The organism is Micromonospora sp. NPDC048871 (assembly GCF_043198155.1).
GTDB lineage: Bacteria > Actinomycetota > Actinomycetes > Mycobacteriales > Micromonosporaceae > Micromonospora.
Window position 1 is genome coordinate 1 of sequence record NZ_JBICUM010000006.1, and the last position, 55,649, is coordinate 55,649.

A 55,649-nucleotide genomic window follows, 5' to 3' on the forward strand; every position below is an offset into this window, starting at 1 on the left:
TGGCACTGGCTTATCAAACACCCTGTTGAGTTCTCAAAGAACAACCACACACCATCAGACAACCCACCAGGGCCACCATCCGGGGCTACCGTTCCGCTCCCGCACCCGCCGCTCTCGCGCCGGGCACTTTTACTACGTTACCCGGTGGTTTCCGCCGTGTCAAATCGACTTGCGCCGCTTTGTCACGCTTCCACCCGTTCTCCGGGCACCCCAAGCTGATCGGCTTGCGCCGTTCGTATCGGGGTTTCGGCAGGCCAGCCGCTGCGGTCTCCCGCTAGCGCGCCTGGGGCCCTGCCGGCGGCCAACCATACCCGGTCGGTTCCGCCTCGCCAAATCCGCCTCGCGACGGGTTCGGGGCACCGCCCGGCCCGGTCTCGAAGCGGTAGTGCCGCTCGTTCCCGGGGTCGACCTGCGCTCCGGCCTTCGGATCTTTCGACCCGTTTCGTCCGTTCCGCGCTGACGGAGAGAAAGTTACGCGTCCGACGGATTGAACGTCAAATCCGCCGGACGCGTCGCGCGTCACACCCCCTGGCCGGGCCTCACCGGACCTCGCCGGGAACCTCCAGCTCCACCCCGGCGAAGGACCGCTTGCCCCGACGCAACACCAGGTACCGGCCGTGCAGCAGGTCCTCCGGCCCGACCACGGCGTCGACCTCGGTCACCCGGTTGTTGTTGACGTAGGCGCCACCCTCGGTGATCACCCGGCGGGCCTCCTTCATGCTGGGCACCAGGCCGGACTCCTTGAGCAGGACGGCCACCTCCGGCAACTCGTCCAGGCGTACCAGGCCGGCTTCGGTGAGGGCGGCGCGCAGGGTGGCTGGCGACAGCTCCGCCAGGGAGCCACGACCGAACAGGGCCTGACTGGCGGCGACCACCTGGGCCATCTCCCGCTCACCGTGCACCAGGGTGGTGAGTTCCTCGGCCAGGGCACGCTGGGCGGCACGGGAGGCCGGCCGTTCCGCGGTCTCCTTCTCCAGCGCTTCGAGTTCCTCCCGGGAGCGGAAGCTGAAGTAGCGCAGGTAGCGCCCCACGTCCCGATCGTCGACGTTGATCCAGAACTGGTAGAAGGCGTACGGGCTGGTCATCTCGGGGTCTAGCCAGACCGCCCCGCCCTCGGTCTTACCGAACTTCGAGCCGTCGGACTTGGTGACCAGGGGGGTGGTGAAGCCCTGCACCGGTCCGGCGCCCCGACGACGGACGTAGTCGACCCCGGCGGTGATGTTGCCCCACTGGTCGGAGCCGCCGAACTGGAGTTGGCAGCCGTGCCGGCGGTGCAGTTCGAAGAAGTCGTTGGCCTGGAGCAGCTGGTAGCTGAACTCGGTGAAGCTGATGCCGCTCTCCAGCCGGGCCCGGACCACCTCCCGGGCCAGCATCTTGTTGACCGGGAAGTGCTTTCCCACGTCCCGGAGGAACTCCACCACCGACATCTCGCCGGTCCACTCCAGGTTGTTGACCAGCTGGGCCGCGTTGTCACCGGTGTACGACACGAAGGGCGCCAACTGGTCGCGGATGCGCTGCACCCAGCCGGCCACCACCTCGGGCGGGTTCAGGGTGCGCTCGGCGCTCTCCTTCGGGTCCCCGATCTGCCCGGTCGCGCCGCCGACCAGCAGCAACGGGCGGTGTCCGGCCAGTTGCAGACGACGTGCCGTGGTCACCTGCATCAGGTGGCCGACATGCAGGCTGGGCGCGGTCGGGTCGAACCCCACATAGAAGACGGCCGCCGGGCCGTCGAGCAGTGCGCGCAGCTCGTCGGGGTCGGTGGAGTCCTGGATCAGGCCGCGCCACCGCAGGTCGTCTAGGAAGGAGTCCCGCCCGGCCGGCGGGAGGTTGCTGTCGGTCACGGTCACCGATTCTCCCCCATCAGCGCCTCCGGGCCCTACCGGGTTGGCAGGCCTGCGACCTCGGTAGGGTGACCCTGCCAAGATCGAGGAGGCCGCCATGGAGATGTCCCAGCTCTCTACCGGGTTCTTCGCCCTGCTCGGCTTGGAGTACGGCGAGGTCAGCGGGGACCGGGTGACGGTCCGTTGGCGGGTACGCCCGGAGCTGCTCCAGCCGTACGGCATCCAGCATGGTGGGGTCTACTGCTCGGTGGTGGAGACGGCGGCCAGTGTGGGTGCCGGTCTCTGGTTGGGCGAGCGCGGCCGGGTGGTCGGGGTGTCCAACCAGACGGACTTCCTGCGGTCCGTCGGCGACGGGGAGTTGACCGCGGTCGCCACTCCGGTGCACCGGGGGCGTACCCAGCAGTTGTGGCAGGTGGAGATCACCGACGCCACGGATCGGCTGGTCGCCCGGGGACAGGTCCGCCTGCAGAACCTCTACCCCGACAGCTGAGCAGGTAGCTCCACACCGATGCCGTGACCGGGCGACAATGCCGGGTTTGCGGTAGTTAGCGGCAGTCTCGGCGATATCGTCGCCTCGATGACCGCGTCCGGGCCACCGCCGAGGTGAAGAAGCTGCTCGCGGCCACCCTCGGCATCCTCTCCGCGGTCGGTGGCTTCGTCGACATCGGTGACCTGGTGGCCGCCGGTCAGGCCGGGGCACGCTTCGGCATGTCGCACGCCTGGGTGCTGCTGCTCGGGGTGATCGCCATCTGCGCGTACGCCGAGATGGCCGGACGGATCGCGGCGGTGACCGGCCGGGCGGTGTTCGACCTGGTACGGGAGCGGCTCGGGGCCCGGATGGCCCTGGTCAACCTGGTGGCCTCGTACCTGGTCACGGTGATCACCCTGGCCGCCGAGCTGGGCGGGGTGGCGTTGGCGTTGCAACTGGCCAGCGGGGTGCCGTACCTGCTCTGGGTGCCGGTCGCCGGGGCGGCGGTGTGGCTGGTGCTGTGGCGGGTGCGGTTCCCGGTGATGGAGCGGCTGTTCGGGCTGGCCGGGCTGACCCTGGTGGTCTTCGCGGTGGCGCTGTTCTGGTTGCCGACCGACTGGGCGGCCCTCGGGCGGGGGGCGATGAGCATCGACGACGGCGGCCAGGGCTGGGGGGCGTACTGGTTCGTCGCGGTGGCGTTGTTCGCCTCCACGGTCAGCCCGTACGAGGTGTTCTTCTTCTCCTCCGGCGGGGTGGAGGAGCGGTGGAGTTCGGCGGACCTGGCCGATGCCCGGTTCAGTGTGCTCGTCGGTTTCCCGATCGGCGGGTTCCTCGCCCTGTCGTTGATCGCCACCGCCACGGTGGTGCTACGGCCCGCCGGACTGACGGTCTCCGACCTCGGCGAGGTGGCCCACCCGGTGGTGCTGGCCTTCGGCGGGGTGGGGCTGGCGATCGCGGCCCTGGCCTTCTTCGCGGTCACCTTCGGGGCCGCCCTGGAGACCGGGCTGTCGGCCGCGTACGCCGCCGCGCAGTACTTCGGCTGGCAGTGGGGTAAGCGGGTGAACCCGCGCGAGGCGGCCCGGTTCCACACCGTGCTGCTGGTCAGTGTGCTGCTGGGGGTGTTGCTGCTGCTCACCCGGATCGATCCGGTGACCCTGACCGAGTACATGTTGATCATCAGTGCGGTGGCCCTGCCGCTGACCTACCTGCCGATCCTGGTGGTGGCCAACGACCGCACCTACCTGGGCGACCGGGTCAACGGGCGGTGGCTCAACGTCCTGGGCGCGGTCCTGCTGCTGATCATCGTGGCTGCGGCGATCGCCGCCATCCCGGTGGCCATCGGGACCAGAATGGGGCAGTGAGGATCCAGATCAGCCATGATCTGCTCGACCGCCAACTCGTCGACCGGGACGGCCGGCTGATCGGCAAGGTCGACGATGTGGAGTTCGCCCTGGATGCGCAGGGGACGCCGTACCTGCGGACCCTGCTGACCGGGCCGGGGGCCCTCGGGTTGCGGGTCGGCGGCCGGATCGGCCGGATGCTGGTGCTGACCGCGGAACGGTTCGTCGCCGAGCCGCCGATGGTGCCGCTGCGCATCCCGTACGGGCTGGTGGCGGGTATCGACAGTGCGGTGCGGCTGCGGGTACGGGCCGAGGATCTGCCCACCTCCCCGGTGGAGTTGTGGCTGCGTCGTCACCTGATCGGCAAGATCCCCGGAGCCGGCCGTGCGGGCGGGTGAGCTGCTGGGCCGCACCGCGTACGACGAGCAGGGCCGACGGTTGGGTCGGGTGGTGGACCTGGTGGTGCGGGGTACCCCGGGTGGGCCGCTGCGGTTGACCGACCTGGTGGTGACCCGCCACTGGTACGGCCGGCTCAGCGGTCGGTTGATCGGCCCGGAACGGCACCCCTCCGGGCCCTGGGCGATCCGGGCGCTCGCCCGGCTGCTGAACCGCAGCACCGTGCAGGTGCCGGTGCACCGACTCAGGTTCGATCCGCCGGTGCCAGGTCTTCCTGTGGATCCCGCGCCCCGCTGACCGCCTGCTGGTCAGCCTCCTCCTGTTCAAGCGCCTCCTGGTCAGCCGCCTGCTGGTCGGCTTCCTGCTGGTCGGTCGGCTCGGCGTCCGGTGCGGGTTCGGCGGGGCGGCACAGCCGTACCCCGGTGATGGCCCGGTCGTCGACCTGGGTGACCTCCAGGCGCCACCCGTCGACCGTGAGGTGTTCGCCGACGGTGGGGATCCGGCCCAGGCCGGCGAGGACCAGGCCGGCGACCGTGGTGTAGTCGCCCTCCGGTCGGGCGGGCAGTTCCACCCCGATGTCCGGCAGGTCGTGGATCGGGAAGGTGCCGGACAGCAGCAGGGCGCCGTCGTCGTCGGTGCGTACCTCGCGGATGTCCCGGTCGGTCTCGTCGTAGATCTCCCCGACGATCTCCTCCAGGACGTCCTCCAGGGTGACGATGCCCTCGACGGCACCCCGTTCGTCCACCACCAGCGCCATGTGCTGGCGTTCCGCCTTGAACTGACGCAGGGCGTCGACCACCGAGACGGAGTCCGGCAGCAGCATCGGTGGGCGTACGCACTCGTCGACCGGCTGGTCGTCGCGGACCCCGACCAGGTCCCGCAGGTGGATGACCCCGACGGTCTCGTCCAGGCCGCCGTGGCGGACCACCGGGGCCCGGGAGTGCCCGGAGGCGGCCAGCACCAGCCGGGCCGCCTCGGCGGTGGTGCCGCTGTCCAGGCAGAAGACCCGCAGCCGGGGCACCAGTACGGCGCGCAGCTTCCGGTCGGCGATCTCCACCGCCCCGGCGATGATGGTCTGCTGCTCCTTGGTGAAGCCGTGGTTGCCGGCGACGATGTCGCGTAGTTCGTCCGGGCTGATCTCGTCCCGCTCGGGTTTCGGGTTCAGCCCGACCAGCCGGACCACCAGGTCGCTGGTGGCGCCCAGCAGCCACACCGCCGGGCGGGTGAGGGCGGCGAGCAGGTCCAGGGGGCGGGCGACGAGCAGGGCCCAGCGCTCCGGGATCTGCATCGCGATCCGTTTCGGGGCGAGTTCCCCGAAGACCAGGGTGACGAAGGTCAGGGCCAGGGTGACCAGCACGATGGCCATCGGTTCGGCGGCTCGGCCGAACACCTGCAACAACGGCGTCAGGGGCCGGGCCAGCGACACCGCCGCCGCCGCCGAGGCCAGGAAGCCGGCCAGGGTGATGCCGATCTGGATGGTGGCCAGGAATCGGTTGGGGTCGCGGGCCAGCCGGGCCAGTACCTCTCCGGCGCGGCCGGTGCGGGCCAGCCGCTGGATCTGGCTGTCGCGCAGCGACACCAGAGCCAGCTCACTCCCGGCGAAGATCGCGTTGATGATGATCAGGACCGCGACCAGGGCCAGCTGAATCCAGTAGCTGTGCACGCCCGGTTCTCCCTCGTCGGACCGCGCCCGGTGGCGCCGCCGGTGGAAGTCCCACCGACGTAGCGGTGCCTATGCCCACTTGCCGCGATGGTGAATCATCCTCCGCGCCGGGTCACCCTTGCGGGAGATCCAGGGCGTACGACCGGCCGTGGGGGCGGAACCCGATGCGCTGGTAGTAGGGGGCCCGCATGCCCGGTGGGCTGAGCACCCGGCGGAATCCCCGGTCGGTGAAGAGGCTGCTGCGTCGGTAGACGAACTCCCCCGGGGTGAAGTCCCGGAAGGCCGGGGTGACGTAGTCCAGGTCCACCTGGGCCACCCCGTCTCCGGCGTCGTGGGCCAGCACCACCCCGACGACCTCGTCGGCGCGGACCACCAGGAAGGCCGACCGGCCGGGCATCGGCTCGGGGCGGAAGCCGGGGTTGAACCGGGCGATGTCGGCGGCGTGCACCCGCAGGGTGTGGGCCAGGAAGGCGTCGTCGGCGCCCACCTCGACCACCTGGTAGGTCTGCTCGTCGTGCCGGGTGGCCAGCAGCTTCCGCAGGTACCAGATGTTGATCACCGACAGGACGACGTTGAGCCCCACCATGGGCCACACCTGCACGGCGGCGTTGTAGCCGATGAGTACCAGGCTGCCGATCAGGTTGACCGCCCGTAGCCGCAGGATGCGGGTCTGCACCAGGGACCAGACCAGCAGGGCGGAGCCGGTCCAGCCGACGAGTTCCAGCCAGTTCACCCCGCGAGGGTAGTGGCCGCCCAGGTCGACGCACCCTCCGGGCGGTGGCCCGGGACCGGGGTCAGGCCGGCAACTCCAGCAGGTACTCGTCGATCTCCTCGCCCCGGCCGGGGGCGTACGCCCGCTCGGTGGCCCGGACGACGAACCCGCAGCGACGCAGCACGGTCAGCGAGGCGATGTTGTCCGTCGCGGTCCGCGCGTACAGGGGGCGGCGGGTCACCTCGCGCAGCAGCGCGGCCAGGGCCCGGGTGGCGTACCCCCGGCCCCACCGGGTGGGGTCGATCCAGTAGCTGACCTCGGTGCGTCCCTCGGCGGGGAAGGCCAGCACATGCCCGACCACCGCGTCGTCGACCGTCACCGTCCAGGCCAGGTTCTCCGGGTCGGTCAGGATGTGGACCCAGTGTGCGGCGAAGGCCCGGGGGTCGGCCGGGTCGGCGGCGCCGAAGGCGGCCATCCGGGCGGCCTCGGGGTCCAGTTGGTGGGCGTAGAACTCCGGCAGGTCGTCCTCGGCGACGGCACGCAGCCGTAAGTCGTCGCTCATCGCCGTTGACGATACGCCCTGAGCCCGGCAGGGCCTTTGGTCCCGAGCCGGGCGGGCCCTAGCCCCTGCCGGACAACAACAGTCACACGGGACGCTTGGACCACAAGGGCAGCCGTCGGGGCAGCGCGGTGACGAGAGGTACGTGGGCAGGGGTGCGACCGTGAGCACTGACACCGTCACCCGACCGGTGACCCCCGGCGGGCTCAGTTCCGCCGAGGCCGCGCAGCGGTTGCGCCGGGACGGGCCGAACAGCACCGAGGCGCCACCCCGCCGGCACCTGACCGTACGGGTCCTGCGGCAGTTGACCGACCCCCTGGTCGCCCTGCTGCTGGCCGCCGCCGTGGTCACCACCGTCCTGCGGGACTACCCCGACACCGCGGTGATCCTGCTCGTGGTCGCGGTCAACACGATCATCGGGGTGGTGCAGGAGGTACGCGCCGACCGGGCCATCGCCGCCCTGGACCAACTGGCCGCGCCGACCGCCCGGGTGCTGCGCGACGGCCAGGACCTGGTGCTGCCCGCCGCCGACCTGGTCCGGGGTGACCTGGTCCGGATCGAGGCCGGTGACGTGGTCCCGGCCGACCTGCTGCTGGAGGAGACCAGCCGGCTGCGGCTGGACGAGTCCGCCCTCACCGGCGAGTCGATGCCGGTGGCCCGGGACATCGGCGAGGAGGCCAGCGCCGGCACGGTGGTCACCGTGGGACGGGCCACCGGCACGGTGGTCCGCACCGGAGCGGCCAGCGCCCTGGGCCGGATCGCCAGTCTGGCGGCCACCACCCGACCGGGCCCTACTCCCCTGCAACGGCGGCTGTCGGCCCTGGGGCGGGTCCTGGGTCTGGTCGCCGTCCTGCTCTCCGGGCTGGTCTTCGTCCTCGGGGTACTCGGTGGGCGGCCGGTGGTGGAGATGGCCGTCACCGCGGTGAGCCTGGTGGTGGCGGCGGTTCCGGAGTCACTGCCTGCGGTGGTCACCCTGGCCCTGGCGCTCGGTGCCCGGCGGATGGCCACCGCTCGGGCCATCCCCCGTCGGCTGCACGCCGTGGAGAGCCTCGGTTCGGTCACCGTGATCGCCTCGGACAAGACCGGCACCCTCACCGAGGGGCGGATGGCCGTGCAGCAGGCCCGTACCGCCGAGGGGGGCCGCTTCGAGGTCACCGGCACCGGGTACGCCCCGCACGGCATGATCCAGCGGGACGGGGATCGGGTGGCGGTCACCGACGAGTTGCGCCGGCTGGCCCGGGCCGGGCTGCTGTGCAACGACGCGACGCTGGCCGCACCGGATGAGCAGCGACCGGACTGGGGTGCGGTCGGTGACCCGTTGGAGGCGGCCCTGGTGACCTTCGCGGCCCGCTGCGGCCTGGAACCGCAGACCACCCGCCGGGCCTGGCCCCGGGTCGCCGAGCACCCCTTCGACCAGGAGCTGCGCCGGATGACCACGGTGCACCGGTCCTGCGACAACCGGTACCTGGTGGTGTGCAAGGGGGCGCCGGAGAGTGTGCTGGCCGCGCCGCTGGTCGACGCCGACGCCGAGGAACTGGCCGAGCTGGCCGCCGCGGCGGCCGAGTTGGCGGGGGCGGGGCTGCGGGTGCTCGCCCTGGCGGCGGCGCTGGTGGACACCCCGCCGACCGATCCCGCCCACCCGGTCGGGCTTCAGGTGGTCGGACTGGTCGGGGTCGGTGACCCGCTGCGGGCCGGGGCGCCGGAGATCGCGGGCAGCTTCACCGAGGCCGGGGTGCGGCTGGTGCTGATCACCGGGGACCATCCGGCGACCGCGGCGGCCATCGCCGGGCAGCTCGGCGTCTGGGACCCCGGGGACCCGGTGGTACGCGGGGACGACGGTGATCCGGCCGAGGCGGACCCGGCGGCGCGGGTGTTCGCCCGTACCCGCCCGGAGCAGAAGCTCGACATCGTCGCCGCGATGCAGGCCCGAGGGCATGTGGTGGCGATGACCGGCGACGGGGTCAACGACGCACCTGCCCTGCGCCGCGCCGACATCGGGGTGGCCATGGGCGGCGGCACCGAGGTGGCCCGGCAGGCCGCCGACCTGGTGCTGGTCGACGACGACCTGTCGACCGTGGCGACCGCGATCGGCGAGGGACGGCGGATCTACGACAACATCCGGCGGTTCCTGCGCTACGCCCTCTCCGGTGGGGTGGCCGAGATCGTGGTGATGCTGCTGGGTCCGCTGTTCGGGTTGGCCGTACCGCTGCTGCCGGCGCAGATCCTCTGGATCAACCTGCTCACCCACGGGCTGCCGGGGGTGGCCCTGGGCGCCGAGCCGGCGGAACCGGGCACCCTGGGTCGGGCACCCCGCTCACCGCAGGAATCGGTGCTCGGGGCGGGGCTGGGCCGACACATCCTGGTCGCTGGAGCGTTGATCTCGGCAGTGACCCTCGGGGCGGGCGTACTCGCCGCACACTGGGAACGGCCCTGGCAGTCGGTCGTCTTCGTGGTGCTGGGTCTGGCCCAGCTCGGGGTCGCCCTGGCGGTCCGCGCGCCACGGCCACCCGGCGCACGGCGGGGCAACCCGGCGCTGCCGCTGGCCGTGGCGGTCTCCGCGCTGCTGCAGGTCGCCGGGGTGCTGGTGGCACCGCTGCGGGACCTGCTGGGCACCCGACCGCTGGGGGCCGTGGACCTGCTCGCCTGCGCGGTGGTGAGCGTGCTGCCCGGTCTGGTGCTCCGGCTGACGATGATGACTCGTCGGGGTCGGTGACGGTGACCTGGCGCGATGGGTCAGGCTGATAGTGATCCGAAGGAGGACTCGATGAACAGCAAGACCGCCCCCGTCGTGGTGGGTGTGGACGGTTCCGAGATGGCCCTGCACGCGGTACGCGCCGCCGCCCGGGAGGCCGCGTACCGGCAGCTGCCGCTGCGGGTCGTACACGCCTTCATCTGGCCGTTGATGCGGGTGCCGTTGGGTCCCGCGCCGGGAGCGCCGGCCGACGCCGGCCTGCGTAACCAGGCCGAGCAGTTCGTGACCGAGGCGGTGGCCGAAGCTACCAAGATCGCCCCGGAGGTCTCCGTCACCGGCGCGGTGGTGCACGGCGCGGCACCGGCGGTCATGCTGGCCGAGTCCGAGGACGCCGCCCTGCTGGTGCTCGGCAGCCGGGGCCTGGGTGGGTTCGCCGGGCTGCTGCTCGGCTCGGTGGCCGTGCAGCTCAGTGCCCGGGCCACCTGCCCGGTGCTGGTGGTCCGGGGTGAGCAGCGCGCCGACGGGCCGGTGGTCGTCGGGGTCGACGGCTCCCCCGCCTCCGACGAGGCGGTCGGGTTCGCGTTCGAGGAGGCCGCCCGGCGCGACACCGAACTGGTGGCCGTGCACTCCTGGCTCTACCCGACGCCGGCCGGTCCGGGCGACATCCTGCCGCTGGTCTACGACCTGGACGCCTTCCAGAAGCAGGAGGAGCAGGTCCTCGCCGAGGCCGTGGCGCGCTGGTCGCCGCGGTACCCGAAGGTGCCGGTGCGGCAGTCGCTGGTGCGGGGCTCCCCCGCCCGGGCGCTGGTGGAGCAGTCCCGTGGGGCCCAACTGGTGGTCGTCGGGGCGCGGGGACGCGGGGCCCTGGCCGGGTTGCTGCTGGGCTCGGTCAGTCACGCGGTGCTGCACCATGCGGACGCACCGGTGGTGGTCATCCGCGAACCGCGTACCGTCGAAGGATCCTGATGAGGCGACGACCTCTGGAGGCATCATGAACCGACCTGTCGTAGTGGGGGTGGACGGCTCCCCGCCTAGCCTGGTCGCCGCCGAGCACGCGGCCCAGGAGGCGGTGTGGCGGTCCCGTCCGCTGCACCTGGTGCACGGCTACCTGCACCCACTCGGCTACGGGGTGCCGATCAACCCCTACGAGGTGGGTCTGCCGGCGCCCTCGGAGGACGGGCGGAAGATGCTCGAACAGACCGCCACCGAACTGGTCGACCGGTGGCCCTCGCTGACCGTAGAGGTGCGGCAGGTCGCCGGTGGGCCCGGTGCCACCCTGGTCGAGGAGTCCCGTCGGGCCGAACTGGTAGTGGTGGGCAGTCGGGGTCTGGGCGGCTTCGCCGGCCTGCTGCTCGGCTCAGTCGGCACCCAGGTGGCCGCGCACGGGCACTGCCCGGTGCTGGTGGTCCGGCCACCGGACCGGCCACTGCCGACCGACGGACCGGTGGTCGTCGGGATCGACGGCTCCGAGTCGGCCGAACTCGCCGTCGGGCACGGCGCCGAGGAGGCGGTCCGACGCGGGGGCACCCTGGTGTTGATGCACATCAGCGGGGAGCGGGACATCGACGGGGAACACCTGCTGGCCACCGCCGCGGCGGCCACCCGAGGCAGTCACCCCGGGCTGACCGTAGAGGAACGGGTGGTCACCGGCCGGAAGCCCGACGAGGCGCTCATCGAGGCCTCCGAGCAGGCCGCGCTGGTGGTGGTCGGGTCCCGGGGTCGGGGCGGCTTCGCCGGCCTGCTGCTCGGCTCGGTCAGCCAGGCGTTGGTGCAACACGCCCGCTGCCCGGTGCTCGTCGCCCACCCGCACGCCGCCGACCACGTGGTCTGACCGGCCACCGGCCCCGCAGGTCGCCCTGCGGGGCCGGGCCAGTGCTGCCGGTCTCGTGCTGCCGGTCTCGTGCTGCCGGTCTCGTGCTGCCTGGGCCGGGTAGCCAGGCCGACCCGTGGGCGGTGCCGGTCAGGGGTGGTCGCCTCGGAGCAGTTGCGCGAAGTCGGTCGTCAGGGCGAAGGGGTCGGCCGGGCCGGCGGAGGGGGCGCTGCGGTGCACCTGCCCGGCCAACTCGGCGGCGGCCCGCTCGATCCGGGTCCGTAGGGCGCCCTGCGCCGTACCGCCGGACCAGTCCTCCGGGGCCGCGAAGACGGCGGTCGGCAGGACCACCGCCCGCAGGTAGGTGAACATCGGCCGGATCGCGTGCTCCAGGGCCAGCGAGTGCCGGGCGGTGCCGCCGGTCGCGGCGACCAGGACCGGCCGACCCCCCAGGGCCTCGGCGTCGACCAGGTCGAAGAAGGACTTGAACAGCCCGCTGTACGAGGCGTTGAAGATCGGGGTCACCGCGATCAGCCCGTCCGCGCCGGTGACCTGCTCCAGCACCTGCCGCAGCGGCTCCGCTGGGAAGCCGGTGAGCAGGTGGTTGACGATGTCGTGGGCGTGTTCCCGCAGCTCGACCGGGTGCAGGGTGACCTGTTCGCCGTACCCGGTCAGGGCGTCGCGGGTGGCGGCGGCGAGCTGGTCGGCCAGCAGCCGGGTGGAGGAGGGCTGACTGAGCCCGGCGGAGACCACGGCGATGGTACGCACGCTCACCGGCCGGCCTCCGTCCCGGCGCTCCTGTCGGGGGCGGCGCGCAGGGAGGCGTGGGTGGGTGCCGCCGGTACGTGGGCCGGACGCAGGGACTCGAACTCCTTGCGCAGCACCGGTACGACCTCCTCCCCGAGCAGGTCGAGCTGCTCCAGCACGGTCTTCAGCGGCAGACCGGCGTGGTCGATCAGGAACAGTTGCCGCTGGTAGTCGCCGACGTAGTCACGGAAGCCGAGGGTCCGGTCGATGACCTGTTGCGGGCTGCCCACGGTCAGCGGGGTCTGTGCGGTGAACTCCTCCAGCGACGGACCGTGCCCGTACACCGGGGCGTTGTCGAAGTAGGGGCGGAACTCGCGTACCGCGTCCTGGGAGTTACGCCGCATGAACACCTGGCCGCCGAGGCCGACGATGGCCTGGTCGGCGCTGCCGTGGCCGTAGTGCTCGAAGCGCTGCCGGTACAGCCCCACCATGCGGCGGGTGTGCTCGGCCGGCCAGAAGATGTGGTTGGCGAAGAAGCCGTCCCCGTAGTACGCGGCCTGCTCGGCGATCTCCGGGCTGCGGATGGAGCCGTGCCAGACGAACGGCGGCACCCCGTCGAGCGGCCGGGGGGTCGAGGTGAAGGACTGCAAGGGGGTACGGAACTTGCCCCGCCAGTCGACGGTGTCCTCACGCCAGAGCCGGCGCAGCAGGTCGTAGTTCTCGATGGCCAGCGGGATGCCGTTGCGGATGTCCTGTCCGAACCAGGGGTAGACCGGGCCGGTGTTGCCACGCCCCATCATCAGGTCCACCCGGCCGTCGGCCAGATGCTGCAACATCGCGTAGTCCTCGGCGATCTTCACCGGGTCGTTCGTGGTGATCAGGGTGGTCGCGGTGGACAGCAGCAGCCGCTCGGTGCGGGCGGCGATGTAGCCCAGCATGGTGGTCGGCGAGGAGGGCACGAACGGCGGGTTGTGGTGCTCGCCGGTGGCGAAGACGTCGAGACCGACCTCCTCGGCCTTGAGGGCGATGGCGACCATCGCCTTGATGCGCTCACGCTCGGTCGGCTCCCGCCCGTTGGTCGGGTCGACGGTGACGTCACCGACGGTGAAGACTCCGAACTGCATGATGCGCTCCTCGTGTCGTCCGACCGGGACAGGTGTCCCCGGTGCCCCCGACAACATATTTGACGAGTCAACTATTCCGCGACCCGGGTTCCCCTGATGTCCCCCGTCACGGCACCTCCACTCCCACCCGCGCGCTGGAGCACATGGCGAGCCTCGACTCGTAGGATGAAGCGACCTGCCAGGATCAGGAGGGCCTTGATGGTTCGGACGTTCACGGCTGCCGTCCACCAGGAAGAGGACTGGTACGTCGCTCGATGCTTGGAGCTCGACGTAGCCAGCCAGGGCGAGACGCTCGACGAAGCCCTGACCAACCTACGAGAAGCAGTCGAGGTCTACCTCGAAGAGGTCTCCCAGCCCGCCATCGAGGCTACGCCGCTAGTGACGTCCTTCCAGGTCGGAAGGGCCGCATGAGCCCGGCTCTGGCCGATCTTCCGCTCCGCAAGTTACTCGCGGCGCTTGCCAAGGCCGGGTTCGATCACGTGCGTACGAAGGGCAGCCACGCGGTCTACCGCAACCCTTCGGGGAGGGTGGTGATCGTTCCCCAGCACCACACGATCAAGCGGGGAACCCTCGCGTCCATTCTCCGCCAGGCCGGATTGACGCCGGGCGAGTTCCAGCAACTGCTCGACTGATCCGGAGCCTTCAGCTTCGTCGGCGTCGGGGGACGTGGCGGCGGTAGGGGCTGACGGTCGGGTCGCCGGTGATCCAGAATCGCCACGGAACGTCGTGGGCGGCGGCCACCCCGACGCGCGGGCCGGCGGAAACAGCCGACGGGGCGACCGGCCGGGTAGGCGGGGTCAGCAGCAGCGGCCCGGTGCCGTCGAGCATCGACGTGCCGTTCGCCGCTGCCGTGATGCCGAGCGCCCTCACCAGGCGGGCGGGTCCCCGGGCGAGATCCCGGTCGGGCACCTCACCGCGCCGCTTGCGGGCCAGATCCAGGCCGTCGACCACCTCGCCCGCGCGCAGCAGCACCGCCGCCGCCTCCCATCCGGGCCGCAAACCAGATTCAGACACCAGTGCACACCGAAGACGAAGTACGTGTAGGCGTACCCCGCCGGACCGAACATGACCTTCGTACGGGGGGTCGGGCCACGGTGAGCGTGCGAGGCCGGGTCCTCGCCGGTGCCCGCGTACGCCTCGACCTCGGTCAGCCTGACCCGGACGCCGTTGGCCGCCACCTCCCAGCCGAGCAGCGACCGCGCGGTCTGCGCGACATCGGCGGCGGGCGCGGTCAGCCAAGGGTGGTCCACCCGTACAGGAAACCCGGTCCCACCTGTTCGTGGCCAGTTGGGATTACCGGTGGCGGCCAGTTGGCGGGGAGGTATCAGCCCGCGACAATGGCCGGTGTGGAGGAGGTCACGGTCGTCGTCGCTCATAACGAGCGGGCGACCCTGCGCGTCGGCGACGTGTTCCTGAAGGTCGACAGCGATCAGACGCGTATCGATGTCGAGGTCGAGGCGATGCGGCTGGCGCCCGTTCCGACCCCCGAGGTCCTGTGGCGCAAGCCGCCCGTCCTCGCGATCGCGGCCGTCCCCGGCCAGGCACTCGGCCGCCTCGGTGAGCCGTCGCCCGCGTCACCTGCGGCGTGGGCCGCGACGGGCGCGGCGATCCGGAAGCTGCACGACGCGCCGCCCCCGCCGTGGGCCGGCAAGAAGCTCGTCGGCCTGGACGCGGAACTCGAACGCGAATGCGCCTGGCTCGTCGACACCGGCGTCCTGCCGGCCGATCTGGTCGAGCGCAACCGCGAGATAGCCGAGGCCGCGATTCGGCCGTGGACGCCGGTGTTCATGCACGGCGACCTGCAGATCACCCACATCTTCACCGACGGCGACGAGGTCACCGGCGTGATCGACTGGTCCGAGGCGGCGCCCGGCGATCCGTTGTTCGACCTGGCCGTCCTGACCCTCGGGCACGAGGAACGTCTCGACGATCTCCTCGCCGGTTACGGCACCGACGTCGACCGGGATGTGATCCGCGCCTGGTGGTCGCTGCGCAGCCTGCTGGCGTCCCGCTGGCTGATCGAACACAACTTCGACCCGTCCTTGCCAGGCTGCGAGTTCGACGTACTGAGATCGCGGATGTGAACCCTTGTCACCGATCGCTGCGAAGGCGTAGCTGTCGCGGCTCGCGACCGGTACGCGTCATCGCCCACGTGGTACGCGATGCCAAGCGCGGGCAGCCGGATCTGCCGCGTCCAGGCGATTCCGAGCAGCGGCAGACGCCAGAGGACCGCTCGGCATGGTGCCGATGATCGTGGCCGATTCGGCGTGCGGGGTGGCGGCAGCATGTGCCTGCGCGAGCAGGGTGAGACTCGTACGCCGTTCTGCCCCGGAATGCAATCGAGCCGCCCGCTGAGTGGCATCCAGCAGGCCGGGCAGAATCTCTCCGGCCGCTGTGCGCTGATGCCGGGAGGTGTGCCAGGTCTGCCAGGCAGAATCGACCGCACCACGCAGATAGTCGGTGCTCTTCGGTTCACCGTCGATTGTGATTCGCCACGCGGTCAACGCTCGTCGCACATCGTGCACCGCCGGATGGCTGGCCCGAGCGTCGAGGGACAGCGCCACGGAGGGGCCGAAAAGATCACCAAGATCCCGTACGCCTAAATGCGGAGCCATCTGCTGCGCGGTCCGCAAGGTCAACGACCGCCTACCGTTCTCGATGAATTTCACCGTTGTCGGCGACAGCCCGGTACATCACGTACCCACGATACGTCGCGCTTTGGTCACCTTGAAAGCACACAGCTACGCGGAGTTGTCCAAACGGCACGGTTGGCGGCCTGCGCGACGGCTCCACCGTCGCCGTCCCGGCTCGGTCGGGGCTTCGTGATGGTGTTGCCCGGTGCCGACCTGGGTCGACACCGGGCAACGAGGCCGCCTAGCTACACGGCCCGACAAGGTGACCTCCGACCTGGCTCAGCGGATGCTCGGCCGGGTCGCCGACTGCCGATCAGCCGAAGAACGCCTGAAGGTGCTGGACGAGGACGGCCGGCTGCTCGTCAACGAAGTAGTGACCGGTGTTGTCGATCTGTACCAGCGTCAGATCCGTCGTCCGCGAGGACAGCGAGTCGGCGAAGCTGGGGTAGAACATGTCGTGCGCGACGCCCAGGACCGGCACGGTCAGCGGAGCGTACGCGGCACCGTCCTGGATGTCCTGGGGGAGCGCCTGGTACCAGCCGTTGCCACCCCGGATCGCGTCCGCGTTGTTGTAGGCCGCGGCGTAGACAGCCCGGTCGAAGGTGCTGATCGCCGCCTGGTTGACCAGCAGGTTGTCGAACATCCAGTTGACCAGGTAGTGGGCCCGGCCGACGAGCAGCTGCTCGGGCAACTGGGCTACCTGGTTGAACGCGAACCACCAGGGGTGGAACGGCATGCCCGGAACGGGCAGTGCCCGGAACTCGTAGTAGCTCGGGTCGGGGTGCGCGACGTCCAGCAGAGCGATCTTGTCGACCACCTGCGGCGAGTTCGCCGCGAGGCTGAAGGCCACCATGGCGCCCATGTCGTGCCCGGCCACGTTCACCTTGTCGTATCCCAGGTGGGCGGCGAGGGCGGCGATGTCGGCGGCCATGGTCTTCTTGTCGTAGCCACCCTGCGGCTTCGCGGAGTTACCCGCGCCGCGCAGGTCCACCGCGATGACCCGGTAGCGTGTGGCCAGAGCCGGCATCACCTTGTGGTACTCCCACCAGGTCTGCGGCCAGCCGTGCAGCAGGAACAGCGGCTTGCCCCGGCCGCCGATGACGTAGTGCAGCCGGACACCGTTGACGGTGGCGTATCGGCTGCTGAAGCCGGGCAGCATGCCCGCCAGGAGCGCCGAGGACGGAGCAGCCGGAGCAGAGGGCGCCGCTGACGCCCGAGCCGGGTCGACGATCGCCGCTGCGGTAACCGCACCGGCACCCAGCGCCAACCAATTCCTTCTATTCACCAAACCTCCATGCTGTCGATATGTCCCTTGGACACCCGAGACCACCAGGAGACGGCAGACGCCGATGTCCAATGTGGAGAGGGATCGTACTCGAAGATCGACGAGAATGCGGTCAGGGTACGCGACAGATTTTCCTGGTCGTAAGGGGTCAGGAAGCGGCCGTTCCCCTTACGCCGTGCCCAAAAGTTACTGAAACGGCCCGGAAGGTTCTCGCATCGCCCTCGGCGAAAGCTCCCTATTCAGCCCGCGTTTTACCCTCACCTGGCGGGTATTCGGGCGTACCGTCACCGCGGAGGGTGAACAGGGTCCCGGAGTGAGGGAGCGTGCGCATGTCCGATCAGCAGCCCACCATCATCTTCGTGCACGGCGCGTTCGCCGAGTCGGCTAGCTGGAACGGTGTGATCGAGCGGCTGGGGGCCGGGTACAACACGGTGGCCCTGGCCAACCCGCTGCGCAGCCTCGCCGGGGACGCCGCGCACCTGGGGGACGTGATGCGCTGGGTCGGCGGCCCGGTCGTGCTCGTCGGCCACTCGTACGGCGGAATGGTGATCACGCAGGCAGCGGCCGACAATCCGACCGTGCGGGCCCTGGTGTACGTCAACGCCCTGGCCCCGGACACCGGCGAAAGCGCACTGTCGCTGTCCGGACAGTTCCCCGGCAGCACCCTGCCCGGCAACCTGGTGCAGTACCCGGTGTCCTCCGGCGGCAACGAAGTGGCCATCGCCCAGAACGCCTACCACGGACAGTTCGCCGCCGACGTCTCCGCCGACCAAGCCTCCCTCATGGCCCGAACCCAACGGCCGGTCACCGAACAGGCCCTCGACGACGGTCTCGTCGGCGACCCCGCCTGGCGGTCACTGCCCAACTGGTTCGTCTTCAGCGACGCCGACATGAACATCCCGGTCGCCGCACACCGGTTCATGGCCGAGCGGGCCAACCCACGCGGACAGCGGGAGGTCGCGGGCGGCTCCCACGCCCTGTCCGTCTCCCAGCCCGGCGAGGTCGCCGAGAGCGTCATCGAAGCCATCCGCGGCACCAGTTGATCCAGCCGGGTGACGCGCGGAGAGTCGGACCGGGCATTTAAACGAAGCGTTGACAACACTTCGTTGAAGTGTTTAAGTCGGTGCATGGCCGACTCCCACACCGGGTCCGAGGAGCGAGCCCACCGCAGCTACGCCGCGCTGCAACGACTCACCGAACGGCACGCCGCCACCGAGCGGCAGCGACGGCGGCACACCAATCCGTACGCCGCCGACCCCTATGAGGCGATCGCCGTGCTCCTGGCACTGGCTGCCGGGGCGGCCGAGCCGGAACCGGGCGAGGAGCCGGTGGACGAGGCTGATCTGCTCGCCGCGCTGACCCTCTTCCCGCACCTGCGAGCGGAGATCGACATCATGGAGGCGGGCCTGTTCCAACTGGCCCGCAGCCGGGGCCTGACCTGGCAGACGATCGGCCAGGGGCTCGGCCTGGGCAGCGCCCAGGCCGCCAAGCAACGCCACGACCGCCTGACCGCCCGCACCCCGCCAGCCCAGACCGCCACCTGAATCGCCCACGAAAGATCAGACCGCTGACCCCACAAACCGTCTACACGTCGGGCAGCAACTTCGGGGAAGATGCGGTCTCCATTGGACCTGGAGGCAGCATCTTCCCCGACGTTGCCGGCACCGCACGCAGGAGCGAGGACTCCGGTCAGCGGGGGACGACGGTTTCGGCGGCCCACTCGCGCCAGGTGGCCAGGTGGTCGGCGGCGGCGGCCAGCTGGTCGGCCACCGGGCCGGGGCCGGTGGAGCCGGGGGTGATCCGGGCGGCCAGGGCCGAGCGGACCGACAGCACGTCGCGTACGGACGGGTCCAGGTGCTCGCTGACGGCGGCCAGGTCGGCGTCGGAGACCTCATCCAGGGCGCAGTCCCGGGCGGCGCAGAGGGCCACCAGCTTGCCGGTGATCTCGTGGGCGTCGCGGAAGGGCACACCCTTGCGGACCAGCCAGTCGGCCACCTCGGTGGCCAGGGAGAAGCCCACCGGCGCGGCGGCGACCAGGCGATCGACCCGTACCGTCATGGTGGAGATCATCCCGGCCAGGGCCGGCAGCAGCAGTTCCAGGGTGTCGACCGCGTCGAAGGCCGGCTCCTTGTCCTCCTGCATGTCCCGGTCGTAGGTCATCGGCAGGCCCTTGAGCATGGTCAGCACGGCGACCAGCCCGCCGACCAGTCGGCCGGACTTGCCCCGGGCCAGCTCGGCGATGTCCGCGTTCTTCTTCTGCGGCATGATCGAGGAGCCGGTGGCGAAGGCGTCGTCCAGTTCGACCCAGCCGAACTCCTGCGAGGTCCAGAGCACCACCTCCTCACCGAGGCGGGACAGGTGCACCCCGATCATCGCGGTGATGAAGAGGAACTCGGCGACGAAGTCCCGGTCGGCGACCGCGTCCATCGAGTTGGCGAAGGACGTGCGGAAGCCCAGTTCCTTGGAGACCGCCACCGGGTCCAGCGGCAGGCCCGAACCGGCGAGCGCCCCGGCACCGAGCGGGCTGACCGCAGCCCGGTGGTCCCAGTCGCGCAGCCGTTCCAGGTCCCGCAGCAGCGGCTGGACGTGGGCCAGCAGCCAGTGGCCGAAGGTCACCGGCTGGGCATGCTGGAGGTGGGTCATGCCCGGCGCGGCCGTATCGATGTGCCGCTCGGCCTGCTCGACCAGCGCCTCGGCCAGCTCGACCAGCCGGGCGGCCACCCCCCGGGCATGGTCACGCAGGTAGAGCCGCAGGTCGGTGGCGACCTGGTCGTTGCGGGACCGCCCGGCGCGCAGCTTGCCGCCGAGGCTGCCGAGACGCTCCAGCAGACCGCGTTCCAGCGCGGTGTGCACGTCCTCGTCGTCGACCGTCGGCCGGAAGGCACCGGAGGCGCAGGCGGCCTCCAGGTCGTCCAGGGCGGCGAGGATGCGGCCCAGTTCGTCCGGGTCGAGCAGGCCCGCGCCGGCCAGCACCCGGGCGTGGGCCCGGGACCCGGCGATGTCGTACGGGGCCAGTCGCCAGTCGAACTGGACGCTCACCGACAGCCGGGCTAGGGCCTCCGAGGGGCCACCGGCGAACCGGCCACCCCACAGGCTCGTACGGTTGGCTGCGGCGCTGTTCTCGGTCAGGGTCTTGTCGTCCACCCCGCCCATTCTGGTGGTCACGATCGCACCTCAATCAACCGGGCGTACCGAGCATTCATGGTGTGCCACTCCCGTCGACGTTCTCGTCGCGGCGGGCCCAGCCGGCGAGCCGTTCGCCGAGCGCGGCTCCGCCGTCGCTCTCCCGGGCCACGACGAGGATGGTGTCGTCGCCGGCGATGGTGCCGACGACCTCCGGCAGGCCAGCCCGGTCCAACGCGCTGGCCAGGTAGTGGGCGGCCCCCGGTGGGGTCCGCAGCACGGCGATGTTGCCGCTGGAGTCGACCTCGTTGAGCAGTTCGTGCAGCAGCCGTACCAGCCGGGCCGGGGCCGCCTCCGCGCCGCGCAACGGGCGGTGCCCGTCCTCCGGGATCACGTACACGGCCCGACCGTCGCCGCCGCGGGCGGTGACGGCGCCGAGTTCCTTCAGGTCCCGCGACAGGGTGGCCTGGGTGACCTGGACGCCCTCGTCGCCGAGCAGTTCGGCGAGTTCGGTCTGCGAGCGGATCGCCCGGTCCCGGATCAGTTCGACGATTCGGGCATGGCGGGCGGCACGGGTCAGGGGTGCGGTCATAGGGCCTTACCCTGCCAGCAGGAAGGTCAGCAGCGCCTTCTGGGCGTGCAGGCGATTCTCCGCCTGGTCGAACACCGCGCTCTGCGGGCCGTCGAGCACCTCGTCGGTGATCTCCTCGCCCCGGTGCGCCGGCAGGCAGTGCAGCACGATCGCCTCCGGCGCCGCGTGGGCCAGCAGGGTCTTGTTGACCTGGTACGGCAGGAACGGGGTGATCCGGTCCAGTCCGTCGCTCTCCTGCCCCATCGAGGTCCAGGTGTCGGTGGCGATCACGTCGGCGTCCCGGACGGCGGCCACCGGGTCGGTGAACACCTGCGCCGATCCGCCGGTGTCGGCGGCGATCTCCCGGGCCCGGGCCACCACCTCGCCAGCGGGCTGGAAGTCGGCCGGGCCGGCGACCCGGACGTGCATCCCGGCGGTCACCCCGGCCAGCAGGTAGGAGTGGGCCATGTTGTTGGCCGCGTCGCCGAGGTAGGTCAGGGTCCGCCCGGCGGTGCCGCCGCACCGCTCCCGCACGGTGAGCAGGTCGGCCAGCAGTTGGCAGGGGTGGAAGCCGTCCGTCAGGGCGTTGATCACCGGTACGGAGGCGCCGGTGGCCACCTCGGCGATCCGGTCGTCGCCGTGGGTACGCAGCACGATCGCGGCCACGTACCGGGACAGCACCCGACCGGCGTCGCTCAGGGCCTCGCCCCGACCGAAGTGCGTGACCTGGGTGTCCACCACGAGGGGGTGGCCGCCGAGTTCGGCGATGCCGACGTCGAAGGAGATCCGGGTACGCAGGCTCTGCTTGTCGAACAGCACGGCCACCGCCCGGGGCCCGGCCAGCGGGGTGTGCGCGAAGCGGTCGGCCTTCATCCGGGCCGCCAGATCCAGCACGGCGGACTGCTCGGCCGGGGTGAGGTCGTCGTCGCGCAGGAAGTGCCGGGTCATGCGGGGGCCTCCGTCGGGGTGTGATCCGCGCCGGGGTGGTCGGCCGAAGCGGGCGGTACGGCGAGCGGGCCGCGTGGGTGCTGGTCGGTCGCGCCCGGCGCCACGGCCGCGGCGGTGGTCAGGGCGAGGGGCAGGGCGGCCAGGAAGGCGTCGGCCTGCTCGGCGGTGAGGATCAGCGGCGGGGCCAGCCGGAGCACGTCCGGCTGCACCGGGTTGACCAGGAATCCGGCCGTCCGCAGGGCCTCGGCGGCGGCGGATGCCACCGGGGCGGCCAGGGTCACCCCGAGCAGCAGCCCGGCGCCCCGGACCCCACCGATCAGGGGGTGCCCGAGGGCCTCGATCCCCCGGCGCAGCCGTTCCCCCACCCGCTTGACGTGGTCCAGCAGCCCTTCCTGGGCGATGGTGGAGATCACCGCCAGGGCGGCGGCGCAGCTCACCGGGTTACCCCCGAAGGTGGTGCCGTGGGAGCCGGGGGACAGCAGGTCGGCAGCCCGGCCGAAGGCCAGGGTGGCGCCGATGGGCAGCCCACCCCCGAGCCCCTTGGCCAGGGTCACCACGTCCGGTTCCACCCCCTCGGCCTGGTGGGCGAACCAGTGTCCGGTGCGCCCGATCCCGGTCTGCACCTCGTCGAGCACCAGCAGGGCGCCGTGCCTGGCGGTGATCCGCCGGGCGGCGCGCAGGTAGCCGGCCGGTGGCACGACCACCCCGTTCTCGCCCTGGATGGGTTCCAGGATCACCATGGCGGTGGCCTCGGTGACGGCCGCCTCCAGGGCGGCCACATCCCCGTACGGGACGTGGGTGACCTCGCCGGGCAGGGGGCGGAAGGGGTCGGCCTTGGCGGGCTGGCCGGTCAGGGCCAGGGCGCCCATGGTGCGGCCGTGGAAGCCGCCCACGGTGGCCACCACATGGGTGCGGCCGGTGCGCCGGGACAGCTTGAACGCCGCCTCGTTGGCCTCCGCCCCGGAGTTGGCGAAGAAGACCCGGCCGGGCCGACCGGCCAGGGCCAGCAACAACTCGGCCAGGGCCACCGGCGGCTCGGAGATGAACAGGTTCGACACGTGCCCGAGGGTGGCCACCTGCTTGGACACGGCGGCCACCACGGCCGGGTGGGCGTGTCCCAGGGAGTTCACGGCGATGCCGCCGAGCAGGTCGACGTACTCCCGGCCGGTGTCGTCGACCACGACGGCGCCGGAGCCGGAGACGAGGGCCAGGGGTGGGGTGCCGTAGTTGTCCATCATGGACTGGCGCCACCGGTCGGCGAGGGCGGTCATGACGGCACCGAGCCTTCCTTGGTCGAGGGGGCCGCGAGCTCGCTGTGGGCGTTCACGACCATGGTTCCAAAGCCTTCCGAGGTGAAGACCTCCAGCAGGGTGGAGTGGGCGACCCGGCCGTCGACCACGTGCGCGGCCGGCACTCCCTCGGAGACCGCGCGCAGGCAGGCTTCCATCTTGGGCACCATGCCGGACTCCAGCGACGGCAGCAGCTTCGCCAGCTCCTCGACGGTGATTTCGCTGATCAGGCTGGAGGTGTCCGGCCAGTCGGCGTAGAGGCCGGGGACGTCGGTGAGCATGACCAGCTTGCGGGCCCGCAGGGCGATCGCCAGGGCGGCGGCGGCGGTGTCGGCGTTGAGGTTGTGCAGCACCCCGTCGACGTCCGGCGCCACGGTGGAGATCACCGGAATCCGGCCGGCCGCGATCAGGTCGGCCACCGCGGAGATGTTCACCGACTCGACATCGCCGACCTGCCCTACGTCGACCGGTTGCCCGTCGACGTAGGCGGGGCGGCGTACCGCGGTGAACAACCCGGCGTCCTCACCGGAGAGCCCGACGGCCAGCGGACCGTGGGAGTTGATCAGACCGACCAGTTCCCGCCCGACCTGGCCGACCAGCACCATCCGGACCACGTCCATCGCCTCCGGGGTGGTCACCCGCAGGCCGCCCCGGAACTCGCTGTCGATGCCCAGCCGCCCGAGCATCGCCGAGATCTGCGGGCCGCCACCGTGCACCACTACCGGCTTGAGACCGGCGTAGCGCAGGAAGACCATGTCGGCGGCGAAGGCCCGCTGCAACTCCGGGTCGATCATGGCGTTGCCGCCGTACTTGACGACCACGGTCGCGCCGGAGAAGCGCTCCAGCCAGGGCAGCGCCTCGATCAGGGTGGCCGCCTTGGCCTGGGCGCGGGTCAGGTCCGAGTTCAGGTTCATGTCGAGTAGGCCGAGTTCTCGTGCACGTAGGCGTGGGACAGGTCGTTGGTCCACACCGTCGCCTCGGTGGCACCGGCGTGCAGGTCGATGCGGATGGTGACGTCCCGGCCGGTCAGGTCGACCTTCGACCGGTCCTCGGCGGCGGCCCCGCCCCGGCACACCCAGATGCCGTTGACGGCCACGTCGACCCCGTCCGGCTCGAACTCGGCGGCGGTGGTGCCCACGGCGGCCAGGATCCGACCCCAGTTCGGGTCGTTGCCGAACAGGGCGGTCTTCACCAGGTTGTTGCGGGCCACCGACCGGCCCACCTCGACCGCGTCGTCCTCGTCGGCCGCGCCGACCACCTCGATGGCGATCTGCTTGGTGGCGCCCTCGGCGTCGGCGATCAACTGCTGGGCCAGGTCGTGGCAGGCCGCGGTCACCGCCGCGGTCAACTCCGCAGCGCTCGGCGTGACCCCGGAGGCGCCGCTGGCCAGCAGCAGGACGGTGTCGTTGGTGGACATGCAGCCGTCGGAGTCGATCCGGTCGAAGGTGACCCGGGTGGCGGCGCGCAAGGCGGCGTCCAGGGTCGGCGGGTCGGCGACCGCGTCCGTGGTCAGCACGCAGAGCATGGTGGCCATCGCCGGGGCCAGCATGCCGGCGCCCTTGGCCATGCCGCCGACGGTCCAGCCGGCACCGGAGATCACCGTGGTCTTCGGTCGGGTGTCCGTGGTCATGATCGCCTCGGCGGCGGCCTGCCCGCCCTCGGCGCTCAGGGCCCCGATCGCGGCCCCCACCCCCGGCAGGAGCTTGTCCATCGGCAGCCGCTCGCCGATCAGACCGGTCGAGCAGATCGCCACCTCGCCCGCCCCGAACGGCTGGTCCGGGTGCAGGGCGGTCAGCGCGGCGGCGGCGTGTTCGGCGGTGGCGTGGGTGTCCTGGAAGCCGGCCGGGCCGGTGCAGGCGTTGGCCCCGCCCGAGTTGAGCACCACCGCCCGGACCAGCCCGCCGTGCAGCACCTGCTCGCTCCATGCCACCGGGGCGGCCTTGACCCGGTTGCTGGTGAAGACTCCGGCGACCCCGGTGTCCGGGCCGTCGTTGACGACCACGGCGATGTCCGCCGCGCCGCTGCTCTTGAGGCCGGCGGCCACCCCGGCCGCCCGGAACCCCGCAGGTGTGGTGACGGTCATGGCGTTACCCCCAGCGGGGACAGGCCCGTGGTCTCGGGCAGGCCGAACATCAGGTTGGCGTTCTGTACCGCCTGACCTGCGGCGCCCTTGCCGAGGTTGTCCAGGGCGGCTACCACGATCAACCGACCGGAGTCGAGGTCGACGGTGGCCTGCAGGTGGCAGGAGTTGCTGCCCAGGGTGGCCGCGGTGTGCGGCCAGCGGCCCTCGGTCAGCAGGTGGACGAAGGGGCTGTCCGCGTACGCCTGGGCCAGCACCGCCCGGGGGTCGGCCGAGCCGGTCGGCCGGGCGGTCACGGTGGCCAGGATGCCGCGCGGCATCGGGGCCAGCACCGGGGTGAAGGACAGGCCGGTGGCTCCGGTGGCCTGCTTGATCTCCGGTACGTGCTGGTGGGCGCCGACCTTGTAGGGCGACAGGTCGCCCATCACCTCGCTGGCCAGCAGGTGGGTCTTGGCGGCCCGCCCGGCCCCGGAGGTGCCGGAGGCCGCGACGACCACCACGTCGGCGGGGTCGGCGACACCGGCGGCGATCAGCGGCGCCAGCGCCAGGGTGATCGTGGCGGCGTAGCAGCCGGTGTTCGCCACCCGGGTGGCGGCGGCGATCCGCTCGGCCTGACCGGGCAGCTCCGGCAGGCCGTAGGTCCAGGCCCCGGCGTGCGGGCCACCGTAGTAGCGGGCCCAGGCCGCGCCGTCGGTGAGGCGGTGGTCCGCCCCCAGGTCCACCACCCGGACCTCGGGGGGCAACTGGGCGGCCAGGGCGGCGGACTGGCCGTGCGGCAGCGCCAGGAAGACCAGGTCGGCCTCGGCGAGGGTCTCCGGTACGGTCTCCGCGAAGGTCTGATTCAGCCCGACCAGTTGCGGGTGCACGCTGTCGACGGGCTGCCCCACCTGACTGTGCGCGGTGGCGGTGACCAGGTCGAACTCGGGATGCCCGGCGAGCAGGCGGAGTAACTCACCACCCGCGTAGCCACTAGCACCGGCGACCGCGACCCGGATTCCCATGCCTACCTCCGTATGACTATGCAGGGAGGCTAGCAGCGCGGACTCGTCACTGCAAGTTCATGCAGTGGGCCGCATGAGAATGCTTTATTGTTAAGAAGGGACCCCTGCTCTACCGGAGGCGTTAACAGGGGGCCCTTCCTTGCCCCCTACAGCCGGCCCTCGGCCACCGCCTGGGTGACCCAGGGGATGACCTCGTCGAGCATCTCGTCGAGGGAGGTGGTTGCGGTGAAGCCCAGCACCTCGGCGGCCTTAGCGGTGTCCGGCACCCGCTTGCGGACGTCGTAGCGGAAGGGTTCGTCGCTGACGTACCGGAACGGCACCTCCGGGCCCTTGATCTTGTGCCAGATCAGCTCGGCCAACTCCAGCACCGTGGTCGACCGGGCGGTGGAGAGGTTGAAGTCCTCGTTGTGGGCCGCCGGGTGCTCGATCGCCAGCGCGATGCCCCGGGCCAGGTCACCGCCGTAGGTGTAGTGCCGCACCTGGTCGCCCTCACCGAGGATGTGCAGCGGATCCTGCCCCTTGACGATCTTCTGCACCAGGTCGGGGACCACGTGGGACATGGCCAGCTTCACGTTGCCGGAGAGCACCTCGGCCTGCCCCAGGGCCCGACCCTCCCCCACCCCGACGCAGTTGAAGGGCCGCACGATCGTGTACGGCAACCGGTACTGCTCCCAGGCGGCCCGGGCGTAGTACTCCACCGCCAGCTTCTGGAACCCGTACGACGACAGGGGTGGCGGGATGCGCCGCTCGTCCCCCTCCCGGCTGGGCCAGTGCTCGGTCGACTCGTACACCATCGAGGAGGAGAGGTAGGTGACCTTGCGTAGGCTGCCGTCCCGGTGGGCCCGCAGCGCCGCGTCGCAGGTCGCGGCCATGATCCGCTCGTTGGTGGCGAGCAGGTCATAGGCGTACGCGTGGAAGTAGGAGATCCCGCCGATCATCGCCGCCCCGGCCACCAGATGGTCGCAGCCGTCGAGCAGCTCGGTCAGCAGGTCGGTGTCGCGGGCGTCGCCCTCGACGAACCGGAACCGGGGATGGGTGTCGTAGCTGTGGCTGACCGGGCCGTACTTGGAGAAGTTGTCCACCCCGACGACCTCGTGGCCCCGGTCCAACAGCTCCGCGACCAGATAGCCGCCGATGAAGCCGGCCGAACCAGTTACCAGGACCTTAGCCACGTGCGCTCCTATGCGGTCTTCTCGTACTCGGTGGACTCGACGGTCTGCACCGCCGCCGGTCGGGTCCGGGCGGCCAACTTCTCCCGGCTCAGCCGTCGACCGTAGGCGAACAGATACCAGCGCAGGTACCCGGGGAGGAACCGGCCCAGGTCGAAGTGGGACTCCCCGAGGGGCCGGTCCAGCCAGATGGTCGGGATCTCGGCCACCGGCAGCCGCAGCCGGGTCGCCTTGGCGGTCAACTCCAACCCGATCTCGAAACCGGTCCGCGACTCGATGCCGACCTCCCGGACGAAGGCGGTGTCGTACGCCTTGAAGCTGTTGGTGGCGTCCCGGGTGCCCACCCGCGCCAGGGTGTAGAGGCTGCGCCCCGCCCAGCGGGACATCATCCGCTTCAGCCGGGGCCCGCCCACCTGCTGACCGCCGGGCATGTACCGGGAGGCCGCGGCCACCACCACCCCCCGGTCCACCAGCCGGGCCAGCTCGTCGATCTGCCGGGGATCGTCACAGCCGTCGGCCATGGTCACCACCACGACCGGGGCCCGCGCCACGTCGATGCCGAACCGGATGGCGTTGGCCGGTCCCCGCCCGTAGGTGTTGAGCACCGCCCGCACCCGGGGGTCCGTCCGGGCGGCCTGCTCGACGTACGGGACGGTGGTGTCCTCCGGCATGTCGTGCACGATGAGCACCTCGGCCGGCAGCAGCATCTCCCGCAGCATCCGCTCCAGGCAGCGCACGATCGCCGCGCCCTCGTTGTAGACCGGCACGATCACCGAGACCCGGGGGATCACACCCGCACTCCCTGCCCGGTCAGGCCCCACATGTCGATCACCGGTTTGTCGGTGTCCAGGCGGGCGTACTGCTCGTGCGGGGCGGCGATAACCAGCAGGTCGGCCCGCCGCAGCACCTCCTCCAGGTCGAGGAAGCGCTCGTCGACGACGTACGGGTCGGTGCAGAGGGTCTCCCGGGTCTTCAACGCCAGGATCTTGCGCAGCTTGTACGCCAGGCTCTCCCGGGGGTCGTCGCTGCCGCCCTTGAAGGCCATGCCGAGGATGCCCACGGTCGAGTTGGCCAGGTCGAACCGGTCCTCCAGCCGGGAGACCAGGTACAACGGCAGCCCCTCGTTGATCAGCATCGCGGAGTGGCCGAGCACGAAGTTGTTCCGGTTGAAGGCGGCCAACTGCATGGTGTCCTTGAACAGGCACGGCCCGGCCGCGAACCCGGGCATCGGCAGGTCGGCGGCGCGGGGATACTCGTACGCCACGGCGTGCCGGATCCGGGCGAAGTCCAGCCCGAAGTCGTTGGCCATCATCCAGAACTGGTTGGCGGTGGCGAACTTGATGTACCGCCAGGTGTTGGTGAACAGCTTCGCCAGCTCCGCCTCCTCCGGGGTCAGCGTGACGATCCGGTCGGTCAGGTGCCGGAACAGCTGCTCCGCCCGGGCCGTGGCCTGCGGGGTACGCGCGGCCACGATCTGCGGGAGGGTGAACAGCTCCGTCATCGCGTGCCCCTCGGCGATGCGCTCCGGGCAGAAGGCGACATCCGCCTGCACTCCCCGGCCGACCAGCAACTTCTCGGTCAACGCGGTCACCCCGGGGTAGACGGTGCTGCGCAGCACCACCAACTGCCCGTCGCGCAGATGCTCCGCGCAGCGTTCCAAGGCCCGTGGCACAGCCCCCAGGTCCGGGTTGAGGTGCTCGTCGACCGGGGTGCCGACCACCACCACCAGGTGCTCGGAGGTGCCGACCGCGGCCGGGTCGGTGGTGGCCCGCAGCCGGCCGGTGGCCACCGCCTCCGCGAGGGGCTCGGCCGCCCCGGCCTCGGCGAAGGGCAGGGTAGCCGAGTTGACCGTGGCGACGGCCTCGGCGTTGATGTCGTACAACACGACGGAGAGCCCGCGGGCGGCGAAGGCGATGCCCAGTGGCAGTCCCACCCGGCCGCAACCACCGACTATGCAGACGTCGACCGAGGCAGAGGGCTCATCGGACATGAGGGGGCTCCCGTGGGGGTGGCGGGTGTGATCCCAAGGGTCATCGGGATCACAGCAGGCTAACCCCTCGGAGGTGACTCGTGGGTAACCAAATAATCCAAGCGTCCTGACCATTCGGCCGATCCGCCCCCGATCGGCGAACTCCACACCGTACCGGCGGCGGATCGGACCGCCCTCGACCTCACCTCGGCTGTCGCGCCAACCCGTGCTGCCGCTCGTAGGTCCGCAGGGCGACATCCCAGGCCTGGGTGTACTCCGAGGGCCCCAGCCCGAGGTCGCCGTGGCCCTTGACCGCCTCCCGCAGCAGCTCCACCAACCCGGGGACGATGTCCCGGCGTTCGGCGATGTAGTGGTGGAAGACCTCGGCGAACTGCTGACCGGTCAGCCGCGCGGCGTACGCGGTCACCGGGTCGTCCTGAAGGTTCTGCAACACCGCCGCCCACCGGCGGGTCAGATCGTCGGCCTGCCAGGTGCGGATCTTCTCCAGTTCGTGTTCGCACTCCAACGCGATCCGCTGCTCCCAGTACGGACGCAACCGTTCCCGCACCCGCTCGTCCGGGCTGACCCGGATCCGCACCGTGAAGTGCGGCAGGTTCCCCTCCTGCGGCCACCGCTGGTGAACCAGCAGGTCGTTGAGGGCCCGTTCCAGGGCATGGGCCCGGTGCGGCTCGTGCTCCCGGGCCAGGTCCACGGCACGCTCCCGGACGATCCCGCAGGCCCAGGGCAGCAGCGCCTGGGCCCGCAGCGCCAAGGCGTCGAAGGTCATGCCGGTCGCGGTCCACAGGTAGACCACATGCAGGTTGAAGTCGAAGGCGTCACCCTTCGCCGGCAGCAGGAGGGGCTGGGGTACCTCCTGCCGAAAGGTGACCCGGACCGGCGCCACGGCAGGCGGTGGCACGGCGGCCGGTGGCGCGGGTACGGCAGTCGGCGGAAAGATCGCGTGCCACCAGCGGCGTCGCTGCGTCGGCACACCGTGTCGCACCTGGGGGGTCCCGGCGGGTCCAGTGGTCATCAGGCATCCTCAGCAATCAGGGTTTCGACGTCGTTGAGCAGGGCGCACCCGGGCAGCACCGAGCGCCAGACATGCCGTAGCTGGTGGTGCAGCCGACGGGCCAGCGGAGGCCGACCGGCCAGCACCAGCCGCAGCAACGCCAGCAGGTGGGCGGCCACCTCGGGCTGACCGTCCGCCCGACCCAGCCAGAACCCGAGGGTCCGCCAGGACCGGTACGCCGTCTCGGGCATGCTCAGCGCCGTCGCCCACAGGGTCGCCAGGTCGTCGACGGAGATGATCCCGGTACGGGCCAGATCCAGCAGTTCCGGCCAGTGTTCCCGGGGTGGTCTGGCCCACCGTTCGGCCAGGATCCGCAACGCCCGCGCGGCGTGCAGCCGTACCTCCCGGTCGGCCGGGTCGGTCGAGACGGCCCACTGGGCCAGGGCCCTCACCAGGGCTGCCCCGTTTCCGCCCTGGTAGACCTCGACCAGGCCGCGTACCACGGAGTTGTGCCGGCGTTGCATCCTCCCGGCGGCTACCAGTCGAAGCTGCCCCAGGGCCGCCTCCGGCCACAGCCGGGCCAGCCCCAGTTCGTGGGCGCGGGCCACCGTGTCGCGCAGATGGGCCGCCGGGCCGGCGGCCCAGCGGTCCAACTCGACACCGACCCGCTGCCGCAGCCGGGGTTGCATCGCGATCGCGACCAGGATGATCGCGGCCGCCTGCCGTACCCCCGCGCGCCGCTCCCCCGCCAGGTTCCGCACCACCTCCAGGACCGTCTGCACCTCCCGACCGGCCGACCAGCCGATGGCCGCGGCCGCCGCCTGCCGTACCTCCGGCTCGTCGGCCCGCACCAGCTCCGCCAGCCAGTCCAGCAGCACCCGGGGCAGCCACCAGTCGGTCCAGGCCATGTCCAGCACGGCGGTACGCAGTTGCTCGGTGCCGGGGGCGAACTGCATCCGGATACCCCCGGTCGCCCAGTCCTCGTTCGGTATCGCCATGGCGGCCCGCAGCGTCGGCCCGAGCACCTCGTCCAGGGTGATGCCGCGCAGCCGTACCGCGGTCTGGGCCCCGTGCGGGCCCGGCACCAGCCGGTCGGCCGCCAGCCGGATCTCCACCGTGGGCAGCCCGGCGAAGACCACACAGGACAGCCGGAAGGCCCGTACCTGCTCGGCGGACCAGCCCACGGAGGCACCGGCGTCGGCCGACACGTCGAGGATCTGCGCGGCCCGCTCCCGAAGCTGCCGGGGCAGCAGTTGGGCCAGCCTTTCGGTCAGGGACCTGCCGCGCGGCACCGTCCGCGCCAGGGCCGTCACCAGGGGAAGCACCTCGCGGGGCCGGGGACCACCGGCCAGGTACGCCGACAGCAGCGGATGTCGGCTGCATTCCTCGTCGACGTACTGGTCCACACACTCGCCGGCACAGTCCTGCGCGCAGAAGCCGACGCACCGCCCGGCCAGGTCCCGCCGCAGGCGGGCCCGGAACACCTCGGCCGCGGGTGCCGGTCGATGCTCCACGACATGCCCGGCGAGATCCTGTACCCGCCGGGAGAAGTCGCCCACCAGCAACAGGGTCATCCCCGCGGCCGCGGCCCGCTCGGCCAGCCCCATCAGGGTGTAGCCGTCCAACTCCCCCACGGCCTCCTCGGACAGCCGCAGCACGTAGCCGCTGCCCGCACGCCGGCCCAGCTTCGTCCGGAACACGTCCGTCAGCTCCTCGACCCCGAGGATGTTCACCCCGTCGATCCCGTGCCGCCTCACCGAGGCGACCAGCGCGGAGGTGAGTCTTCCGCTGCCGGGCGGCCCGGACAGGCACACCAGGTGACGCTGCTTGAGGTGATGGTCGAGTTGCTGGTCGCTGCCGGCCGGCGCGTACCCCCGCACCAGGTCCTGCACGGTCGTCTCACTGAGGGTCTCGGACCAGACCCGGCGCCCGTCCACCGACTCGGTGGCCGCGGTGACATTGACCGTACCGATGGCCAGGGCCCCGTGGCCGGTGGCGTTCTGCCCCCGCACGTACATGTCGCCGGCATCGATCGGGGCGGCACCGAAGAGACCGGCCAGCCGACGCAGCACCTCACCGGAGTCGAGGGAATCCTCCCGGTCGTCCTCCTCCTCGACCTGGTCGGTCTCCGTCTCCCTCTCCTGATCCGGCTGGGCCTTCCGGTCGGTCCCGGCCTTCCGGTCGGTCCCGGCCTTCCGGTCCGTCTCGGGCTCCTGGTCCGTCTCGGGCTCCTGGTTTGTCGGGTCGCTGGGGCCCGGGCCGGAACCGGTCACCGGCTCGTCGGTCATCGGCCCGCCTCCGGGGGCAGGACGACGTCACGACCGACCGAGCCGATCGCGATCGCGCCCGGTCCCACGGCATTCTGGCCCTCGACCCGGATGTTCCCGGTACGAATGCCGCCAGTCGGCGACGGGGGTTCGGGTCGGGCTGCCGCCGCCGGATCCGGCTGGTTCGTCTCCGGGTCCGAGGCAGATGTCTGCGGGCCGGGTGGAGCTGTCGGCAAGGGCGGCGGAGGTGTTCCCGGGTGGGGCTGAGTCGTCTCCGGGGAGGGTGGCTCGTCCTGCCAGGAGGTGACGTCCTCGCCGAGGACACAGAGCCACCCCGGCTCGTGGAACCCCTTCTCCGCGTGCACCACCTCGATCCGCCGGAACCGGCCCGGCCGAAGCTCCTCCGGGTACTGGGTCACCACGTCCCGGTAGATGTCCGGGGAGACCACCAGGGCGATCCCGGCGTCGGGGAAGGCGGCCAGGGCCCGCCGTACCGGGGCGGCGTCGCAGAGCCGGCTGACCGTGACGACCGCCTGGCCCGGAAACCCGTTCGCCCCGTCCAGGTGCACCATGCCCTGGTGCACCGCCACCCGCAGCCGGATGCGGGCCACCGGAAGTCGGTCCGCGTTGTACCGCCGCAGTCGGCGGTTCAGTTCCGGCAGGAACCGGCCGATCACCCGTGCCTCGGGCAGTTCGGTCGGCAGGACGGCCAGTTCACCGTCTCCAGACTGCTGGGTCGTCCAACCGGCCCGATCCATGCCCACCTCGTCGGCCGCCTCCCGCAGCAGCCGATGGAAGTCCAGTTGGGCGTCGTACTGCTGAAGGTTGCCGCGCTGGCTGTAGCGCTCCATGTCCACACAGATCAACAGCCGCCGCTGCGGATGTTGCATGTCGTCCCCCCTCCCACCCGGCCCGCGAGGGGCGGGTATCAGCGACATACAACCGGGGCCGGCCCGCGAAGACCCCGTAGAAGTACGGCATCCACAGAAATGTCCGTCAGTAGTCATCCCGTACCGTGCGGGCATTACGTCGCCCGATCCACGATGCACTCGTCTGATGTGGAACATCCCGATCGACGTACTGCTGGAGCTGGATCTGGCCCCGCACCTGACTTTCGGCCTGTTGCTGGTCTATCTGCTGGGGATGACGATGTCCCGCCGGGTATGGCGTAGTGCCACCATCCGGCTACGCTGCGAGCGCCGTCGTCTTCTGAGCAGAGTAGGAGCCTGGATGCGTAGCGAACCAGACCCGAACTCCCAGTGGCCCCACGGCACCTTCCTGCAACGGCTGGGCCCGTCTGTACGGGAAGCCCTGCTGGGGCTCGGGGTACGCCGTGAGGTACCGGCCGGTCAGATTCTGATCCACGAAGGACAGCAGCAGTCCCACCTGGTGCTGATCGAGGAGGGTCTGACCAAGGTCACCGCCGCCCTGCCGGACGGCCGCACCGCCCTGCTGTCCCTGCGGGTCGGCGGTGACCTGGTCGGCGAGATGTCGGCCCTCAACGGTCGGCCCCGCTCGGCGACCGTCACCACCTGCGGCACGGCCCGCTACAGCGTGATCACCTCGGAGCGGTTCCGCGCCTTCCTCCGGGCCAATCCGGACGCCGCCCTAGAACTCGCCGCCATGGTCTCCGACCGGTTGCGCTGGTCGAACCGCCGACGGATCGATTTCTCCTCCTACCCGGTAAAGATCAGGGTGGCCCGGGTGATCGCCGACTTGTGCCGTACCCACGGCCGCCAGACCCCGGAGGGGGTCGTCATCGACGTACGCCTCACCCAGCCGGAGCTGGCGTCCATCTGCGGCGCCTCGGAGACCTCGGTGCAGAAGATCCTGCGGGAGCTGCGCACCGAAGGGCTGGTCGACACCGACTACCGCCGGATGACCGTCCGGGACCTGCCCCGCCTGCAGCAGCTCGGGCAGTTGCCGCCCGACGACTGTTAACCAGGGCCCCTTCCTATACACGAGGCGTTAAGAAGGGGCCCTTCCTTACACCTCAGGCGCCGCGGAGGGTGGCGCCGACGCGTTCGGTGGCCCGGGCCACCGCGGCGTCGCGGGCGGCCACGGCCTCCTCGACGGTCAGGGTGCGGTCCGGGGCCCGGAAGGTCAGCTTGTAGGCCAGCGACTTGCGGCCGGCCCCCAACTGCTCCGAGGCGTACACGTCGAACAGGCGCACCGACTCCAGCAGCTCACCCGCTCCCTCGATGAGGGCCTGCTGGACCTGTTGGGCGGGCACGGTCTCCTCGACCACCAGGGCCACGTCGATCAGGGCCGGGGGGAAACCGGAGACTCCGGGCGCGGGCAGCACCGGGGCCGCCGGCAGGGCGTCCAGGTCCAGCTCCATGGCACTGGTCCGCCGGGGCAGTTCCAGGTTGGCCAGCACCGCCGGGTGCAGCTCACCGGCGTGACCGACGACCACCCCGTCCACCAGCAGCTGCGCGCAGCGGCCGGGGTGCCAGGGGGCGTACTCGGTGGCCCGTACCTCGATCCGGTCGGCCGGGATGCCGGCGGCCGCGAGGACCTCCCGGCCCGCCTGGACGGCGTCCGCCCAGGAGGCCGGTCGCCCGGCCCCCCACCAGCCGGCCGGCTCGATGTCGCCGGTCAGCACGACGGCGACATGCCGGGGCTGGTGCGGCACGACCGCGTCGGCGGCGGCGAACTCGGCGTCCGTGGGCCGCCGGTCCACCCCCATGGTCGGCGGGCTACCGGCGCCGGGGCGGGGCTGGAACACCACCCCGATCTCGTAGAGGGCCAGATCCCGCAGGCCCCGGCCGAGGTTGCGCCGGACGATGCCGAGCAGCGGGCCGAGCAGCGTGGTCCGCAGCAGCGGCTCCTCGTCGGAGAGCGGATTGGCCACCCGTACGGCCTGGCGGCGGGGATCCTCGGCGGGCAGGGCGAACTGGTCGGCCAGGTCGGTGGCGACGAAGGGGTGCGCCAGCACCTCGACGTAGCCGCGTTCGGCCAGGGCCCGGGACACCGCCCGGTTGCGGCGCTGCTGCCAGGTCAGCCCCCGACCGGGCGGGGCGGTGGGCAGCAGGGACGGCACCTTGTCGTACCCGTCCAGGCGGACCACCTCCTCGACCAGGTCGGCCGGGTCGGTCAGATCGGGCCGCCAGGTCGGCGGGGTGACACTGAGGACGTCGGTGTCACCTCCGGTGACACGGGGCATGACGGTGTCCCCGGCGGTGACCCCCACCTCGCCGGGGTCCTCGGTCAGCCGGTCGGTGCCCCGGGCCACCGTGCAGCCGATCTGCTCCAGCAGGGCGACCACCCGCGCCGGTGGGTACGCCACCCCGACCCGCCGGCTGGGCAGGTCGACCGGCAGCGTCACCGGGGTCCGGGGGGTCACGTGGTTGATGTCCAGCACCTCGTCCCCGGCGGTGCCGCCGGCGTACCCGGTGAGCAGGGCGACCGCCCGGTCCAGGGCGACCAGCGGCAGGGCCGGGTCGACCCCCCGCTCCCACCGCTTCGCCGCCTCGCTGAACAGCTTGTGTCGACGCGCGGTACGCCCCACCATCGCCGGATCCCAGTGCGCGGCCTCGAACAGCACGTTGACCGTGCTGGGCAGCACCTCGCTGGTCTCGCCACCCATCACGGCGGCCAGCGAGATCGGCACCCCGTCGCCGTCGCCGCCGAGCGGGTTGGGCAGGCCGGCGTCGCAGATGACCATGTCTTCCGGGGCCAGGGCCCGGGTCACCCCGTCCAGGGTGGTCAGCTTCTCCCCCGCCACCGCCCGGCGCACCACCAGGGGCCCGGCCAGCCGGTCGGCGTCGAAGGCATGCATCGGCTGCCCGAGTTCCAGCATCACGTAGTTGGTGATGTCCACCGGCAGGGAGATGGTCCGGATGCCGGCGACCGTGAGCCGCCGCTGCATCCACTCCGGGGTCTGTGCCGTCGGGTCGACCCCGCGCACCATCCGGGCCGCGAACCGGTCACAGCCCACCGGGTCGCGTACCTCGACCGGGTAGGCGGGGGCGGCGGTGCCCGGGGTCGCGGGGATGCGACCCCGGTCGGAGTAGTCCAGACCCAGGGCGTGGGCCAGTTCGCGGGCCAGCCCGCGCAGGGACATCTGGTAGCCCCGGTCCGGGGTGATCTCCACCTCGACGACGATGTCGTCCAGCCCGACCACCGGGCGGGCGTCGTCGCCGGGGGCGGCGACGACGTGCTCGGGCAGCACCAGGATGCCGGAGTGGTCGTCGCCCAGGCCCAGTTCCTTGGCGGAGCAGATCATGCCGTGGGAGTTGCGCCCGTAGGTCTTGCGGGCACCGATGGCGAAGCCGCCCGGCAGCACTCCGCCGGGCAGGATCACCACGACCCGGTCACCGGGGGCGAAGTTGCGCGCCCCGCAGACGATCTCCTGCGGTTCACCGGTGCCGTTGGCGGCACCCACGTCTACCCGGCAGAACCGGATCGGCTTCTTGAAGCCGGTCAACTCCTCGATGTCGAGGACCTGGCCGACCACCAACTGCCCGGTGACCGTGGTGGACAGGTCCACGATGGACTCCACCTCGATACCCAGGTCGACCAGGGCCCGCTCCAGGTCGGCGGCGGACAGGTCCGGCAGGTCTACGTACTCCCGCAACCAACTGACAGAAACTCGCATGACTCGTTACCACCGTCTCCGTAACTCGCGCGCCCGCACTACGCCCCGTGGCCGAACGCCCGGGTGAACCGGACATCGCCCTCGACCATGTCCCGCATGTCCCCCACCCCGTGTCGGAACATCACGGTGCGGTCGATGCCCATGCCGAAGGCGAACCCGGAGTAGACCTCCGGGTCGATGCCGCAGGCCCGCAGCACCCGGGGGTTGACCATGCCGCAGCCGCCCCACTCGACCCACTGGGGGCCCTTGCGGTGCTCCGGGAACCACACGTCGAACTCCGCCGACGGCTCGGTGAACGGGAAGTAGTGCGGCCGGAACCGGGTCTTGGCGCCCTCGCCGAACATGGCCCGGGCGAAGTGGTCCAGGGTGCCGCGCAGGTGGGCCATGGTGATGCCCTTGTCCACCACCAGGCCCTCGACCTGGTGGAAGACCGGGGAGTGGGTGGCGTCCAGCTCGTCGGTGCGGTAGACCCGACCGGGTACCACCACGTAGATCGGCGGCTTGCGGGTGAGCATGGTGCGCGCCTGCACCGGCGAGGTGTGGGTACGCAGCACCAGCCCGGACTGCTCGGGTGCGATGTGGAAGGTGTCCATCAGGCCCCGGGCCGGGTGGTCGACCGGGATGTTGAGGGCGTCGAAGTTGGTCCACTCCAGCTCGACCTCGGGCCCCTCGGCCACCTCGTAGCCCATCCCGATGAACAGGTCGCTGATCTGTTCCATCAGCACACTGACCGGGTGCCGGGAGCCGCGCGGGCGCCGGTCGTAGGGCAGGGTCACATCGACCCGCTCGGCGACCAGGACCCGCTGCGCCTGCTCGCGGTCGAGCACCTCGGATCGGGCGGCGTAGGCCTGCTCGATGCTGCGGCGGGCCTCGTTGACCCGCTTGCCGGCGTCGGCCTTTGCGGCCGGCGGCAGGGCCCCGATCTCCCGGCGGGCCAGCGAGACCGGGGACCGGTCGCCCAGGTGCGCCGGACGCACGGCGGCCAGGGCGTCGGGGTCACCGGCGGCGGCGAACGCCTTCTCGGCCTCGGTCACGGCCTCGGCCAGGGCGGCCGGGTCGAGCAGGGCAACCTGCTTCGGGTCGTACGGATCGTTGCGGTAGGTCATGGCGTACGGGCACTCCTCACGGCGGTGCCGGCCCTCAGGGGCGGCGAAGCGAGTCTACGGACGCGCGGCTGCGCCGCAGCCCGCCGGTGGGAGTGGTGCGGAGAGCAGATCAGGCCCGCCGCCCGCCGACACCGGCGGGCTGGCTAAACGTACGCCGTGGTGTGTCCACCATCACCGGCCGCTCTCCTCGTGCTCTGCGCGTGATCTCATCTCAGCGCTGGGCTCTCGCCGAAGCGTACAGGCAGACCGCGGCAGCCGCAGCCAGGTTGAGGCTCTCGGCCCGCCCGTGCAGCGGCACCCGGACCCGGGCGTCCGCAGCGGCGATCAGCTCCTCGGGCAGCCCATGCGCCTCGGAACCGAACAACCAGGCGGTGGGTACGGCCAGCCGGCCCGCGTCGGCCAACTCATCGAGATCCGTCTCGCCGTAGCCGGTCGCGGCCAGCACGGTGAGACCGGCCGCCCGGGCGGCTACCAGCACCGCCGCCGGGTCGCGTTCGCGCACCACGTCGACATGGAACAGGCTGCCCGCCGAGGACCGGACACACTTGCCGTTGTACGGGTCGACGGCCTCCCCGGCGAAGACCACCGCGGCGGCACCGGCCGCGTCGGCGGTGCGCAACACCGTCCCGGCGTTACCGGGGTCCCGGATGCCGGCGAGCACCGCCACCAGCCGGGGGGCCCGGGACAGGGCGGTCTCCAGGGGCACGTCCAGGTGTTGGCAGACGGCGACCAGGCCCTGCGGGGCCACGGTCTCGGCCAACGCCGCCAGGGCCTCCTCGGTCACCTCGGAGACGGGTACGTCGGCGCCGGCGGCGGTCGCCGCCAGGTCGGCGTACCGATCGAGGGCGGCCGGGGTGCCGAACACCTCGACCACCGTCCGGGGGCGGGCCAGGGCCTCGCGGACCGCCTGGGGCCCCTCGGCCAGGAAACGGCCGGTGGCCTCGCGTTCCCGGCGACGCTGGAGTCGGCGGGCGGCGACCACCCTGGGGGTACGCGGTGTGAAGGGCATGGTGTCCTCTCACCACACACACGCGAGGCGCCCCCCTGGTCGAGGGACGCCTCGCGGTGTCGTGCGGGGATCAGGCGGCCTGGGCCGCCGCGCCGCCGATGCCCTCGGCCTGCACCGCGGCACGGGCCAACTCGACGATCGCCGCGAAGGCGGCGGCGTCGTTGACGGCCATGTCGGCCAGGATCTTGCGGTCGACCTCGATGCCGGCCAGGCGCAGGCCCTGGATCAGCCGGTTGTAGGTCATCCCGTTGGCGCGGGCACCCGCGTTGATCCGCTGGATCCACAACTGCCGGAAGTCACCCTTGCGGTCGCGACGGTCCCGGTAGGCGTACTGCATCGAGTGCAGCACCTGCTCCTTGGCCTTGCGGTACAGCCGGGAGCGCTGACCGCGGTAACCACTCGCGGTCTCCAGCAGGGTACGGCGCTTCTTCTGGGCGTTCACAGCCCGCTTGACGCGTGCCATCTCAACTCCTTCTTGGGCTCAGGTGGCGCGCGTCAGCGGCCGAGCAGCTTCTTGATGCGCTTGACGTCGGCCTTGGCCACCTCGACCACGCCCGTCAGCCGGCGGGTACGGGTGGAGGGCTTCTTCTCCAGGAGGTGGCGCTTGTTGGCCTGCTCCTTCATGAGCTTGCCCTTGCCAGTCACCCGGACCCGCTTACCCGTCCCCGTGTGGCTCTTCATCTTCGGCATGTGGAACGTCTTCTCCCCTGTTACTGGCCGCTGGTGTCAGCGGTCGTGCCGGTCTCACCGGCTGCTGCGCTCTCACCGGCCGCAGCGGGCTCGGCAGCCGCCGCGGGCTCCTCCGCGGGCTCCTCCGCGGTCCGCTCCCGGGCTCCACCACGCGATGCCGTGGCGGCGACCGCGGAGGCCTTCACGGCCCGGTGCGGAGCGAGAACCATGATCATGTTTCGGCCGTCCTGCTTAGGAGCGGACTCGACGTATCCCAGTTCCGTGATCTCGGATTCGAGCCTACGCAGAAGCCGGTAACCCAGCTCCGGGCGACTCTGCTCGCGACCGCGGAACATGATCGTCACCTTGACCTTGTCGCCGGCCTTGAGGAACCGCACCACGTGACCCTTCTTGGTCTCGTAGTCGTGCGGATCGATCTTCGGCCGGAGCTTCATCTCCTTGATGACGGTCTGCTGCTGGTTACGCCGCGCTTCGCGCGCCTTGAGTGCGCTCTCGTACTTGAACTTGCCGAAGTCCATGAGCTTGCACACCGGCGGGCGCGCCATCGGCGCAACCTCGACCAGGTCCAGATCGACGTCCGCGGCCAGCTGAAGGGCGCGCTCCAGCGGGACGATGCCCACCTGCTCACCCTCGGGGCCGACCAGTCGGACCTCACGTGCCCGGATCTGCTCGTTCACGCGTGGTTCGACGCTGATGGGGCCTCCTCGAGTCGGTTCTTCATCGGTAGCCGACCCAAGCGGTCCCCGTCGGGAACCGGCCCGGAAAGCAGAAGGCCCCGGCACATGCCAGGGCCCGCTCGACCGGTCGGCACGATCACAGGATCGCGCATCCGGAGCCGGAAGGTGCCCGGAACCGGTGACCGGACCCGGCCGCCGCAGTCGGCGACTCGGGTGGGAGCAGGCGCCCCACTTTCACGGCCGTCCGCTCACGCAGACAGCCTGGTCGACTTGACCACACTACACCCATGCCCATCGGGGCCCCAACTCGGCACGGCCGGCGGCTCGGGACCAGGGGATCAGGAGCCTGCGGCGCCCTGGGCCAGGGTGGCCAGGTGGGCCTGGTGCAGCCGGCGCAGGGCCCGGACCCCGTCGACCGCCAGCTGCTTGTCGGCGGCCTGGAGGGCCACCATCGGCAGCAGGTCGTCGTCGTACAGCTCCAGGGCGGCCCAGGGGGCACCCCGGTCGAACCGGACCCCCCGCACGACCTCCCAGGGCAGCTCGTAGGAGCCGATGATGTTGCGCACCCGCACCCCGCGCGCGTCCGCCTCGACCCGGGGCCGGGTGAACAGCAGGGCACCGAGGGCGAAGATCACCCCTAGGCCGATCATGGCGAACTGGTCGCCGCGCTGGAAGGTGCCGAAGCCGTTGCCGGTGGGGCCGGTCAGGGTGGTGGCGATCAACGAGAACACCACCACCAGCACGACCGCCGACACCCAGCAGACCACCCGGATGCGCCGGGGTCGGAGCCGGACCGACTCACCGCCGGTCACCGGCTGAGGCTCGGCCGTGCCGGCACTGGGCTGCGCTGGATCCCGCCGCTGACTCATGTCCTCAGTCTGCCATCCGCCCACGGTCCGACCGATGGCGCCACACGCGGCGACACCAGCACCGACGCCGGCCTCACAACCGGCAGGCGTGGATGTTGGTGACCAGGATCGCCCGGGCCCCCAGCTCGTAGAGCTCGTCCATGATCCGGTGCACGTCGTCGCGGAGCACCATGGCCTGCACCGCCACCCAACCCTCGCGGTGCAGCGGGGAGACCGTCGGCGACTCGATGCCCGGGGTCAGGGAACTGGCCCGGTCCAGCAGACCGGCCGGCACGTCGTAGGCCAGCATCACGTACCGGCGGGCCACCAGCACCCCGTGCAGCCGGCGCAGCAACTGCTCCGCCTGCGGGTTCACGGTCGCCCCGGCCCGACGGACCAGCACCGCCGAGGAGCGCAGCAGCGGCTCGCCGAAAACCACCAGGCCGGCCTGGCGCAGGGTGGCCCCGGTCTCCACCACGTCGGCCACCACGTCGGCCACGCCCAGGCGGATGGCGTTCTCCACCGCCCCGTCGAGGCGGATCACCTCGGCCTTGACCCCCAACTCGGCCAGGTAGCGCTCGACCAGGCCCGGGTAGGCGGTGGCGATCCGGTGCCCACCCAACTCCCGTACGTCGTCGACGTCGTCCGGGCGGGCGGCGAACCGGAAGGTGGCCCGGCCGAAGTTCAGGTCGACGACCTCCTCGGCGGGTGCGCCGGAGTCGATCAGCAGATCCCGGCCGGTGATCCCGACGTCCAGATCACCGGAGCCGACGTAGGTGGCGATGTCCTTGGGACGCAGGTAGAAGAATTCGATGTCGTTGGCCTCGTCCCGGCAGACCAGGTCCTTGGGGTCGCTGCGCTGGCGGTAGCCCGCCTCGCGCAGCATCTCGGCGGCCGAGGAGGCCAGGGCGCCCTTGTTGGGTACGGCGACACGCAGCATGACGGAGTGCTCCTTCGATCGGGTCCAGGGTCGATGGCGGGCACTCAGAGATGTCGGTAGACGTCCTTGAGCTCCAGCCCGCTGGCGAGCATCAACACCTGAACCTGGTAGAGCAGCTGGGAGATCTCCTCCGCGGTGCGCTCCGGCCCCTCATGCTCGGCGGCCATCCACGACTCGGCGGCCTCCTCGACCACCTTCTTGCCGATGAAGTGCACCCCCTTCTCCAGCGCGGCGACCGTGCCCGAGCCGGGGGTGCCGGCCGCGGCCTTGGCCTGCAGCTCGGCGAACAACTCCTCGAAGGTCTTCACGGAACCGGATTCTCCCAGTCGCCCTGGGTGGCGGCACGCACCGGGTCCGGTGGTGACCGGTAAGCGGGACTTGTATTCCCTACCACCATGGTGGGACACCGGTACGGCGGTCACCGCAGGTGGTCGTACGCTGTCGGCCATGGTCAGCACCCCACGCATCCGTACGCTAGCCACGGCCGGCGCGGTCCTCTTCGCGGTCACCGCCTGCGCCCCGCAGAGCGAGCCCGCCCCCCAGCCCACGGCCTCCGGCGCGAACGCGTGCGCCAAGGAGAACCTACCCACCCAGACCCCCGGCAAGCTCACCATCGCCACCGACGAGCCGGCCTACCAGCCGTGGTTCGTCGACAACAAGCCCGACAGCGGCGAGGGCTTCGAGTCGGCGGTGGCGTACGCGGTGGCGGAGAAGCTCGGCTACACCCGTGACGAGGTCGTCTGGACCCGGGTGAAGTTCGACTCGGCCATCGCACCCGGGCCCAAGACCTTCGACTTCGACATCAACCAGTTCTCGATCACCGACGAGCGCAAGAAGGCGGTCGACTTCTCCGCCCCCTACTACCTGGTGCGGCAGACCGTCATCGCGCTGAAGTCCTCCAAGATCGCCGGTAAGACCAGCCTGGCGGACCTGCGTGACGCCAAGCTCGGCGCCCAGGTCGGCACGACCAGCTACCAGGCGATCACCGACCTGGTGAAGCCGACCCAGCAGCCGCAGGTCTACAACAGCAACGACGACGCCAAGAAGGCCCTGCAGAACGGCCAGCTCGACGGCCTGGTCGTCGACCTGCCCACCGCCTTCTACATCACCGCCGCCGAGATCGAGGACGCGGTGATCGTCGGGCAGTTCCCGCAGGTGGGCACCCCGGAGGCGTTCGGGCTGCTGCTGGACAAGGACTCCCCGCTGACCGGTTGTGTCAGCAACGCGGTCGGGCAACTCTCCGCCGACGGGGTGTTGAAGGAGTTGGAGCAGCGGTGGCTGGCCCAGGTCGCGGGAGCCCCTGAGCTCACGTGAGCACCACCCACCACGTCCCCTCCCCTGCCCAGCGGGCCCGTGAGGAGTACCGCCGCCGGCAGACCACGCTGAGTGTGCTGATCGCCGCCGCCTCCACGGCGGCGATCGGCACCCTGCTGGCGATCGCGGTGACCGGGGCACCCGGCTGGGACCGGGTACGCGCCTCCTTCCTGGATCCGCAGATCGCCCGCGACGCCCTGCCGGCGGTGCTGACCGGCCTCTGGCTCAATCTGCGGTTGCTGGTCTGCTGCGCGCTAGGGGCGCTGCTACTCGGGTTGATCATCGCGATCCTGCGTACCCTGCGGGGGCCGGTCTTCTTCCCGATCCGGGCCCTGGCCACCGGCTACACGTACGCCTTCCGGGGCCTGCCGCTGATCATCGTGCTCTACGTGCTCACCCTCGGCGTGCCCGGTCTGCGGTTGCAGGGCATGCCGTCGGTGCTGGTGCTGGGCGGGCTGGCGCTGGTGCTCACCTACGGCGGCTACCTGGCCGAGGTATTCCGCGCCGGCATCGAGTCGGTGCATCCCAGCCAGTTGGCGGCGGCCCGGTCCCTGGGGCTGACCTACCGGCAGACCATGCGGCACGTGGTGCTGCCCCAGGCCGTCCGGCGGGTGGCGCCGCCGCTGCTCAACGACGTGGTGGCGTTGCAGAAGGACGTCGGTCTGGTCTCCCTGGCCGGGCCGATCGACGCGGTCCGGGCCGCGCAGATCGAGACCGCGCAGAGCTTCAACTACACCCCGTACATCCTGGCCGGGGTGCTCTTCGTCCTGCTGGCCATTCCGCTGATCGCCGTCACCGACCGGGTGACGCTGCGGGCGGCCCGACGCCAGTCCGGAGGCTGACCATGGACGTGTTGCGGTGCCGAGGGCTGCGCAAGGTCTTCGGCGACCAGGTGGTCCTCGACGGTCTCGACCTGACCGTGGCCGAACACCAGGTGGTGGCCCTGATCGGGTCCTCCGGTTCGGGCAAGTCGACCCTGCTGCGCTGTATCAACCTGCTGGAGGACCTGCACGACGGGACGATCGAACTGGACGGCGAGGACATCTCCGCCCCCGGTGTCGACCCCGACAAGGTACGCCGCCGCATCGGCATGGTGTTCCAGTCGTACAACCTCTTCCCGCACCTGAGCGTGCTGGACAACATCACCCTGGCGCCCCGTCGGGTGCACCGCCGGGCGCGGGCCGAGGCGGAGGCCCGGGCCCGGGAGCTGCTGGAGCGGGTGGGGTTGGGGGCCAAGGCCGACGCGTACCCGGACCGGCTCTCCGGAGGCCAGCAGCAGCGGGTGGCGATCGTGCGGGCGCTGGCCAACTCCCCCCGGCTGCTGCTGCTCGACGAGGTCACCTCGGCCCTGGATCCGGAGCTGGTCGGTGAGGTGCTGACGATGATCCGTGACCTCAAGTCCGAGGGGATGACCATGGTGCTGGCCACCCACGAGATGGGCTTCGCCCGGGACGTGGCCGATCAGGTCTGCTTCCTGGACGCCGGACGGGTGATCGAATCCGGTCCCCCCAGCCAGGTCCTCGCCGACCCCGTCCACCCCCGCACCCGCCAGTTCCTGACCCGCATCATCGAGGCCCGCCGCCTCTGACCCCACCACCCCTCCCTCTCCCCGCCACCCTGCGGGGGAGGGTTGATCATGAGGTTGGCGGCAGCTTGAAGATCGAGGCCCGCCGCCAACCTCATGATCAACCCTCCGGAGGGCGGGATCACACCGACGGTGTTGGGGTTGGGTTGGGGGTAATGATCGAGGCCACAAGAAGGTGGCTGGGTAAGCTCGATCGGGTACGAAACGCGCCCATGACGATGTCGCCAGAGGTAGCCGCCATGTCCAGTCGTCCGTCCGAGCCCGTCGACCCCGCCCGCCTCCAGGAGGTCCTCGACGGGCCGTGGGCCGGGGTCCGCGAGGCTCATCGTCGCAAGCTCGACGACGGCTTCCTGCCGGTGTACGGCGAGACCGGCGACCAGGCCCGGGAGCGGATCACCCGGCTGCTGGGCCGGCTGCCGGTCGACGAGGGCATGCCGGCGGCCTTCCCGCCCGAATACGGCGGCCACGGCGACATCGGCGGCTCGATCGTGGCCACCGAGATGCTGGCCCAGGTCGACCTGTCCCTGATGGTCAAGGCGGGGGTGCAGTGGGGCCTGTTCGGGGGTGCCGTGCTGTCCCTGGGCACCCGGCGGCACCACGACGCCTACCTGCGGGACATCGTCGCCGGTGACCTCCTCGGCTGCTTCGCGATGACCGAGACCGGGCACGGCTCGGACGTGCAGCAGCTGCGCACCACCTGCACCTACGATCCGGAGACCCAGACCTTCGACCTGCACACCCCGCACCAGGCGGCCCGCAAGGACTACATCGGCAACGCCGCCCGGGACGGTCGGATGGCGGTGGTCTTCGCCCAGTTGGTCACCAAGGGACAGCGGCACGGGGTGCACGCCTGGCTGGTCCCCATCCGCGACGCCCAGGGCAACCCGATGCCGGGGGTGACCATCGGCGACGCCGGACCCAAGGCCGGCCTGCTCGGGGTGGACAACGGGCGGCTCAGCTTCGACCACGTCACCGTGCCCCGGGAGGCGCTGCTGGACCGGTACGGCCAGGTGGCCCCCGACGGCACCTACTCCAGCCCGATCTCCAACGACTCCCGGCGCTTCTTCACCATGCTCGGCACCCTGGTCCGGGGCCGGGCCAGCGTGGGTGGCGCCGCGGCGGCGGCCACCAAGGTGGCGCTGACCATCGCGGTGCGCTACGGCGACCTGCGCCGCCAGTTCAGCGCCCCCGATGCCGACCGGGAGGTGCTGCTCAACGACTACCTGGCCCACCAGCGCAAGCTGCTGCCGGCCCTGGCCACCACGTACGCCCTGCACTTCGCCCAGGCCGAGCTGGTCGCCGCGATCGACGAGGTGCAGGGCGGCGACGGTCCGGTCGACGAGCACCGGCAGCGGGAGTTGGAGTCCCGGGCCGCCGGTCTGAAGGCCGCCCAGACCTGGCACGCCACCCGCACCATCCAGATGTGCCGGGAGGCCTGCGGTGGAGCCGGCTACCTGGCCGAGAACCGGCTGCCCGGCCTGAAGGCCGACACGGACGTCTTCACCACCTTCGAGGGCGACAACACCGTGCTGTTGCAGCTGGTGGCCAAGGGCCTGCTCACCGGCTACCGGGACGAGTTCGGTTCCCTGGACGGTTGGGGGCGGGCCTCTTTCGTCGCCGAACAGGTCCGGGAGATGGTGCTGGAGCGTACGGCCGCGCGGGCGCTGATCGAGCGACTCGTCGGCGCCGTGCCCGGCCGGGACGAGGAGGTCGCCGTCACCGACCGGGGCTGGCAGCTCAAGGTCTCTGAGGACCGGGAGAAGCACCTGCTAGACGGCGCGGTCCGGCGGCTGCGCAACGGCGCCGCCACCAAGAAGGACCGCCCCTTCGACATCTTCAACGACGTGCAGGACCACGTCCTGACGGTCGCCGCCGCCCATGTCGACCGGGTCACCCTGGAGGCCTTCGTCGCCGGCATCGAGAAGACCACCGACCCGGCGGTCAAGGCCCTGCTGTCCCGGGTCTGCGACCTGTACGCCCTCAGCGTCATCGAGACCCACAAGGGCTGGTTCCTGGAGCACGGCCGGCTCACCCCGGCCCGCGCCAAGGCGATCACCGGGGTGGTGAACAGCCTGCTCAAGGAGCTACGCCCGCAGATGGGCACCCTGGTGGAGGGCTTCGGCATCCCGCCGGCGTGGTTGCACTGCACCATGCTCGACGAGGAGAACGACCGGCAGGAGGCCATGGCCGCCCACGACGCCGCCGGTGACCCGCAGACCGTCCCGGCCTGACCGGGCCTGATTCCCGACTGTTCGGTAACGGACCGTAGCGACCGCGATCGCCAAGTGCCACCGGATCCTGGGGCCACATCCTTCATCGACGGGAGCCCCTGATGATCTGGATCATCGAGAGCAAGAGCAAGCTGAGCCGAGTGTTCGCGGCCGACCTCGAGCGCCTGCGGGCCAATGAGGCGGTCGCGACACACGTCTCCCGGTCCGTGCTGAACAGCACGATCGCCGAGATGCGGACCCCGCTCGTGCCTGCGCTGGACCCGGGCGAGCCGGTGCTGGTCCTCGCCCACTCCGGCTACGACCTCGACGCCCGGCACAACCGGGAGGCACCCTGGATCGGCGGGCGCTGGCTGGACGAGTTCGTCCAGGACGTCACGCTGAAGTTCACCCCGGCCGGCCTCAGCGGCCGTACCCTCTGGTTCCTGGTCTGCCACACCGGGCACGACGTCACCGCGCTGGCCGGTCTGCTGGCCGCCGCCGGGGTGGACAACGTGACGATCTACATGCCGAGGGACTTCATGTACATCAGCAACACCGGCATCCCGCACGTGCTGCTCAGCGAGGCGGACCTCGGCACCGTCAACAAGGACGTGGCCCGGTGTGACAGCGACTACTGGAGCATCCAGGGATCGCAGCCCACCGGCAGCTACTGGGCCGGCTGCTCGATCAGCGGGCAGGTGGTCACCACACTGTCCGCGACGGCGGTCGAGGAGGCCGTCCAGGAACAGTTCGACCCCGACGGGACCGAAGTCTGAGCCGGTAGAGGGCCGGGAATCCCGGTCAGACCCCGAAGCCGACGCGCTGGGTGCCGCCGGTGGCGACCTGACGGATGGCCAGGGCGGCGTCCAGGGCGGCGACGGTGGAGGCCCAGCCCTTGTCCTCGGCCGAGCCGGGCAGCCCGGCCCGGTCCCGGGCCTGCTCCAGGGTGTCGACCGTGAGCACCCCGTGCGCCACCGGCTTGCCCTCGTCGAGGGCCACCCGGGTCAGCCCTTCAGTGACCGACTGGCAGACGTAGTCGAAGTGGGCGGTGGCACCCCGTACCACCACGCCGAGGGCGACCACGACGTCACAGCGGCGGGCCAGGGCCTGGGCCACCACGGGCAGTTCCACCGAGCCGGCCACCCGGGCCACCACGGTCCGGGCCCCGCAGGCCTGGGCGGCGGCCACCGCCCGGTCGAGCATGTGGTCGGTCAGTTCACCGTGCCAGCGGGCGGCGACCACCCCCACGGTCATCCCCGCCGCGTCGACCGGGGCCGCGCCCGGCTCACCGAAACCCGCCATGTCCCTACGCTCCGATCTCGTTGCCGGCCACCGGGCGGCCTATCGGGGCCTCGGCGGTCTCGTCCACGTCGAGCAGGTGTCCCATCCGGTCGCGCTTGGTGCGCAGGTATCGCACATTCTCCGGGTGGGTGCGTACCGGCAGGCTCTCCCGGCCGGTGACGGTCAACCCGTAGCCCTCCAGCCCGGCCCGCTTGGCGGGGTTGTTGGTGAGCAGCCGCATGGTGCGCACCCCAAGGTCGTAGAGGATCTGGGCCCCGGTGCCGTAGTCCCGCGCGTCGGCCGGCAGGCCCAGGTCCAGGTTGGCGTCGACCGTGTCGCGGCCCTGGTCCTGCAACTGGTAGGCCCGCAGCTTGTGCAGCAGCCCGATGCCCCGACCCTCGTGGCCGCGTACGTAGAGGACCACTCCCCGCCCTTCCCGGGCCACTCGGTCCAGGGCGGCGTTGAGTTGGGGGCCGCAGTCGCAGCGCACCGAGGCGAAGGCGTCCCCGGTCAGGCACTCGGAGTGCACCCGTACCAGCACGTCCCGGCCGTCACCGATGTCCCCCATCACCAGAGCGACATGTTCGGCCGAGTCGTTCTCGCTGCGGTAGCCCAACGCCCGGAACACCCCGTGCTCGGTGGGCATCCGGGCCTCGGCGACCAGTTCGACCTGCTTCTCGGTACGCCGCCGGTAGGCGATCAGGTCGGCGATGGTGATCAGGGCCAGGGAGTGCTCGGCGCAGAACTTCTCCAGGTCCGGCAGGCGCATCATGGTGCCGTCGTCGTTGACCAGTTCGCAGAGCACCCCGGCCGGTCGCAGACCGGCCAGCCGGGCCAGGTCGACGGCCGCCTCGGTGTGGCCGGCCCGCCGCAGCACCCCGCCCGGGCGGGCCCGCAACGGCACCACATGCCCGGGCCGGGCCAGGTCGGCCGGGCCGGTCGAGGGGTCGGCGAGCAGCCGGATGGTGTGCGCCCGGTCGGCCGCGGAGATGCCGGTGCTCACCCCCTCCCGGGCGTCCACCGTGACGGTGTACGCGGTCTGTCGGCGGTCCTGGTTGGTGTGGTGCATGGGCGGCAGGTCCAGCCGGTCGCACTCGCCCTCGGTCAGCGGTACGCAGATGAACCCGGAGGTGTACCGCACGGTGAAGGCCAGCAGTTCCGGGGTGGCCAGTTCGGCGGCGAAGATCAGGTCGCCCTCGTTCTCCCGGTCGGGGTCGTCGACCACGACGACCGGCCGACCGGCGGCGATGTCCGCCAGGGCCTGTTCGATGTCGGTGAAGGGTCCCGGCTCGCTGTGCTCGCTCATGCGACGGCCTCCGAGTAGATGGGCGGAATCGGGACGGACATCGCGGTGCTGACTCGCGCGGTATGCCACCGGCTGACCGGGCCGCACCCGCCGGCGGCGGTCACGACGCCACCGGCCCGGACAGGTCGAGGCCGGACAGGTTGAGGCCGGGCGGATTGGTGCCGAGCAGCCGCTCGACGTACTTGGCCAACACGTCCACCTCCAGGTTGACCGGGTCGCCGACGGCTCGGGTGCCCAGGGTGGTCAGCGCCAGGGTGGTCGGGATCAGGCCGACGGTGAACCAGTCGGTGCCGACCTCGGCCACGGTCAGGGAGACCCCGTCGATGGTGATCGAGCCCTTCTCCACCACGTACCGCGACAGCCCCGCCGGCAGCCGGAACCGGACGGTCTCCCAGCGGGGTGCGGGCTCCCGGGCCAGCACCTCGCCGACGCCGTCGACATGCCCCTGCACCAGGTGCCCGCCGAGGCGGCTGCCCAGCGCGGCGGCCCGCTCCAGGTTGACGCCGTCACCGGGGCGCAGCCCGCCCAGGGCCGAACGGCGCAGGGTCTCCCCCATCACGTCTGCGGTGAACACCCCGCCGTCGACCTCGACGACGGTCAGGCAGACCCCGTTGACCGCGATCGAGTCGCCATGGCGGGCGTCGGAGGTGACCAGGGGGCCACGGACCGCTACCAGGGCGGAATCCTGGGCCGTCGGGGTCACCCCGACGACCTCGCCCAGTTCCTCGACGATGCCGGTGAACATGCCTAGCCCTCCCTCTTGCGGGGTGACGCGGTGATCCGTAGATCCGGGCCGATCTGCGTAACGTCGGTGATCTCCAGGTCGATGGCCTCGGCGATGGTGGTCACACCCGCGTCGACCAGGGCGGCCGGGCCCGCGCCGAGCAGTCGGGGGGCCAGGTAGCCGACCACCCGGTCGACCAGGCCGGCGGCCAGGAAGGCCCCGGCCAGCCTGGGCCCGCCCTCCAGCAGCACCGCCCGTACCCCCCGGGTGTGCAGGGCGGCCAGCAGCGCGGGCAGGTCCACCCCGCCGTCCGGGTCGGCGCCCACCTCGGCTGCGGTGGCGATCCAGGTGCGGGCCGCGCCGTCGCGGACCTGGGCGTCGGCCGGGGTACGCCCGGCGGAGTCGACCACCACCCGCAGGGGCTGCCGGATGGCCAGGCTGCCGTCGCGCAGGTTGCGTACGGTCAACCGGGGGTCGTCGGCCAGGACGGTGCCCACCCCGACGATCACCGCGTCGACGGTCGCGCGCAGCGCGTGCACGTCCATCCGGGCCGCCTCGGAGGTGATCCACATGCTGGTGCCGTCGGCCGCCGCGGAGCGCCCGTCCAGGGTCGCCGCGTACTTCCAGATGACGTAGGGCCAGCCCCGGCGCATGGCGGTCAGCCAGGCGATGTTGCCCTGCTCCGCCTCGGCGGCCCGGACCCCCAGGTCCACCCGGACACCGGCGGCCCGCAGGGTGGCCGCGCCCCCGGCCGCCACCGGGGTGGGGTCGGGCACCGCGATGACCACCCGCGCCACCTGGGCCTGCACCAGGGCGTTGCTGCACGGGCCGGTACGCCCGGTGTGGTCGCAGGGTTCCAGGGTGACCACCGCGGTGCCGCCCTTCGCCCGGTCACCGGCCTGGGCCAGCGCGACGATCTCGGCATGCGGCCCACCGGCGTACGCGTGGAAGCCCTCGCCGACGACCTCGCCGTCGGCGTCGAGCAACACGCAGCCGACCACGGGATTGGGACTTGTCGTGCCGAGCCCGCGCGCCGCGAGTTCGATCGCGCGACGCATCGCCTCGTCCACGGAGACGCTCGCCATCGCCTGGTCCCTGCCCTCTCGCTGGTCCTGGCGCGGGCGGGAGCGGGGAACAGGCATGCGGCGGCGGAGCCCAGGAACGGCACAGCCGCCCCCGGGACGGGTGGGTGCGCACGCCGAGCTGCGGCGAGCACCGACCCTTCCGATCCGCGCGCTGTCTCCCATCCGGACTGTCTGGGCGCGGACGGACCGCACCCAACCGTCGGCCCCGGATTCTCACCAGGTCCACCGGGCGGAATGACCGCTCCCGGGTCGCGGGCTTACCACGGTCAGACCGTGGATCACCGCCGGTTCGGAATTACACCGAGTCCCGCCAGCGCGTGGTGGGTACTGAGGGAAAGTCTTACACGTAGGGCGGGTGGTTTGGCCAGCCCGGCGAGCTACTTCACATGACGGTTACCCGGGTCACCGACGCCGCGTCGACGGTCCACCGCCACGTACGAACCGGGTTGGCTCTTGGCCACGGTTTTCATCTCCGAAGCGATCGTCATGGCCTCAAGTGGGCTGGTCAGACGCTTGTCGGAGTCGGATATGCAGACCCCGATGGACAGGGTCACCAAGGCCGCTTTTCGGATGTTTCCCCGCCGGTCCTTCAGCTCCACGTACCCCCGTTCGCGGTCCGTGGGGTCGTAGAGGGCGTCCGCCGCCTTCTCGAATTGTGCGGAGACCCGGGAGGTCAACGGCCGGACCTGATCCGGGGTGCAGACGAAGACGAAATCGTCCCCACCGACATGCCCCAGGAAGGCCGGCGGCGGGGCCACCGAGACCACCGCCTGATGCAGGGTGCGGGCCAGGGCGGAGATGAAGTCGTCGCCCCGGACGAACCCGTACCGGTCGTTGACGCTCTTGAACCGGTCGATGTCGATGTAGCCGACCGCGTAGTCCGTGCCGATGCGGACCCGATCGGCGATCTCCCGCCGGATGCGGCTGTTACCCGGCAGCCCGGTGAGCGGGGAGACCTCACGGAACTCCTTGTTGCGGCGCAACGTCGAGGTGACCCGGGCCAGCAGTTCCAGGGTGTCGAAGGGCTTGACCAGATAGTCGTCCGCGCCCGCGCTCAGCCCGTTGACCTTGTCCTGGGTCATCCCCTTGGCGGTCAGCATGATCACCGGCAGGACGGCCGTCATCGGGTCGGCCCGCAGCCGCCGGGTCAGTTCCAGGCCGTCGATGCGGGGCATCATCAGGTCGACCACGGCCAGATCGGGACGCTGACGGGCGATCAGCTCCAACGCCTCCTGACCGTCGCTGGCCAGCATGACCTCGAAACCGTGCAACCGCAGGTTGAACTCGACGAAACGGGCGATGTCCTCGTCGTCGTCGACGACGAGGATCACGTCCTTGCGATCGCCGGCGGCCTCCACCTCACTGCCCGTCGACCGCGCGCTCCGCCAACCCCCGCAGCCGGCGTACCGCCTCGGCCGGATCGTCCGCCCCGTAGACCGCGGTCCCGGCGACGAAGGCGTCCGCACCGGCCGCGGCGGCCTGCTCGATGGTGTCCGCGGCGATCCCGCCGTCGACCTCGATGCGCAGTTCCAGGTGACCGGCGTCGCGGTGCCGGCGGACGGCGCGGACCTTGTCCAGCAGTTGCGGGATGAACCGCTGACCGCCGAACCCGGCCTTGATGGTCATCACCAGCAGGGTGTCGAAGTGGGGCAGCAGGTCCAGGTACGGCTCGATCGGGGTGTCCCGGTCGATCGCCAGTCCGGCCTTGGCCCCGGCCGCGCGCAGGTCCTTGGCCAGCGCCACCGGATCGTCACACGCCTCGGCGTGGAAGGTGACGTTGTAGGCCCCGGCGTCGGCGTAGCCGGGCGCCCACCGATGCGGATCGTTGATCATCAGGTGGACGTCGAAGGGGATCTCGGTGGCGGCGCGCAGACTCTGCACCACCGGCAGCCCGATGGTCAGGTTCGGTACGAAGTGATTGTCCATCACGTCCACGTGCAGCCAGTCCGCGGCGTTCTCGACGGCGCGGACCTCCTCGGCGAGGCGGGAGAAATCGGCGGCGAGGATGCTGGGCGCGACGATCAGCGGCGGTACGGTCACCGGGCCAGTGTACGAAGGCGGTGACCGGCCGCCGGCAGCGCGGCACCGAACCGGACACCACGTGACCCAGAGGTGACCAATGGTGCAGAATGACACCCTCCGGAGACGGAGGCACGCGAATTGGTGATTTCCGACTGGCCGAAGCGGCGAATCGCGGCGACACTCCATCCGGGACGGTGACGGTAACCTGCTGGCCGTGGGCACGGGAGCCGCAGCCGGGCACCGGCTCCCGGAAAGGGCGGACGATGCGACGCTGGTTCGCGGCGCTGGCGTTGGCCAGTGCGGCTGTGATTGCGTTGAGTGGCTGCGTACGACAGGGCGCGACGGACGGCGACCTCACCGACGACTGGCCGGCCCTGCGGGCACCGACGATGTTCGTCCCGGCCACGGACGCCTGCCTGCCCCGGGTCACCGCGATCGTGCAGGCGAGCACCTACGAGACCGTGGACTGCGCCCGCAATCATCTGGCCGAGGCGGTACACGTCGGCTTCTTCACCGGTGCGGCGGCCCGCGGCCCACGTCCCTCCCCCGGTTCCGCGGCCCTGCGCGCCGCCCGGGCCGAGTGCGACCAGCGGGCCCGACTGGTCCTCGGCGGCGACTGGCATGTCGCCCGGCTGACCCTGAACATCGCCCTGCCGTCGGTGTCGGCCTGGAACGGCGGCGCGCGGTGGTTCCGGTGCGACCTGAGCGAGACCGACAGCATCGACAACACCCGGCCGGTCAACCGCACCGGCAGTCTGCGTGGCGCCCTGATCGGTGACTCCCCCCTGGTGCACCGCTGCTTCGACCCGAAACTGATCGGCAACAGCCTTAACTACATGGCTCCCGTGCTGTGCACCGAACCGCACGGCGCCGAGTTCGTCGGGGTCTACATCGAGCGGGACATGACCTGGGAGGAGTTCAGCCGCTCCGCCGGCCAGGCCCACCGCCGCTGCATGTCCCTGATCGCCGCGTACGCGGATGTGCCCAACAACTCCGACCTGCCCTACCGCGCCGGCTCGATCTTCTACCCGCCCTCCCAGCGGGAATGGGAGGAGGGCGACCGGGGGGTGCGGTGTCTGTTGTGGAGCGACGACCGCAAGCTCACCGGATCGATGCGGGGGGTCGGCCCGCAGGGGCTCCCGGTGACCTGAGGGTGCCGTATGCTGCCGCTGCGCGTGCGGGGTGCACGGGTACGGGGGAGGTCTACGGATGCGACGGTGGCTGACCGGAATCGCACTGGGCACTGTGGTGGCCCTGGCGCTGGGCGGCTGCACGACACCGGAGGGGACCGACGGCGATCTCAGCGACGACTGGGCGCCGATGGCGGCACCGGTGGTGTTCACCCCCGCGGCACAGACCTGTCACCCCCAGCCTGTGGTGGTCGGTCATCTCCGCGACTACACCCCGGTGGCCTGCGATCAACCGCACCAGGCCGAGACCATGCATGTCGGCACCCTGCCCGAGACCGACGAGAAGGAGCCGCCGGTCGTCGGCAGCGCCGGAATGCGGACCGCCTTCACCGAGTGTGACCAGCAGGTGCGCAAAGCCCTCG

General features: G+C 71.4%; 55 protein-coding genes, 2 pseudogenes and 1 riboswitch (1 of these 58 running past the window's edge). Of the genes and pseudogenes, 20 read left to right on the forward strand and 37 right to left on the reverse strand.

The annotated features are described in order from the left end of the window. Positions 1–539: 539 nt before the first annotated feature. Complete coding sequence (tyrS, locus tag ACGFIK_RS15410) at positions 540–1,841, reverse strand: tyrosine--tRNA ligase (RefSeq protein ID WP_327027163.1); 1,302 nt, start codon at positions 1,839–1,841, stop codon at positions 540–542. Positions 1,842–1,938: 97 nt separating this feature from the next. On the opposite strand from tyrS, the gene ACGFIK_RS15415 reads away from it, so the two are divergent. The 4 genes from ACGFIK_RS15415 (at position 1,939) to ACGFIK_RS15430 (ending at position 4,343) form a co-directional block, all read left to right on the forward strand. After that, complete coding sequence (locus ACGFIK_RS15415; protein ID WP_327026682.1) at positions 1,939–2,331, forward strand: PaaI family thioesterase; 393 nt, start codon at positions 1,939–1,941, stop codon at positions 2,329–2,331. A 113-nt stretch (positions 2,332–2,444) separates the two neighbouring features. Further along, positions 2,445–3,671 carry an NRAMP family divalent metal transporter gene (locus ACGFIK_RS15420; RefSeq protein WP_393339852.1) on the forward strand — a complete coding sequence of 409 codons (1,227 nt, stop codon included), beginning with the start codon at positions 2,445–2,447 and terminating at the stop codon, positions 3,669–3,671. Further along, on the forward strand, positions 3,668–4,048 hold the full coding sequence (locus ACGFIK_RS15425) for a hypothetical protein (protein ID WP_327026684.1): 381 nt from the start codon (positions 3,668–3,670) through the stop codon (positions 4,046–4,048). The genes ACGFIK_RS15420 and ACGFIK_RS15425 overlap by 4 nt, the downstream gene beginning before the upstream one ends. Further along, entirely contained in the window at positions 4,035–4,343 is a 309-nt protein-coding gene (locus ACGFIK_RS15430; RefSeq protein ID WP_327026685.1) for a PRC-barrel domain-containing protein, read from the forward strand. Before ACGFIK_RS15425 ends, ACGFIK_RS15430 begins: the two co-directional genes overlap by 14 nt. Here the strand turns inward: ACGFIK_RS15430 and ACGFIK_RS15435 are convergent. From ACGFIK_RS15435 to ACGFIK_RS15445, 3 genes are all read right to left on the reverse strand, one after another. Next, a complete protein-coding gene (locus ACGFIK_RS15435; RefSeq protein ID WP_327026686.1) occupies positions 4,291–5,709 on the reverse strand; it encodes a hemolysin family protein in 1,419 nt (472 codons plus the stop codon). The genes ACGFIK_RS15430 and ACGFIK_RS15435 overlap by 53 nt on opposite strands. A gap of 112 nt (positions 5,710–5,821) precedes the next feature. Further along, complete coding sequence (locus tag ACGFIK_RS15440; RefSeq protein ID WP_327026687.1) at positions 5,822–6,442, reverse strand: hypothetical protein; 621 nt, start codon at positions 6,440–6,442, stop codon at positions 5,822–5,824. A gap of 61 nt (positions 6,443–6,503) precedes the next feature. Beyond that, complete coding sequence (locus ACGFIK_RS15445) at positions 6,504–6,983, reverse strand: GNAT family N-acetyltransferase (protein WP_327026688.1); 480 nt, start codon at positions 6,981–6,983, stop codon at positions 6,504–6,506. A gap of 160 nt (positions 6,984–7,143) precedes the next feature. On the opposite strand from ACGFIK_RS15445, the gene ACGFIK_RS15450 reads away from it, so the two are divergent. Genes ACGFIK_RS15450 through ACGFIK_RS15460 form a run of 3 tightly spaced genes read left to right on the forward strand, consistent with a single transcriptional unit; the run spans position 7,144 to position 11,503 of the window. Next, positions 7,144–9,693, forward strand: a complete 2,550-nt coding sequence (locus tag ACGFIK_RS15450; protein ID WP_393339856.1) for a cation-translocating P-type ATPase — start codon at positions 7,144–7,146, stop codon at positions 9,691–9,693. Positions 9,694–9,744: 51 nt separating this feature from the next. Further along, complete coding sequence (locus ACGFIK_RS15455; protein ID WP_393339859.1) at positions 9,745–10,638, forward strand: universal stress protein; 894 nt, start codon at positions 9,745–9,747, stop codon at positions 10,636–10,638. Positions 10,639–10,663: 25 nt separating this feature from the next. Beyond that, a complete protein-coding gene (locus tag ACGFIK_RS15460; RefSeq protein ID WP_327026691.1) occupies positions 10,664–11,503 on the forward strand; it encodes a universal stress protein in 840 nt (279 codons plus the stop codon). Between the two features lie 129 nt (positions 11,504–11,632). On the opposite strand, the gene ACGFIK_RS15465 is transcribed toward ACGFIK_RS15460, so the two are convergent. Both ACGFIK_RS15465 and ACGFIK_RS15470 read right to left on the reverse strand, forming a co-directional pair. Then, entirely contained in the window at positions 11,633–12,256 is a 624-nt protein-coding gene (locus ACGFIK_RS15465; protein WP_327026692.1) for an FMN reductase, read from the reverse strand. Further along, positions 12,253–13,353: an LLM class flavin-dependent oxidoreductase gene (locus ACGFIK_RS15470; RefSeq protein ID WP_327026693.1), complete on the reverse strand. Its 1,101-nt coding sequence runs from the start codon at positions 13,351–13,353 to the stop codon at positions 12,253–12,255. The genes ACGFIK_RS15465 and ACGFIK_RS15470 overlap by 4 nt, the downstream gene beginning before the upstream one ends. Before the next feature lie 165 nt (positions 13,354–13,518). Here ACGFIK_RS15470 and ACGFIK_RS15475 point away from each other — a divergent pair, with 165 nt between their 5' ends. Both ACGFIK_RS15475 and ACGFIK_RS15480 read left to right on the forward strand, forming a co-directional pair. After that, positions 13,519–13,764, forward strand: coding sequence for a type II toxin-antitoxin system HicB family antitoxin (locus tag ACGFIK_RS15475; protein ID WP_327026694.1), 246 nt, complete (start codon positions 13,519–13,521; stop codon positions 13,762–13,764). Then, positions 13,761–13,985, forward strand: coding sequence for a type II toxin-antitoxin system HicA family toxin (locus tag ACGFIK_RS15480; RefSeq protein WP_327026695.1), 225 nt, complete (start codon positions 13,761–13,763; stop codon positions 13,983–13,985). The genes ACGFIK_RS15475 and ACGFIK_RS15480 overlap by 4 nt, the downstream gene beginning before the upstream one ends. A gap of 10 nt (positions 13,986–13,995) precedes the next feature. Here the strand turns inward: ACGFIK_RS15480 and ACGFIK_RS15485 are convergent. Beyond that, positions 13,996–14,603: pseudogene (locus tag ACGFIK_RS15485) on the reverse strand (DNA-3-methyladenine glycosylase). A gap of 87 nt (positions 14,604–14,690) precedes the next feature. Between ACGFIK_RS15485 and ACGFIK_RS15490 the strand changes: the two are divergent. Beyond that, positions 14,691–15,437 carry a phosphotransferase family protein gene (locus tag ACGFIK_RS15490; protein ID WP_393339864.1) on the forward strand — a complete coding sequence of 249 codons (747 nt, stop codon included), beginning with the start codon at positions 14,691–14,693 and terminating at the stop codon, positions 15,435–15,437. A gap of 201 nt (positions 15,438–15,638) precedes the next feature. Here the strand turns inward: ACGFIK_RS15490 and ACGFIK_RS15495 are convergent. Both ACGFIK_RS15495 and ACGFIK_RS15500 read right to left on the reverse strand, forming a co-directional pair. Next, a pseudogene (locus tag ACGFIK_RS15495) lies at positions 15,639–16,040 on the reverse strand (XRE family transcriptional regulator); the annotation flags it as partial. Between the two features lie 259 nt (positions 16,041–16,299). Then, complete coding sequence (locus tag ACGFIK_RS15500; RefSeq protein ID WP_327026698.1) at positions 16,300–17,271, reverse strand: alpha/beta hydrolase; 972 nt, start codon at positions 17,269–17,271, stop codon at positions 16,300–16,302. Between the two features lie 329 nt (positions 17,272–17,600). Here ACGFIK_RS15500 and ACGFIK_RS15505 point away from each other — a divergent pair, with 329 nt between their 5' ends. Continuing rightward, positions 17,601–18,314: an alpha/beta hydrolase gene (locus ACGFIK_RS15505; protein WP_327026699.1), complete on the forward strand. Its 714-nt coding sequence runs from the start codon at positions 17,601–17,603 to the stop codon at positions 18,312–18,314. Positions 18,315–18,398: 84 nt separating this feature from the next. Further along, positions 18,399–18,815 (forward strand): DNA-binding protein, encoded by a 417-nt coding sequence (locus ACGFIK_RS15510; protein ID WP_327026700.1) that lies wholly within the window; start codon positions 18,399–18,401, stop codon positions 18,813–18,815. Between the two features lie 145 nt (positions 18,816–18,960). Here the strand turns inward: ACGFIK_RS15510 and argH are convergent, their stop codons facing one another. From argH to ACGFIK_RS15575, 13 genes are all read right to left on the reverse strand, one after another. Next, positions 18,961–20,424: an argininosuccinate lyase gene (argH, locus tag ACGFIK_RS15515; RefSeq protein ID WP_327027164.1), complete on the reverse strand. Its 1,464-nt coding sequence runs from the start codon at positions 20,422–20,424 to the stop codon at positions 18,961–18,963. A gap of 46 nt (positions 20,425–20,470) precedes the next feature. Further along, complete coding sequence (locus ACGFIK_RS15520) at positions 20,471–20,986, reverse strand: arginine repressor (RefSeq protein ID WP_327026701.1); 516 nt, start codon at positions 20,984–20,986, stop codon at positions 20,471–20,473. A 6-nt stretch (positions 20,987–20,992) separates the two neighbouring features. Beyond that, positions 20,993–21,913 carry an ornithine carbamoyltransferase gene (gene argF / locus ACGFIK_RS15525; RefSeq protein WP_327026702.1) on the reverse strand — a complete coding sequence of 307 codons (921 nt, stop codon included), beginning with the start codon at positions 21,911–21,913 and terminating at the stop codon, positions 20,993–20,995. Then, positions 21,910–23,184, reverse strand: a complete 1,275-nt coding sequence (locus ACGFIK_RS15530; RefSeq protein ID WP_327026703.1) for an acetylornithine transaminase — start codon at positions 23,182–23,184, stop codon at positions 21,910–21,912. Before ACGFIK_RS15530 ends, argF begins: the two co-directional genes overlap by 4 nt. After that, the gene (gene argB, locus ACGFIK_RS15535; RefSeq protein WP_327026704.1) at positions 23,181–24,116 is read right to left on the reverse strand and encodes an acetylglutamate kinase; all 936 of its coding nucleotides are present in this window, start codon (positions 24,114–24,116) and stop codon (positions 23,181–23,183) included. The genes ACGFIK_RS15530 and argB overlap by 4 nt, the downstream gene beginning before the upstream one ends. Then, a complete protein-coding gene (gene argJ / locus ACGFIK_RS15540; protein ID WP_327026705.1) occupies positions 24,113–25,285 on the reverse strand; it encodes a bifunctional glutamate N-acetyltransferase/amino-acid acetyltransferase ArgJ in 1,173 nt (390 codons plus the stop codon). Before argJ ends, argB begins: the two co-directional genes overlap by 4 nt. Further along, positions 25,282–26,283: an N-acetyl-gamma-glutamyl-phosphate reductase gene (gene argC / locus ACGFIK_RS15545; protein WP_327026706.1), complete on the reverse strand. Its 1,002-nt coding sequence runs from the start codon at positions 26,281–26,283 to the stop codon at positions 25,282–25,284. Before argC ends, argJ begins: the two co-directional genes overlap by 4 nt. A gap of 146 nt (positions 26,284–26,429) precedes the next feature. After that, positions 26,430–27,455: an NAD-dependent epimerase/dehydratase family protein gene (locus ACGFIK_RS15550; RefSeq protein ID WP_327026707.1), complete on the reverse strand. Its 1,026-nt coding sequence runs from the start codon at positions 27,453–27,455 to the stop codon at positions 26,430–26,432. A gap of 8 nt (positions 27,456–27,463) precedes the next feature. After that, on the reverse strand, positions 27,464–28,243 hold the full coding sequence (locus ACGFIK_RS15555; protein ID WP_327026708.1) for a glycosyltransferase family 2 protein: 780 nt from the start codon (positions 28,241–28,243) through the stop codon (positions 27,464–27,466). After that, on the reverse strand, positions 28,240–29,442 hold the full coding sequence (locus tag ACGFIK_RS15560; protein ID WP_327026709.1) for a nucleotide sugar dehydrogenase: 1,203 nt from the start codon (positions 29,440–29,442) through the stop codon (positions 28,240–28,242). Before ACGFIK_RS15560 ends, ACGFIK_RS15555 begins: the two co-directional genes overlap by 4 nt. Before the next feature lie 181 nt (positions 29,443–29,623). Then, positions 29,624–30,454 (reverse strand): hypothetical protein, encoded by an 831-nt coding sequence (locus ACGFIK_RS15565; RefSeq protein WP_327026710.1) that lies wholly within the window; start codon positions 30,452–30,454, stop codon positions 29,624–29,626. Beyond that, entirely contained in the window at positions 30,454–32,721 is a 2,268-nt protein-coding gene (locus ACGFIK_RS15570) for a hypothetical protein (RefSeq protein WP_327026711.1), read from the reverse strand. The genes ACGFIK_RS15565 and ACGFIK_RS15570 overlap by 1 nt, the downstream gene beginning before the upstream one ends. After that, positions 32,718–33,590 carry a hypothetical protein gene (locus ACGFIK_RS15575; protein WP_327026712.1) on the reverse strand — a complete coding sequence of 291 codons (873 nt, stop codon included), beginning with the start codon at positions 33,588–33,590 and terminating at the stop codon, positions 32,718–32,720. The genes ACGFIK_RS15570 and ACGFIK_RS15575 overlap by 4 nt, the downstream gene beginning before the upstream one ends. A 166-nt stretch (positions 33,591–33,756) precedes the next feature. Between ACGFIK_RS15575 and ACGFIK_RS15580 the strand changes: the two genes are divergently transcribed. Next, complete coding sequence (locus tag ACGFIK_RS15580) at positions 33,757–34,641, forward strand: Crp/Fnr family transcriptional regulator (protein ID WP_327026713.1); 885 nt, start codon at positions 33,757–33,759, stop codon at positions 34,639–34,641. A 52-nt stretch (positions 34,642–34,693) separates the two neighbouring features. Here ACGFIK_RS15580 and ACGFIK_RS15585 read toward each other — a convergent pair whose 3' ends face one another. From ACGFIK_RS15585 to ACGFIK_RS15625, 9 genes are all read right to left on the reverse strand, one after another. Further along, positions 34,694–37,300 (reverse strand): phenylalanine--tRNA ligase subunit beta, encoded by a 2,607-nt coding sequence (locus tag ACGFIK_RS15585; RefSeq protein ID WP_327026714.1) that lies wholly within the window; start codon positions 37,298–37,300, stop codon positions 34,694–34,696. 38 nt (positions 37,301–37,338) lie between these two features. Continuing rightward, on the reverse strand, positions 37,339–38,406 hold the full coding sequence (gene pheS, locus ACGFIK_RS15590; protein ID WP_327026715.1) for a phenylalanine--tRNA ligase subunit alpha: 1,068 nt from the start codon (positions 38,404–38,406) through the stop codon (positions 37,339–37,341). A gap of 211 nt (positions 38,407–38,617) precedes the next feature. Further along, complete coding sequence (locus tag ACGFIK_RS15595; RefSeq protein ID WP_327026716.1) at positions 38,618–39,415, reverse strand: RNA methyltransferase; 798 nt, start codon at positions 39,413–39,415, stop codon at positions 38,618–38,620. A gap of 70 nt (positions 39,416–39,485) precedes the next feature. After that, on the reverse strand, positions 39,486–39,878 hold the full coding sequence (gene rplT / locus ACGFIK_RS15600) for a 50S ribosomal protein L20 (RefSeq protein ID WP_327026717.1): 393 nt from the start codon (positions 39,876–39,878) through the stop codon (positions 39,486–39,488). A gap of 32 nt (positions 39,879–39,910) precedes the next feature. Beyond that, positions 39,911–40,105, reverse strand: coding sequence for a 50S ribosomal protein L35 (rpmI, locus tag ACGFIK_RS15605; protein WP_221085149.1), 195 nt, complete (start codon positions 40,103–40,105; stop codon positions 39,911–39,913). A gap of 20 nt (positions 40,106–40,125) precedes the next feature. Then, entirely contained in the window at positions 40,126–40,782 is a 657-nt protein-coding gene (infC, locus tag ACGFIK_RS15610; RefSeq protein WP_327026718.1) for a translation initiation factor IF-3, read from the reverse strand. Positions 40,783–41,120: 338 nt separating this feature from the next. After that, entirely contained in the window at positions 41,121–41,651 is a 531-nt protein-coding gene (locus ACGFIK_RS15615) for a PH domain-containing protein (RefSeq protein ID WP_393339883.1), read from the reverse strand. A 73-nt stretch (positions 41,652–41,724) separates the two neighbouring features. Beyond that, on the reverse strand, positions 41,725–42,570 hold the full coding sequence (gene hisG / locus ACGFIK_RS15620) for an ATP phosphoribosyltransferase (protein WP_327026719.1): 846 nt from the start codon (positions 42,568–42,570) through the stop codon (positions 41,725–41,727). A gap of 44 nt (positions 42,571–42,614) precedes the next feature. Further along, positions 42,615–42,896 carry a phosphoribosyl-ATP diphosphatase gene (locus ACGFIK_RS15625; RefSeq protein WP_198408957.1) on the reverse strand — a complete coding sequence of 94 codons (282 nt, stop codon included), beginning with the start codon at positions 42,894–42,896 and terminating at the stop codon, positions 42,615–42,617. A gap of 121 nt (positions 42,897–43,017) precedes the next feature. Here ACGFIK_RS15625 and ACGFIK_RS15630 point away from each other — a divergent pair, with 121 nt between their 5' ends. From ACGFIK_RS15630 to ACGFIK_RS15650, 5 genes are all read left to right on the forward strand, one after another. After that, positions 43,018–43,884, forward strand: a complete 867-nt coding sequence (locus tag ACGFIK_RS15630) for an ABC transporter substrate-binding protein (protein ID WP_327026720.1) — start codon at positions 43,018–43,020, stop codon at positions 43,882–43,884. Continuing rightward, the gene (locus tag ACGFIK_RS15635; protein ID WP_393339885.1) at positions 43,881–44,726 is read left to right on the forward strand and encodes an amino acid ABC transporter permease; all 846 of its coding nucleotides are present in this window, start codon (positions 43,881–43,883) and stop codon (positions 44,724–44,726) included. The genes ACGFIK_RS15630 and ACGFIK_RS15635 overlap by 4 nt, the downstream gene beginning before the upstream one ends. Positions 44,727–44,728: 2 nt before the next feature. Further along, positions 44,729–45,472, forward strand: coding sequence for an amino acid ABC transporter ATP-binding protein (locus ACGFIK_RS15640; protein ID WP_393339888.1), 744 nt, complete (start codon positions 44,729–44,731; stop codon positions 45,470–45,472). Positions 45,473–45,708: 236 nt separating this feature from the next. Continuing rightward, positions 45,709–47,700, forward strand: a complete 1,992-nt coding sequence (locus ACGFIK_RS15645) for an acyl-CoA dehydrogenase (protein ID WP_393339891.1) — start codon at positions 45,709–45,711, stop codon at positions 47,698–47,700. Between the two features lie 101 nt (positions 47,701–47,801). Next, on the forward strand, positions 47,802–48,455 hold the full coding sequence (locus ACGFIK_RS15650) for a hypothetical protein (RefSeq protein ID WP_393339894.1): 654 nt from the start codon (positions 47,802–47,804) through the stop codon (positions 48,453–48,455). A gap of 25 nt (positions 48,456–48,480) precedes the next feature. Here ACGFIK_RS15650 and ribH read toward each other — a convergent pair whose 3' ends face one another. The 6 genes from ribH to rpe form a co-directional block, all read right to left on the reverse strand. After that, positions 48,481–48,981 carry a 6,7-dimethyl-8-ribityllumazine synthase gene (gene ribH, locus ACGFIK_RS15655; protein ID WP_327026725.1) on the reverse strand — a complete coding sequence of 167 codons (501 nt, stop codon included), beginning with the start codon at positions 48,979–48,981 and terminating at the stop codon, positions 48,481–48,483. A gap of 4 nt (positions 48,982–48,985) precedes the next feature. Next, positions 48,986–50,266 (reverse strand): bifunctional 3,4-dihydroxy-2-butanone-4-phosphate synthase/GTP cyclohydrolase II, encoded by a 1,281-nt coding sequence (locus ACGFIK_RS15660; RefSeq protein ID WP_393339896.1) that lies wholly within the window; start codon positions 50,264–50,266, stop codon positions 48,986–48,988. A 100-nt stretch (positions 50,267–50,366) separates the two neighbouring features. Then, positions 50,367–51,011, reverse strand: a complete 645-nt coding sequence (locus ACGFIK_RS15665; RefSeq protein WP_393339899.1) for a riboflavin synthase — start codon at positions 51,009–51,011, stop codon at positions 50,367–50,369. Between the two features lie 2 nt (positions 51,012–51,013). Continuing rightward, entirely contained in the window at positions 51,014–52,075 is a 1,062-nt protein-coding gene (ribD, locus tag ACGFIK_RS15670; protein ID WP_393339901.1) for a bifunctional diaminohydroxyphosphoribosylaminopyrimidine deaminase/5-amino-6-(5-phosphoribosylamino)uracil reductase RibD, read from the reverse strand. A 146-nt stretch (positions 52,076–52,221) separates the two neighbouring features. After that, a riboswitch (FMN riboswitch) is annotated at positions 52,222–52,394 on the reverse strand. Positions 52,395–52,452: 58 nt separating this feature from the next. Further along, positions 52,453–53,433, reverse strand: a complete 981-nt coding sequence (locus ACGFIK_RS15675; RefSeq protein WP_327026729.1) for a response regulator — start codon at positions 53,431–53,433, stop codon at positions 52,453–52,455. Position 53,434: 1 nt separating this feature from the next. Continuing rightward, the gene (gene rpe / locus ACGFIK_RS15680; protein ID WP_327026730.1) at positions 53,435–54,115 is read right to left on the reverse strand and encodes a ribulose-phosphate 3-epimerase; all 681 of its coding nucleotides are present in this window, start codon (positions 54,113–54,115) and stop codon (positions 53,435–53,437) included. A 245-nt stretch (positions 54,116–54,360) separates the two neighbouring features. Between rpe and ACGFIK_RS15685 the strand changes: the two genes are divergently transcribed. Together ACGFIK_RS15685 and ACGFIK_RS15690 are read left to right on the forward strand one after the other, a co-directional pair. Beyond that, positions 54,361–55,248, forward strand: a complete 888-nt coding sequence (locus tag ACGFIK_RS15685; RefSeq protein WP_327026731.1) for a septum formation family protein — start codon at positions 54,361–54,363, stop codon at positions 55,246–55,248. 58 nt (positions 55,249–55,306) lie between these two features. Beyond that, positions 55,307–55,649: the 5' portion of a septum formation family protein gene (locus ACGFIK_RS15690; protein WP_393339905.1), read on the forward strand. 542 nt of this gene lie beyond the right edge of the window; the window shows 343 of its 885 coding nt (coding positions 1–343); its start codon is at positions 55,307–55,309; its stop codon lies off the right edge, out of view.

Excerpts from the sequence above, each read along its gene's own strand:
- ACGFIK_RS15565 (WP_327026710.1), bottom strand. The coding sequence starts at position 30,454 with ATGACCACTGGACCCGCCGGGACCCCCCAGGTGCGACACGGTGTGCCG.
- ACGFIK_RS15460 (WP_327026691.1), top strand. The coding sequence starts at position 10,664 with ATGAACCGACCTGTCGTAGTGGGGGTGGACGGCTCCCCGCCTAGCCTG.
- ribD (WP_393339901.1), bottom strand. The coding sequence starts at position 52,075 with ATGGCGAGCGTCTCCGTGGACGAGGCGATGCGTCGCGCGATCGAACTC.
- hisG (WP_327026719.1), bottom strand. The coding sequence starts at position 42,570 with ATGCTGCGTGTCGCCGTACCCAACAAGGGCGCCCTGGCCTCCTCGGCC.
- ACGFIK_RS15445 (WP_327026688.1), bottom strand. The coding sequence starts at position 6,983 with ATGAGCGACGACTTACGGCTGCGTGCCGTCGCCGAGGACGACCTGCCG.
- argC (WP_327026706.1), bottom strand. The coding sequence starts at position 26,283 with ATGGGAATCCGGGTCGCGGTCGCCGGTGCTAGTGGCTACGCGGGTGGT.
- ACGFIK_RS15505 (WP_327026699.1), top strand. The coding sequence starts at position 17,601 with ATGTCCGATCAGCAGCCCACCATCATCTTCGTGCACGGCGCGTTCGCC.
- rplT (WP_327026717.1), bottom strand. The coding sequence starts at position 39,878 with ATGGCACGCGTCAAGCGGGCTGTGAACGCCCAGAAGAAGCGCCGTACC.
- ACGFIK_RS15650 (WP_393339894.1), top strand. The coding sequence starts at position 47,802 with ATGATCTGGATCATCGAGAGCAAGAGCAAGCTGAGCCGAGTGTTCGCG.
- ACGFIK_RS15530 (WP_327026703.1), bottom strand. The coding sequence starts at position 23,184 with ATGACCGCCCTCGCCGACCGGTGGCGCCAGTCCATGATGGACAACTAC.
- ACGFIK_RS15510 (WP_327026700.1), top strand. The coding sequence starts at position 18,399 with ATGGCCGACTCCCACACCGGGTCCGAGGAGCGAGCCCACCGCAGCTAC.
- ACGFIK_RS15665 (WP_393339899.1), bottom strand. The coding sequence starts at position 51,011 with ATGTTCACCGGCATCGTCGAGGAACTGGGCGAGGTCGTCGGGGTGACC.
- ribH (WP_327026725.1), bottom strand. The coding sequence starts at position 48,981 with ATGGCGGGTTTCGGTGAGCCGGGCGCGGCCCCGGTCGACGCGGCGGGG.
- ACGFIK_RS15580 (WP_327026713.1), top strand. The coding sequence starts at position 33,757 with ATGTGGAACATCCCGATCGACGTACTGCTGGAGCTGGATCTGGCCCCG.
- ACGFIK_RS15490 (WP_393339864.1), top strand. The coding sequence starts at position 14,691 with ATGGCCGGTGTGGAGGAGGTCACGGTCGTCGTCGCTCATAACGAGCGG.
- ACGFIK_RS15470 (WP_327026693.1), bottom strand. The coding sequence starts at position 13,353 with ATGCAGTTCGGAGTCTTCACCGTCGGTGACGTCACCGTCGACCCGACC.
- ACGFIK_RS15640 (WP_393339888.1), top strand. The coding sequence starts at position 44,729 with ATGGACGTGTTGCGGTGCCGAGGGCTGCGCAAGGTCTTCGGCGACCAG.
- ACGFIK_RS15595 (WP_327026716.1), bottom strand. The coding sequence starts at position 39,415 with ATGCCCTTCACACCGCGTACCCCCAGGGTGGTCGCCGCCCGCCGACTC.
- ACGFIK_RS15455 (WP_393339859.1), top strand. The coding sequence starts at position 9,745 with ATGAACAGCAAGACCGCCCCCGTCGTGGTGGGTGTGGACGGTTCCGAG.
- argH (WP_327027164.1), bottom strand. The coding sequence starts at position 20,424 with ATGGGCGGGGTGGACGACAAGACCCTGACCGAGAACAGCGCCGCAGCC.
- argF (WP_327026702.1), bottom strand. The coding sequence starts at position 21,913 with ATGACCCGGCACTTCCTGCGCGACGACGACCTCACCCCGGCCGAGCAG.
- pheS (WP_327026715.1), bottom strand. The coding sequence starts at position 38,406 with ATGACCTACCGCAACGATCCGTACGACCCGAAGCAGGTTGCCCTGCTC.
- ACGFIK_RS15480 (WP_327026695.1), top strand. The coding sequence starts at position 13,761 with ATGAGCCCGGCTCTGGCCGATCTTCCGCTCCGCAAGTTACTCGCGGCG.
- rpmI (WP_221085149.1), bottom strand. The coding sequence starts at position 40,105 with ATGCCGAAGATGAAGAGCCACACGGGGACGGGTAAGCGGGTCCGGGTG.
- ACGFIK_RS15560 (WP_327026709.1), bottom strand. The coding sequence starts at position 29,442 with ATGTCCGATGAGCCCTCTGCCTCGGTCGACGTCTGCATAGTCGGTGGT.
- ACGFIK_RS15615 (WP_393339883.1), bottom strand. The coding sequence starts at position 41,651 with ATGAGTCAGCGGCGGGATCCAGCGCAGCCCAGTGCCGGCACGGCCGAG.
- ACGFIK_RS15575 (WP_327026712.1), bottom strand. The coding sequence starts at position 33,590 with ATGCAACATCCGCAGCGGCGGCTGTTGATCTGTGTGGACATGGAGCGC.
- ACGFIK_RS15415 (WP_327026682.1), top strand. The coding sequence starts at position 1,939 with ATGGAGATGTCCCAGCTCTCTACCGGGTTCTTCGCCCTGCTCGGCTTG.
- ACGFIK_RS15570 (WP_327026711.1), bottom strand. The coding sequence starts at position 32,721 with ATGACCGACGAGCCGGTGACCGGTTCCGGCCCGGGCCCCAGCGACCCG.
- argB (WP_327026704.1), bottom strand. The coding sequence starts at position 24,116 with ATGAACCTGAACTCGGACCTGACCCGCGCCCAGGCCAAGGCGGCCACC.
- ACGFIK_RS15660 (WP_393339896.1), bottom strand. The coding sequence starts at position 50,266 with ATGAGCGAGCACAGCGAGCCGGGACCCTTCACCGACATCGAACAGGCC.
- ACGFIK_RS15520 (WP_327026701.1), bottom strand. The coding sequence starts at position 20,986 with ATGACCGCACCCCTGACCCGTGCCGCCCGCCATGCCCGAATCGTCGAA.
- ACGFIK_RS15630 (WP_327026720.1), top strand. The coding sequence starts at position 43,018 with ATGGTCAGCACCCCACGCATCCGTACGCTAGCCACGGCCGGCGCGGTC.
- ACGFIK_RS15475 (WP_327026694.1), top strand. The coding sequence starts at position 13,519 with ATGAAGCGACCTGCCAGGATCAGGAGGGCCTTGATGGTTCGGACGTTC.
- ACGFIK_RS15685 (WP_327026731.1), top strand. The coding sequence starts at position 54,361 with ATGCGACGCTGGTTCGCGGCGCTGGCGTTGGCCAGTGCGGCTGTGATT.
- ACGFIK_RS15585 (WP_327026714.1), bottom strand. The coding sequence starts at position 37,300 with ATGCGAGTTTCTGTCAGTTGGTTGCGGGAGTACGTAGACCTGCCGGAC.
- argJ (WP_327026705.1), bottom strand. The coding sequence starts at position 25,285 with ATGACCGTCACCACACCTGCGGGGTTCCGGGCGGCCGGGGTGGCCGCC.
- ACGFIK_RS15645 (WP_393339891.1), top strand. The coding sequence starts at position 45,709 with ATGTCCAGTCGTCCGTCCGAGCCCGTCGACCCCGCCCGCCTCCAGGAG.